This window comes from Arthrobacter sp. 7Tela_A1 (assembly GCF_049311065.1).
In the GTDB taxonomy this organism is placed as follows: Bacteria; Actinomycetota; Actinomycetes; order Actinomycetales; family Micrococcaceae; genus Arthrobacter_B.
The window spans coordinates 1-40857 of the sequence record NZ_JAXIOO010000029.1; the positions used below are offsets into that span (position 1 = coordinate 1).

Below are 40857 nucleotides of genomic sequence, written 5' to 3' on the forward strand. Positions count from 1 at the left end.
CGCGGAAGGAGCGGGGGTAGATCTGGTAGATGACCGAGGAGCGCCACCATTGGCGGTCGCGTTCGGCGGAGGCCTCATGCACGGGAACAAGCTGAAGCTTTTCGGCACCGGGGGAAGGATCGCGGAGAGCATTGTCCATAGACAGGATCATCCTTTACACACATTGCAGTCTGCTTACCTAAATGTTAAGCGCGTGTGTTTCCCGGGATGCGCCGAAAGGACTGGTGATTGCTCACACAGGGGTGTGACGGCGGCACGCGCAGCACGGTTCGGAACGGCGGTCCTGTCCGGAATGGCGGTCCTGTCCGCGGACGCGCGATCCGGAACGGCGGTCCTGTCCGCGGACGCGCGATCCGGAACGGCGGCAACGAAATTCCTCGCTCGCAGAGCTCGCATGGAATATTAAAGCCGCCTAACCCGGACCGCGGGTCCGCTCGGTGGTCCGTGCGCCTAACCCGGACCGCGGGTCCGCTCGGTGGTCCGTGCGCCTAACCCGGACCGCGGGTCCGCTCGGTGGTCCGTGCGCCTGATCTGGACCCGGGTTCGATAGTTGGTTCGAGGGTCGCTGGGTGGCTGGAGCGGACACCGGACCGCGGGTCCGCAATGGCTTGGACCAGGGGGCCGGCGGGCCGCTGACTTGGGGTTGAGTTCAAAGTTACAGGGGCGTGACTGCCGTGCAGGATAGACTGGGCGGCGATCGCGGACATCGCCGCAGGGGCGGACCGCATGCCACTATCCCTTTACAAAGTTCCCGGGAGAACCATGTCAGAGAACCGAAACAACGCCGGCGCCGACCAGCCCGAAGCACAGCCCGCGAAGCCGGAAGAAGGCACACAGCAGGTTCCGGACAGCGGCGCCCCGACCCAGCCGCTGTACGGACAGTACAGCCCGCAGTCGGGCCAGTCGGGCCAGTCCGGCCAGTCCGCACCGGGCGGGCAGCCGTTTGCCAGCCCCGGAAACCTGCCGTACGGGCAGCAGCAGGAAGCGCCGGCTGCATCTTACGGCCAGCAGACGCCCTACTCCGAGCCGAATTCCTACGGCCAGCAGACGTCCTACGCCGAGCCGAATTCCTACGGACAGCAGCAGGGGTATTCCGGTACCCAGCAGGGATACCCGGGTTACGGCCAGCAGCCCTCGCCCTACGGCTACCCGAACTATCAGGCCCCGGCCACGAAACCCGGCAAGACCATGGGCATTGTCGGCCTGGTCCTTTCCTGCCTGTTCTTTATCCCGTTCGCCTCAGTGGTCGGCCTGATCCTGAGCATCGTCGGATTCGTCCAGTCCCGCAAAGCCAAGCTAAGCAACGGTCCGGCACTGGCCGGCATCATCGTCGGTGCCGTGGTGTTTGCCCTCACCCTGCTCATGACCATTGCGGTGTTCGTCTTCGCTGCCGATGCGGCCATGACGATCGTTGAGGCCTGCGAGGCCAACGGACCCGGAGAGGTCTACATCGACGGCGAATACATCGAGTGCGAGGCTGACTTCGAGCAGTCTCTCTAGGCCCTGACCATCCGGAGCAGGCGAGCTGTACCGGAGGGGGGGGCGGGGCGGGCCCCCCCCGGCGGGGGCCGGGCCTCTGGTATGTGCGGGCTCAGCCCTGCCCCGGTGCCGCTCCGTCTTCGAGCATGCGCATGGTCTTGGTATCCGGATTGAGCAGGATCGCCGCTTCGTCCCTGCGGTGGCGCAGCACCGTGTCCATGTAGGACTGCACCGCTTCGGCCATCGGCACGTTGCGGTTCTGTTTTTCAGACATGTACCAGCGGTGCTCCAGGACCTCATGCACCACTTCAGCCTGCTCCAGCTTGCTGCCCAGCTCACGCGGCACGGACTTCACGATCGGTTCGAAGACCTGGGAGACCCAGAGGTGCGCGCTCAGTTCTTCGTCCATCTCGGGGTGGTTGTCTGCCCGGTAGGAGTCGAGGTCGTTGAGCAGCCGGCGGGCCTGGTTTTCCTGGGCATCCAGCCCGGTCAGGCTCAGCAGCCGCCGCTGGTGGTGGCCGGCGTCGACCACCTTGGGCTGAAGCTGCACGCGGGAGCCGTCGGGGGTGGTACGGATGGTGAGCTCGTCGACGTCGAACCCCAGGTCATTGAGCCGCCGTATGCGTGCGTTCACGCGCCAGCGCTCACCCAGGTCGAAGGACTCCTGCTCGGTCAGCTCCGCCCAGAGATTCCGGTAGCTGTCCATAATCCGCTCGCTGGTGGCAAGCGGGTCGATTTTCTCTTCGACCAGGCCGCCCTCGGCCAAATCCATCAGCTCGCCGGCAATGTTCACCCGGGCGATCTCAAGGTCGTACTCGCGCTGTCCGTTCGAAAGCTCCGGGTACAGCTCACCTGTTTCGGCATCGACCAGGTACGCGGCAAACGAACCTGCATCCCGCCGGAACAAGGTGTTGGACAGCGACACGTCACCCCAGTAGAAGCCGGCCAGATGCAGCCGCACCAGCAGCAGTGCCTGGGCATCGATCAGGCGGGTTAGCGTGACTTCACGCAGCGTCTGTGAGAAAACGGCGCGGTAGGGCAGAGAGAAGCGCAGGTGCCGGGTGACCAGCACCGGTGCCAGTTCCTCCCCGTCCTTGTCCATCCTGCCGGTGATGACGGCGACAGGGGCTACGCTCGGCACGTTCAGCCGCCTGAGCTTGCGCAGCATGTGATATTCCTGCCGAGCTACGTGCTCACTGGTTTCCTTGATGGCAACCAGTGAGTCGCCCAGCCGGGCAAAGCGCACGACGTGCCGTGAAATGCCGCGGGGCAGGGCCGCCAGGTTTTCCTTCGGCCAATCCTCCAGCGGAATCGACCACGGCAGGTCCAGCAGCGCGGGGTCCATGGAAGCAGCTGTGATGTTGAGTGAACCCAGCGGTGACTGGGTTGCTTCCGCATGGCTGCGGGGAAGTTTTCCGGGCTGTCCCCAGTCCGTGGGTTCATCGCGCCAGTTCGCGCGGGGAGTATCAGTCATGGGCAAAATGCCTTCTGTGGACTCAGTTGCGGGGCTTAAACCAATGCGGTGGCCTTCCCCCAGAAGTCTAGTTCAGGGGAAAGGCCACCGCACGTGCCGGGAGTGGCTAAAGGCTACGCTTCGTCAGCAAGTCGCTCTCCGGTGCTGGTGTCAAAAAGGTGCACGTGTCCCGGCTTGGGCTGGACAAACAGGGTATCGCCCTTGGCCGGAGGCCTGCGCGCATCCACGCGTGCGGTGATGGCGTGCTCCTGGCCATCCAGGAAGGTGTGCCCGTACACAAAAGCATCGGCACCGAGTTCCTCCACGACGTCGACTTCAACCTTCAGGCCTTCACCGTCGGCGGCGACATCCATGTCTTCGGGACGGACGCCGAAGGTCACCGTGTTGCCTGCAGCCGCGTCCAGGATGGTGCGCGGCACGGGGTAGACGGTCCCGCCGAAAGTGACGCCGCCTTCCGTGACCGGCAGTTCGAGCAGGTTCATGGCGGGGGAGCCCATGAAGCCTGCCACGAAGACGTTCATCGGCTTGTCGTAGAGGTTTCGGGGGGTGTCTACCTGCTGCAGCACGCCGTCCTTGAGGACTGCAACCCTGTCGCCCATGGTCATGGCTTCGACCTGGTCGTGGGTGACGTAGACGGTGGTGACTCCCAGCCGGCGGGTCAGCGAAGCGATCTGGGTGCGGGTCTGGACGCGGAGCTTGGCGTCCAGGTTGGACAGCGGCTCATCCATGAGGAATACCTGCGGGTTTCGCACGATCGCGCGTCCCATTGCGACGCGCTGGCGCTGGCCACCGGAGAGCGCCTTGGGCTTGCGGTCAAGGTAATCCTCGAGATCCAGCAGCTTCGCCGCTTCCCGGACCCGTTCTGCGCGTTCCTCCTTGGAAACGCCCGCAATCTTCAGGGCGAAGCCCATGTTGTCCGCCACGGACATGTGCGGGTAAAGCGCGTAGTTCTGGAAAACCATGGCGATATCGCGGTCTTTGGGCGGAACGTCGGTGACGTCGCGGTCACCGATCAGGATGCGTCCCGAGTTGACGTCTTCCAGCCCGGCGAGCATGCGCAGGGAGGTTGACTTGCCGCAGCCGGAGGGGCCTACGAGCACCAGGAACTCGCCGTCGGCGATCTCCAGGCTGAGGTTGTCGACTGCGGGGCGCTCTGTGCCCGGGTACAGCCGTGTTGCTTGGTCAAACGTTACCGTTGCCATGATGTTTCCCTTCACGGGCAGGTACGTGCCCGACGATCCGTTGTGAATGGGTGGATATGAACTTGTGAAATATCGTGATGGGTGCCACAGAAGCACTCACTGCCGCCAAGTATGCCATGCCTGTCCAGCCCCGGCATGCACAGCGGGAGGCCGGAGGCGTTAATTGCCGACGGCGGCCCGGCGCAGGTCCAGCAGGTGTTCCAGCACTTCCGCGAACTCCCCGGGACTCTGCACCCGGAATGCGGCAGCCGTCTCGCCGGCGCCAACCTTGATGCCGACATCGCCGCGCTCCAGGACAGCGAACCCTTGCTCGTCGGTGACATCGTCGCCGGCGAAGAAAACTGCCGTCGCACCCGTGAGTTCACGGAGCGCGCGGATACCCTCTCCCTTGTTGGCGTGCACGACCGACGCCTCCAGCACCTGCTTCCCGTCGGTCACCTGGACGCCGTCGAGTTCCCCCAGCCGGGCGCGGGCGGCATCAACGGCTGCGGAGGCGACGTCGTGCGGCGCACTGCGCGTATGCAGGACGACCCCGGCGGGTTTGTCTTCGATCCGGCACCCCGGGGAAGCCTGAACCACCTGTTCGACGGCGTTGCGGGCGCGGGCCAGCAAGGCAGCCTGTTCCGGGGTCAGCTGCAGCGGTTCAGCGTTGGGCCCGGTCCAGGTTTCGGCACCATGGCTGCCGACGAGCAGGGTTTCCGGTTCCGGAGAGGCAGCCCGGCGCAGGCTGTCCAGGGCCCTGCCGGAGATCATCGCCGTCGCCGTGTGCGGTACTGAGGCGAGGGCGCGCAGTGCTGCCGCTGCTTCCGGGAGTGGACGGGCGTCCTCGGCGTGTTCCACCAGCGGCGCCAGGGTCCCGTCAAAATCGACGGCCACCAGCAGCTCGTCGGCCGCAGCGAGTGTTGCCAGCGCTGTGCGCAGGTCCAGGGAAATCATTCGTGCTCTCCTTCTCCCTCCAGCCGCAGGGCGTTGAGGAAGTTCTGCGACCAGCGTTCGACGTCGTTTTGCAGGACCTGGCGGCGCATCAGGCGCATGCGGCGCTGGGCTTCGCGCGGCTGCATGTTGATGGCAGAGATAATCGCGTCCTTGAGACGGTCGATGTCGTGCGGGTTCACGAGCACTGCCTGGCGCAGCTGGTCCGCAGCACCTGCGAATTCACTGAGGACCAGGGCGCCGGAGTTCTCCGTCCGGGCCGCAACGTATTCCTTGGCCACCAGGTTCATCCCGTCGCGCAGGGCGGTGACCAGCATGACGTCGGAGGCCAGGTACAGGGCAACCATCTCCTCCACCGGGTAGGAGTGGTGCAGGTAGCGGATGGCCGTGTTGCCCATGGTGTCGTAGGTGCCGTTGATCCGGCCGACGGTTCCTTCAACCTCTTCGCGCAGCAGCCGGTACTGCTCCACGCGCTCGCGGCTGGGGCTGGCCACCTGGATCAGCGAGGCGTCCTCCACGGTGATGCGGCCGTCTTCGAGGAGTTCGCCGTAGGCCTTGAGCCGGTGGCTGATGCCCTTGGTGTAGTCCAGCCGGTCCACGCCGAGCAGGATCACCTTGGGATTGCCGAGTTCCCGGCGGATCTGCTTGGAGCGTTCGATGATGTCCTCGCGGTGGGCGAGCTCCGTGATCTGGTCTACGTCGATGGAAATCGGGAAGGCCTCGGCCCGCGAGACGTAGGAATTGCCGTCCTCGTCCGTGACGTGTACCTGTTGCTGGCGGACTGAGTGGCCCGCAAAGCGGCGGACGCAGCGCAGGAAGTTTGCCGTGTCGCTGGGGCGCTGGAAGCCAATCAGGTCCGCTCCCAGCAGTCCGGCGATGATATCCCTTCGCCACGGCAGCTGGGCGAAGATTTCCAGCGGCGGGAAGGGAATGTGGTTGAAGAACCCGATCTTCAGGTCCGGGCGGGCCTTCCGGAGCAGCTGCGGCACCAGCTGGAGCTGGTAGTCCTGGACCCACACCGTGGCGCCCTCGGCGGCGACTTCAGCCGCAGCTTCGGCGAACCGGCGGTTCACCGTGCGGTAGGAGTCCCACCAGGTTCGGTGGAACTCCGGCGGTGCGATGACGTCGTGATAGAGCGGCCAGAGGGTCGCGTTGGAGAAGCCTTCGTAGTAGAGCTCAACCTCCGAGGCGCTCAGCGGCACCGGCCGCAGATGCATGTTGTCGTGGTCGAAAGGTTCCAAAGCTTCGTCCGGGGCGCCATGCCAGCCAACCCACGCGCCGTCGGCCTTTGCCATCACGGGCGCCAGCGCCGTCACCAGCCCGCCGGGGGAGCGGCGCCACGTATCGCCGTCGTCAGATCCGTTGTCCGCCACCCGGTCTACGGGCAGTCGGTTTGAGACAACGATGAAGTCGTAATCGCCGTACCCGTCCGTTGAAATCTCAGTCTTCGATTCCGCGGCAACAGCGTTCACCTTCGCACTCCTAAGTTGACTTGTTTGTTTGCCACTCTATCCAACAGGGGAAACTTTGTACCCTCCGGGGACGTTGTCCATAGGGTGCCGGGATATCGTTGTCCCGGAGACTGTGTACGTTGATGCCGCTACCAGCGCGGCCGTTAGAGAGACAGAAGGAAACATGAGCGACCGGAACCCCAAGGCCACCAAGGCTGATCGCCAGGCTGCGGCGCGTGAAAAAGCGCGGGCACTGCGTGAAGCGCAGCTTAAGAAGGAACGCCGCAACAAGCTGCTGACGCGCTGGGGAATCGTGGCGGGAATCGTCGCCGTCATCGCCATCGTCGCTGTGATCGTGGTCAACAGTCTCCGCGGAGACATTCCCGACGCCGGACCGGCCCCGGCCAACGGCAACGCGGACGGCGGCTTCACCCTCACCTCCACCACCGAGCTGGAGCCTACCGAGCCGCTGGAAGTTGACGTCAACGCGCTGCCCGAGGCAACCACCACAAATGAAGCCGGCGACACCGTGCCCGCAGGCGTCGAAGCAGCCGGTCCCGGGGAACCGGTACAGATCGTCGAGTATGTCGACATCAACTGCGTGCACTGCGCGGACTTCACCGGAACGTACGGTGACCAGATCGGCTCCTGGCTCGACGCCGGTGAGGTCACCTATGAGTACCGCACGGTGGCGTTCCTGGACCGCAACTCACCCACGAACTACTCCTCCCGCGGCGCCAACGCTGCTGCCTGTGTGGCGGACACCAACCCGGAATCCTACTGGGACTTCATGAAGGCCATCTTCGCGCAGCATGCGTCCGGTGAGATCAACAACGCCGCGCTGGCCGATATGGCCGACTCCGTCGGCGCCTCCGACGCCAAGGACTGCATCACGAGCGACGGCTTCCGCACCTACGTGAAGTACGCCGACTCGCTGGCGCGCGAAGCCGAAGTCAGCGGCACCCCGACGGTTTACGTCAACGGAGCCGAAGCCGACCTGAACGCTTTCGTCGAGACCGTCCAGGCTGCCATCGACGCCAACAAGGCCGAGGCTTCTTCCTAGCTGCTTCTCCAGCCGGCGCCCCGCCGGAGCGGACCAGTCCTGGTTTCGTTCCGGCGGGTGTGCTGGGCTAATCTTGTCTAGCGCTGTTTTGTTGTCCGCGGACGACGACGGCGCGGGGCCGGTTTCCCGGTCCACGCCTCCTTAGCTCAGTTGGCCAGAGCACCTGTCTTGTAAACAGGGGGTCGCCGGTTCGAATCCGGCAGGGGGCTCCACGAAACCCCTTCTGATCAGGTAAAACGCCCGATCAGGAAGGGTTTTCTCATGCCGCGAAAAGGGGCAGCTACACGTTTACTACACGCTTTCAAAGCGGATGCCTTCCACCTCAATGTGCTTGAAGAGCCTGCCGCTGTCACCGGCAGGTTCCTGCTAAGCGATGGACACGGACGAAGTCACCCGCAGCCGTTGCGAAGCGATCACCGCCGGGGCGGCGGCAGGAATCGCGGGCGTCGGGGATCCCGCCCTGGGCCGAAAGTGGGCGGCCGGGGGAGCGCTCACCCCGGCGCAGCCGGGGCAGCAGCGACTCCACTTTGCCTGCGGTCTCATGAACGAGATCGATACCAGCCAGGACCAGGACACTGCCCGGACATGGATACTGTGCAGCAACCCGCGCCTGGGGTACGACTCCTCGGTCAAGGAGATACGTGAAGACCGCTTCCGGGAAGCTGCTCGAAGAAGGCTATGACGGCTGAACTCTGAAATTGGCCGCCAGTATCTGCCGCCGGGCACCACCGCACAAAAAAGCCGACAGCCCCGCGCAAAACGGGGGCTGCCGGCCGGGGGCCTGCGCGCAGGTGTCACATATCGCCTGAGCGAAGAGGGGAATCTGTCCGCTGCGGATCTTCGGAGCGGCCCTTCCACCACAGAAAGAACCCGTAGAGGCCCAGGCAGACCATCACGACTGCTGCAACGATGCGCCACCACACCAGGGGCTGCCACACGGCAAACAGAATTGCCCACGCGAAGAATGATGCGCTGATCCAGCGGTTGGGAATTTTGTCTTTCATGCTTTCGCCTCTCCGTTGGCGACAATTATTTTAGGATTGGTTATAAGCCGGCACACCCGGGAATAGTCACTCCAATTCCACTCAGAGTATAAGGGCCCAGCCCACCTGGCCTGCACCCGGGACAAACAGCGTGGCCATGCCAAGGCCGACGCCGATAACGCAGGTCACCGGAGCGTCGGTGGCACCCATGTTCAGGTGAGCGGTGTGCTGCCCATTGATGTAAACATCAAGCCACCCGGGGCAGGACTCCGGAGGATTACCGTCCTAGCTGTGGGACACACCCAGACTGACGCAGAAGGTGTAGTACTTCCCGGCGACATCCTGTGGCTCAACTGCACCCGCACTTCCCGGGGTGGCCAGCTGCTGCAGGGAGGGGGCCTGCTGTACCGCGGCGACTGCGGCTGTCTGTTTCCCTCCCGATGCGCCGGCCGGCGCAACCCCTGTAAGTGCGAGCCCAAAAGCGGCTGCGATGACGACTGCGAATTTGCTTATTCTCTTCAACATGCAAGCCAGGCGGCCCGCCGCATGACGAATACCGTCCCGAGGCAGAATCCCTTTCACCCCTTATGGCTGAAGGTCCCGTTGCTTCTCCTAATGTCGACGGGTCTGGAGCCACTGGTTCGGCGAGACAATGACCGACGTTATCGGGGTGGAGCCCGTGGAGAAGCTCGTTAAGGACCCTAATGAGCTTGCTGCTCAACCCGGAGATGACCCTAGGAATCCACCGGCCAGAATCGTCGGCCACCGGCGTGCCTGAGGGCTGAGAGCATCAGGTCCTGGTCCCGATAGTCCTGGTCCCGATAGTCCTGGGACGAGAAGCTGGCATCGAGGCTTACCTCGACGCCGGCGGCCTTTGAGGCTGCCACATCAGGAACCTGCGCCTACCGCTGGAAAGCCTGCCAACGTATTCGGGCACATTGATCCAGTAGACGTCAGCTGACTCGCCGTTGTCCTGATCCAAGGCTGGGTGCTCCGGGAAGCGTCCGTCGAAGCCACGGATGAGCAACTCAACGCCTGCGACACAGGACAACACGGCGCGGGGACCTCAGCCGCTCGTGGATATCAGTAGTGTTGCCGGTGTTGCCAATGGTGTCCCCTTCGATGGAATGGAGCAGCACCTCAGGGGTGTCGTGGTGCGTCGACGGCGGGATCCGTGCAGAGTCCTATGTATCTGCACCCGCCGTGCCCCGGATCTGCGACAAGGTGAATGTCGCGCAAATGACGGAACTCTAGGGACGATAGCGGCAGCCCTAACGCTGTGTCCTGGCGCGGTTAGGGGAACCTGCCTCATCTACGTGCACCACCCTTATGACACGCTTGCGACACGCTTTCAACGGGAATGAGCGGGAAACTGCGGGTAGGATCCAAGCACTATCAACCGCGTTAGACCTGATGAGGGTGCCCTTCACGGAGCCGTCGGGAACTGCCAGGATGCGGTGACACGGCAACAGGGGGTCGCCGGTTCGAATCCGGCAGGGGGCTCCACGAAACCCCTTCTGATCAGGCACAGAGCCTGGTCTGGAGGGGTTTTTCATGGGTTGGACGGCAGCACTGCATGGGTAGTCCTGCCGATGGAGTGCTGCCGACAAGGCTGTCGCCGATGCCTACCGGGCGAGACTCATGGAGGAACCTGGCGCGCGTGGACTGCTCGAGCGGGACCGTGATTAGCCTCGGTTGGTTGCTCCGTTCGGACACCACCACGGCTGGGAGGTCCTGGAAGCTGCAGGTAACAGCCGCCTTCCCACCTTCTAACCGCTCCGTTGGACGCTCTTCGGAATGCCGAGGCTGAGGCGGGGTCCTCTGCACCTGCGGGCCATGGCGCGGCATAAACGTCGACTCTTTCCGTGGTCTGCCGCCGTGACTTGGCCTCTTCTCTATTGGCCGCACAACCCCGGTGCTAGCTTGACCGGACGGCTCGCCACCGCCAGCCGGACGCCAGCACGAAGGAGTGCACCGTGAGAAAACCAGCCACCCGGTCCGGTTTCTTCCTGACAGGCCTAGTAGCCGCTGCACTAAGCGTTCCAGCGGCAGGAACGGCCATGACATCGCAGATGAACAACGGAGCAGTACCCGTAGCAGAAGCAGGCGCTGACTCAAAAGCAACTCAATCCGCGGCGGGAGGCTCGTCCCCCTCAACGCCCTGGGTTGGCAGCTGGGCAGCTCCAATGACCCCGGCCGGTCCAGCAGGCAGTGTTTCCGGAGAGGGGTTCACTGATGCAACGCTTCGCCAGACAGCTCACCTGTCCGTCGGCGGAGACAGCCTGCAAATCAGGATCAGCAACGATTTCGGTACCACTCCGCTGGTGATCGGCGCTGCCACGGTGTCTCCCGGCTCCGCGGCGGAGGACCCGGATCCGGATAAACTGCGCGACGTAACGTTCGACGGCGCCGCATCAGTAACCATCCCCGCGGGTGCTGAGTGGGTATCCGATCCGGTACAGCTTTCCGTGGAAGGAAACTCGGACCTGACGGTCAGCATGTACCTGCCAGGCCCAACCGGGCCTGCTTCGGTGCATTCCCTTGGAAGGGCTACCTCGTACCTCGCGGCAGGCGACGCCACCTCCAGCACGGCGGAGTCCTATGGGGCCCTGGACACCTCACGGTATTTCCTGGAGGGAATAGATACGGCGACGAAGGCTCTTGGATCAGTGGTGTTCTTCGGCGACTCGATCACGGACGGGTTCGCCTCCACCGTCGACGCCAACCTCCGTTACCCGGATCAGGTCGCTGACCGGCTGATGCGCCGGCCCGAGGCCCGGCAGTGCGGAGTGCTCAACGCAGGGATCAGCGGTAACCGGGTGCTGGAAGACGCCGGCACGGCGGGCGTCTCGGCCCTGTCGCGTTTCGAGGACGATGTGATTGACCAGACGGGGGTACGGACGGTTGTACTGCTCGAGGGCATCAACGACATCGGCCGGACCGCCGGGGCGCTGGAACCGGAGTCACTGATCGCGGTATACCGGCAATTCATTGAACGGGCCCATGACCACGGCATCCGAGTAGTGGGCGCCACGCTGACGCCGTACGGCGGTGCCGGGTACTACACCGATGAGGGCGAGCAGGACCGCCAGGCAGTGAACTTCTGGATTCGGACGTCCGGGGAATTCGATGCGGTGGTCGACTTCGACGCCGTGGTCCGCGACCCCCGCGACCGCAGCCGGCTCCAGACCCGGTTCGATCCGGGGGATCATCTCCATCCGAACGATGCCGGCTACGCGGCAATGGCATCGGCGATTAACCTTCAGGAGATCTGCCGGCGGTAGCGTTAGCTGCCGCGGGGACGGTCTGCGTCCGCCGTGTCGTCGGGGCGGGGCTGTGACTGGGCTCCGGTCGAGCGCTTGCCGACCAGCCAGACGAGCAGGACAGCACCGGCCAGGGTGAGGGTAGCCCCGCCGTAAACATTCGACGCCGCATAGACGCCGGGCTGCGACGCGGAGAACAGCCGGCTCACGAGCCCCGGTATCTGTGGCCCGGCGAGCAGGAACACGGTAAGGAGCGGGCCCGACCCGGTGAACCGGCCCATGGGGCCGGGGTGTTTGGCCTTTCCATTCTGCTGCTCGCTCATGATTCCAGTGTTCCAGAAAATCCTGGGCGCCGTTGAAGGCTGTCCCGCGCCGGAAGCTGAACCAAGCAGCCCTAGAACCGGAAAATGGAGTCGATCTCTTGCTTGGCGCCGTCGACGTAGGTGTCGACCCGCTCGTCGAAGAACGAGATCCGGTCTTTCAATTGCCCCGAATCCGGCAGGACTGACTCGTAGGACCACGCGAGGTCAGCGCCGGCCGGATCGTCAGTGACAGACCAGTAGGACGCCGTTCCCTTATAGGGGCAAACCGTCTGCGTGTCCGAGCGGCTAAGGAGGTCCCAGTCGACGTCGCTCCTGGGAAAATAGGTACGCGGCGGCAGCATGGTCTCGTAGACAAAGAGGGGCTGCCGGGTCTCGGCCAGGAGCTGGCCGTTGAGGTGCATGCGAACCGCGCGGGAGGAATCCCGGGCATCGACACGGTGGAACGGGTCGCGCGGATGCCCCTTGATCTCGTTGTCTTCCTCAAACCACTGGTCGAAGGCAAAGAAATCCAGCACGACATGGTTCGCCAGGTCAGGATCGGTCGGCCTGAACCCGGCACCGGCCAGCACCTGGGAGTCCGCCACGATATCCAGGGCTTGTCCCTCGGCGGTGTGGGCGCTGAACGGGTACCGCGGATCCATCAGGGCGCCCGGCGGGACCATGGCCAGCGGGTCATCGTCCGTTTCCGCAGGAACCAGGCTGGCAGAGATGTCCTCCGGCGGTACGGCAAATACGGGCGTCACGCGCCGCGGTTCGTACACCAGGAAGGCGTTGGAAGAGTCGACGACGGCGTCCGGCCCCACCAGGGCGCGGATCCGCCGCGGAGTGGGCTCGAAGCGCAGCAGCGGGAGCATCTTCGCGAACTCCGGGGTGATGTGCAGTGCCATACCTTCAGTGTCTTGCCGGCGGACCGGCCACACAAGGCGCTGCGGAATTCGCCGCGGACCGCAAACGCTTGACCAACCTATCGTTTATCGATATTAATGGAAGATCATTCGATATCGAGCCAAGAGGCCGCCATGGGAAACCTCACCATCCTCATCCTGCGCGTGCTGATGTCCGCAGTCCTGGCAGGGACGCTGCTCATCCAAGCGGTGCTGCTACCCCTGCTTGGTGCCGACCTGGACCAGGGCAGTCCGGCGATCGCTGCCCTGCGGATTCCGTTCCTGGCCATCGGGTTTCTGGGGGTGCTCGCGTTCCAGGTGACCCTGGTCTGCGTCTGGCGCCTGCTCACCATGGTCCGCAGGGGGACGGTCTTTTCCGCCGCGGCGTTCCGCTGGGTGGACATCATCATCGGCGCCGTGGGATCCGCTGCCCTGCTGCTGGTCGTCCTGGGATTCCTGCTCGCGCCCGGAGAAGCGGTTGCTCCGGGAATCGTGCTCCTGGTCGGAGGGGCGGCAGTGACCGCCGCGGGAGTGGCGCTCGTCGTCGTCGTGATGCGGGCGCTGCTCGCCCAGGCAGTCGCCAGGGAAGCGGAAGCGCTGGACCTCCGAACACAGCTCAGCGAGGTGATCTGATGCCCATCGTCGTGGACATTGACGTGATGCTGGCCCGGCGCAAGATGCCCGTTGGCGTCCTGGCCGAGCGGATCGGCATCACTCCGGCGAACTTGGCGGTGCTGAAGAACGGGCGCGCCAAGGCGGTCCGGTTCACTACCCTCGAGGCGCTCTGCGAGGTCTTGGAGTGCCAGCCCGGAGACCTGCTGCGGTGGGTGCCGGAGGGTGCGGACAGTGCGGACCGCGTACACCAGGCCCACGCCTGACGGCAGCGACACAGGCACCGGCGGCGTGTACCACCCCCGGATCCAATTTCCGCACGCGTTAAACCTGCCGAGGTTGATATGAAGTTGTGTCCTAGACCCGCCGCTGGCCGGGAAGAAACTTAGGTAGTCTCAGTACTGGATCACTGCAGGGCAGGGATCCACAGGTTTGAAGGTCCCGAACAGGGCTCAGACGCCGGGCCGAAGCCGGTGATTTCCATGGGGGTGGAATCACCGGCTCCGGACCGGCGTCTGTGGTTTAAAGGCCGCGTTTCCCCGAGCGCATAACGGCGGTACCGTGTCCCGATGGGGAAAAAACAACAGGGGGGACAACCTCACAGTCCGACGGAACTTCTCAGCACGGTCCGCGCGATGGAAGCCCAGGGCATTCCGCTGCCCAAGCCGTACATCATGACCGTCCTTTCCGCGGCCAAGGCGTACGCCGGCTGCGGCGAAACCGAAGAGGGAAGGGAGCTGTGCGAAAGGGCGTGGGAATTCGCTGAATCAGTCCCGGCGCTGAGCCACGACCGAGAGGTGGCAATCCACCTCTATGACGCAGGATGGGACCACCGCCGGCCGCGGGACCCGATGTACCTTACCGGCGCGTTCTTCCTCGCAGTCGAAGAATACGGGCCCGGCAGCGCGTGGGTGCCTTACCTGATGCGGGAACTGTACTGGCACGTCCAGGACCGCCCGGACTGGGATGTTTTCGGCTCCCTCCGGGAGGGGGAGGAAGGCAGGGAACTGGCGGAAACCCTGCACCAAGTGGCCATCGCGGCGCTCGCCGGGTTTCCTGCCGGAACGAACCGCGCCGAACGCTGCCGGCGCAGCGACGTCGTCGGGTTCGCAGCGCAGTTCCTGTTCATGGCAGGTGACGACTTGTGCCGCAGGGCGCTGGAAGAATGGCTCTCCGGGCCGGTCAGCGGGTACGAATCCGGCACCGCCTTGGTCAGCTTCCTGCTCAGGATGCCCGCCTATGGGCCGGCGCGGGCAGCGGCAGAGCGCACCTTGCAGGCGGTGGAAGCCAATCCCGGCTCGACCGGAGCGGAGAAGGCAAGTGTCCTGTTGGATGTCGTGTTCGGCATCGCGATGGCCCCGGATCCGCCCGGGCTGGCGCGGCTGCCTGAGCTCGAGCAGCGGATCGGCGAACTGGCGCACGGACCCTTCAGCGAGGCAGAAGCGCACGTGCTGCAGGAAAAGCTGTACCGCTACGTCATCCAGCGGCTGGATGAGAGCAAGGAAGCGCAGCCGGCCCAGCGGGAAATGTTCGGACGGCTGCTCTTCGACCCGTTCAGCTCCGGCAATACCTGGACCTCAGAGAGCGAAGCCCGCCGCTAGGCGTCGGCAGTCCGCGCTCCGGCGGCGTTCCGTGCGGCCAGGATGTGGGTCCGCATCACGGCTTCGGCCCACTCGCCGTCGCGGGCACGCGCCGCAGCCACCAGTTCCGCATGATGGAGCATGCTGCGGCGCAGGGCTTCGGGACTGTAGGTTCCGAAGGTGTGCGCGACTACGGCCGGCCGCATCAGGGTCTGCAGGGCCACGGCAAAGTGCCGGTTGCCGCAGCGTTCGACGAAAAGCCCGTGGAATTCGTTGTTCAGTGCCCCCAAGGTCCGCAGGTCCCCGTCTGCTGCCGCGGCTTCCATAGCGGTGTTCAGTTCCGCGAGCCGCTCGACGTCGCTGTCCGTTAGCCGGGGAACGGCCAGCAGCGCCGCGTGCGGCTCGAAGCCGGCCCGTACGTCGTACAGCCCTGCCACGTCCTCGGGCGAGAAGGACACAACCTGGGCACCCTTGTTCCGGCTGATCTCCACGATTCCCTCGGCGGCCAGGCGGTTCAGTGCCTCGCGGACCGGCGTCCGCGAAACACCCAGCCGTTCGGCCAGGGCGGCCTCCCGCAGCCAGGCGCCTGGAGCGACGTCGCCGGAGGCGATGAGGGCGCGCAGGCGGGCGTAGGGGCTCTCCTCGAGGGGATCCGCGGGGGAATGGTCCATGTGAACTACGTTATCCCTTGCCGGAGGCGGGTTCGTCCGCTGGCCAGCTGGCTTGGGCAAGCTGGGTGCGGGTGCCGCCTCGGGCAACGAACGACGCCGATGCCCGCCCGGTCAGCTCCACGATACGGTTGGCTGCCAGCAGGTAACGCTCCAGGTCCACTCCGGTGTGAATGCCGAGGCCGTCACACAGGTGCACCAGGTCCTCCAACGGCGCATTGCCCAGCACGGAGGGATCTCCGGGAAACCAGAGATCCCCGCCCAGTCCGGCGAAGGAGCCCTCAATCCAGTCCGTGCCGGCCTGCAGTGCGGCCAGGGCATTTGCCGGGGCAAAGCCGTTGCGGTTATGCAGGTGGACACCTACCTCCAGCCCGGGATACAGCTCGCGGACCCCGCGGATTCCGTCATAGATTTCGCCGGGCTCTTCCTGACCGGAGGTTCCGGCCAGATAGACGCCGGCCGAACCGGCGGCCATGGCCGCCTCCACCACCCGCAGCCGCTCTTCGCGGGCTACCGGACCCCGGGCGGGGGCGAAGAAGGAGCAGGCGACGGCGGTGACCAGCCGCAGGCCCGCCGTGCGGGCCAGTTCCCCGATCCGCTCCAGCCCGGCCAGTGCTTCCTTGACGGAGAGCCGCTGGTTGCGCCGGCTGACCTCTTCGTCCGCCGAAACCACCACCACCAGTTCATCCAGGCCGCAGTCCACTGCCCGTTCCGCGCCCCGGTAATTCGGCGCCAGGCCGCGGTAACGCACGCCGGGGACCCGGGGAACAGCGGCCATCACCTCGGCGGCATCAGCCAACTGCGGCAGGACCTTGGGATGGGCAAAGGACACCGCCTCGATTTCGCGGACTCCCGCATTGATCAGCAGCTGGACCAGTTCCACCTTCCGGGCAGTGCTCAGCGGTTCCGGAACGGACTGCAGTCCGTCCCGCAGGCCCACCTCCACCAGGCGGACCGAGGAAGGAAGGCCCGGCAGGCTCATGCCACGCCCCGGGTGCGCAGCTCCTGGAGCGCTGCCTCGTCGACACCGATCCCGGCAAGGACCTCCGCGGTATGGGCTCCAAGCTCGGGACCGGGCCAGCGGATGCCCCCTCCGGTCCGGCTGAGCCGGGGGAACACGTTCTGCATGGACACCGGCCCCAGGGCGGGGTGGTCAACTTCGGTGATGGATTTCCGTGCGGCGAACTGCGGGTCCGCGAACATATCCGCCGGGCGGAAAATCTTGCCCGAGGGAACCCCGTGTTCCTGGAGGAGCTTCTCGAGCTCGTCAGCGTCCAGCCCGGAGGTGAAGCCGGCAATCAAGTCATCGAGCTCCTGCTGCCGCTCCCCGCGCGCTCCATGAGTGGCGTAGCGCGGGTCGTCCGCCAGCCCGGGGAAGTCCATGGCCTTGGCCAAGCGGGCGAAGACCGTGTCCTGGTTGGCGGCGATCAGCAGCCACTGGCCGTCCTGGGTTGGATAGACGTTGCTGGGCGCAACGTTGGGCAGCACGGCTCCGGTGCGCTCGCGCTGGTAACCGGTGACCTGCCATTCCGGCACGAGGGATTCCATGACTCCCAGGACCGCCTCATAGATGGCGGAATCAACAACCTGCCCCTGTCCGCTGGACTGCCGCTCCTGCAGGGCGGCGAGTGCTCCGATGGCCGCAAACATTGCCGCGAGGGTGTCGCCTATGGAGATCCCCACCCGGGAGGGCGGCGTGGACGGATCTCCGACGACGTAACGCAGGCCTCCCATCGCTTCGCCGATCGCTCCGTACCCGGCACGCTGCGCATACGGGCCGTCCTGGCCAAAGCCCGAAACCCGAACCATCACCAGCCCGGGATTGTCCCGGCGAAGCTCCTCGAATCCCAGGCCCCAGCGTTCCATGGTCCCGGGGCGGAAGTTTTCGATGACGACGTCCGCCTGTGCAATCAGCCGTTTGGCCAGCTCCTGGCCTTCGGGGTCCCGCAGATTCAGGGTCACGGACCGCTTGTTCCGTCCGACCACCGACCACCAGAGGGAGACGCCTTCGGGCAGTTGCCGGCCCCACTGGCGCAGCGGATCCCCGCGTGCCGGGTCTTCGATTTTGACGACGTCGGCGCCCAGGTCTCCGAGGAGTTGTCCGCAGAACGGGCCGGCGAGCAGCTGGCCCATTTCCACCACCCGCACGCCAGCCAGCGGACCCTGTGGTGCAGGTGGCATGGTTGCTCCTTCTGTGGGCCGGGTACGGGCAGCGTGCATACAACCTGACAGCTGGATATGGCGGTGTCAAGGACGCAGCTGGAAGGCGCAGGGAGGGTTGTATGCAATCCCTTGACAGCGCCACACCGCACCCCTAGCCTGATGCCACCAATGTGACGCAGGCAACGGGGCCGGCGGCATGAAGCGGCATAAATGCATTTCCGGCACGGATCCTTCCGCTGCCCTGGCCACGCGTGGACCGGCAGCACCACCCCCCCAAGGAGAACTGATGGCGTTTCGGTTAGGCGTGGATGTCGGAGGCACATTCACGGACATTCTGCTTGTTAACGAGGACACCGGTGAAACGCACCGGTACAAGACCTCCTCCACGCCCGAGGACCAGTCAGTCGGCGTGCTGCACGGCATCAGCCAGGTATGTGCTGCCGCAGGGATTGAGACCTCCGCGGTCAAGGATGTGCTGCACGGCACCACCGTTGCGACCAACGCCATCCTGGAGCAGAAGGGAGCCCGCGTTGGCCTGGTGACCACCCGGGGATTCCGCCAGGTGCTGCAGATTGCGCGCTCCTTCGTTCCCGGAGGGCTCGCCGGCTGGATTATCTGGCCCAAACCGGAGCCGCTCGCGGATCTGGAGGACACCGTCGAAGTAACGGAGCGCGTCTCAACGACCGGCGCTGTGCTGACGCCCCTGGACGAAGATGACGTCCGCCGGCAGCTGGCCAAACTGGGGCGCAACGGCGTCGAGGCGCTGAGCATCTGCCTGATCAACGCGTACGCGAACGGCAGCCACGAGGCACGGATCGCCGAGATCGCCGGCGAAGAACTCCCCGGCATACCGGTGTCCCGCTCCTCAGTGGTGCTTCCTGAGCTGCGTGAGTACGAACGCGCCATCACGACCGTTGCCAATGCGTACGTGCAGGGCCAGGTCTCCGGGTACGTCGGGAACCTTGATGCGCAGCTGGCCAACGCAGGGATGGATACCCAGCTCTCGATCCTGCGCAGTGACGGAGGGCTTGTCTCCGGCGCGGTTGCTGCGGACAACCCCGTCTCGCTCCTGCTTTCGGGCCCGGCCGGCGGCGTGACCGGTGCGGCCTGGGCGGCTGAGCAGGCCGGCTACACCGACTTCCTGACCTTCGACATGGGCGGTACATCAACCGACGTCGCCCTGGTCCAGAACCTGCAGCCGCGCATCGGCCGCGAGACCACGGTGGGGGACCTCACTGTCCGGGCCACCTCGGTGGACGTGCGGACGGTGGGAGCCGGCGGCGGATCGATCGCCCACGTTCCGCCGCTGACCCAGGCGCTGCGCGTCGGTCCGCAGTCCGCAGGAGCGGCTCCGGGACCGGCGTCGTACGGACGCGGCGGAACCGCACCGACTGTCACGGACGCGAACGTTGTGCTTGGCTATCTTCCGGCCGAACTGGCCGGCGGGGAAATCGGCCTCGACGCCGAAGCAGCAGCGGCAGCCGTGAAGACCATTGCCGACGCGACCGGCCTGAACGACGTTGAACGGGCGGCCGAGGGGATCGTCAACATCGTCAACGAGAACATGTTCGGCGCGCTGAAACTGGTGTCCACACAGCAGGGATTCGACCCGCGGGACTTCGCCCTGGTGGCGTTCGGCGGAGCGGGGCCGCTGCATGCCAACGCGCTGGGCAAGCTCACCGGTGCGTGGCCGGTGATCATCCCGCCGTCGCCCGGTGTGCTGTCGGCCTACGGCGATGCCACCACGAGCCTGCGGAACGAAGCAGCCCGGACACTGGTCCGCCCCTTCGGCGATTTCACCGACGCTGAACTGTCCGGCCTGCTGGACGAGCTCAGCGCCACCGCCCGGGAAACCCTGCTGGCTGCGGGACTGGGGGACTCCGACCTCACCGTTAGCTACTCCGCCGACGTCCGCTACCACGGGCAGGGTTTCGAGATCCCGGTTCCGCTGGATTACGCGGCGTTTGCAGCAGGCGACGGCGGCGGGTTTGCGGGGCTGCGGCAGGCCTTCGACAAAGAGCACGAGCGGCTCTTTTCTTTCCTGCTGGACAACGAGCACGAACTCGTGACCGTCCGGTCCACCGTGAACGGTCCGCGCCCGGAGGTTGCCTCCATCACCCTGGACGCCGGCGGAACGGATCCGTCGGCCGCGGAACGGACCTCCACCACGATCTTCGTGGAAGGCAGCACCATCGAGGCCAAGGTGTATGACCGGGACCGCCTGTTGGCGGGAAACGTGGTTTCCGGCCCGGCGGTCATCGCCGAGATGGATTCCACCACCCTGGTCCTCCCCGGACATACCGCTGCAGTGCACCCGCACGGCAGCCTGCTCATCCGCCCCGTCCAAGACCCGAAGGAGTAGGCCCATGGCCCAGTTAGTGGAGACCGCCACCGAGCCGCTGCAGGCCGTGGACGTGGACGTCGTAACCCTTGACCTCATTGAAAACGCGCTCCGCAGCGCGCGGTACGAGATGGACGAAACACTCTTCCGCACCGCCCTCAGCCCCGGTATTCGGGAGCAGCACGACGAGTTTCCCCTCATCGCCGACCCGAGCGGCAAGATGATCGTGGGGCAGTTCGGTCTCTCGATTCCCGACTTCCTGGAGAACTTCCACGGAACCATCGAGGAGGGCGACGTGCTGATGACGTCCGACCCGTATTCCTGCGGGGCTGCGATCAGCCATGCCAATGACTGGCTGGTGGTGATGCCCATCTTCTTCGAGGGACGGATCGTCGGATGGGCGTCGCAGTTCGGGCACATGACCGACGTCGGCGGGAAGACCCCGGCGTCCATGCCCACCGATGCCCGGACCATCTTCGAGGAAGGCGTGGTCATTCCGCCCTTCAAGCTGTACCGGAAGGGCGAGCGCGACGACACGGCACTGGGCATCATCCTGAACCAGGTCCGCAAGCCGGACTGGAACCGGGCGGACCTGAACGGCCTGGTGGCAGCCTGCAGCACCGCGTCCCGGCGGGTGCAGGAGATGTGCGCCCGGTTCGGCGTGGACACCTACACCTCGGCCCTGAACGCTCTGCTGGACCGCAACTACCGGGCCATGAAGACCCTCCTGTCCATGGTGTTCGAGGAAGGCAAGCCGCTCTCCTTCACCGACTACATTGACGACGACGGCCGCGGCTTCGGGCCGTACGAGCTGAAGATGACCATCACTCGCACCGGGGACAAGGTGCTGATTGACCTCACCGGCAGCAGCCCGCAGGCGCAGGGGCCGATCAACTACTACATCAACGAGAACCTGATCCGGATGTTCTTCGGCATCTACATGATCACCGTGGCCGATCCGCAGATCCTGTGGAACGACGGGTTCTATCCGCTGGTGGACGTTGAAATCCCTGACGACACGTTCTGGAAACCGCGCTACCCGGCCGCCCTGAACGGCCGCAACCACGGCATCGGCCGGTTGTTCGACCTCTTCGGCGGGCTGCTCGGCCAGGCCAACCCGGACCTGCTCAACGGTGCCGGTTTCTCATCCTCCCCGCACTTTATGTACTCGGGGAACTACAGCTCCGGGGACCGGCGGGGTGAATGGTTCCAGCTCTATTCCATCGGCTTCGGCGGGATCCCCGGACGGCCGGTGGGCGACGGCCCGGACGGGCACTCGCTCTGGCCGTCCTTCACGAACATTCCGTGTGAGTACCTGGAGTCCTACTACCCGCTGGTCATTGACCGGTGGGAGACCATCGCGGACACCGGAGGTGCCGGCCTGCACCGGGGAGGCAACGGCGTCGACGTCGCGTACCGCTTCCTGGAACCCGGGACCATCGCCATTCACGACGACCGCTGGCTCACCTATCCGTGGGGTGTCCGCGGCGGCGAACCGGGTGCCCGCGGACGGAAATGGATCGAGAAGGCCGACGGCACCACGCTCATCCTTCCGTCCAAGGTCCATGACGTGGAGGTTGCTCCGGGCGACGTCCTGCATTTCGTCACCTGGGGCGGCGGCGGCTGGGGGGATCCGCTGGAGCGCGACCCGGAGCTGGTCTGCAAAGAGGTCCGGCGCGGACTGGTGACGGCGCAGGGTGCGCTCGCCTACGGAGTGGTGTGTTCGGAGGAGGGCACGCTAGGCGCCGAGGCAACGGAGACGCTGCGCGAACGGCTGCGAGGGGACCGGGAGGAGCCCCTGCCCCTCTTCAACCGCGGCGGTGAGATGGCAGACCTGCTGGCCAACAGCCTGGCTGAAACGGGCCTGGCCGCACCGAAACCGCCGGTGGCGCTCGCGTGACCGGTTTCGCCCACGGATTCGACGGTACCTTGGCACCGGGCACAGCGCCTGCCGTCGTGGCCGTAGACCTGATGCGTGCCTACTTCGACCCGCAGAGCCCGCTCTGCCTGCCGGACAAGGAATTCCTCGACAGCGCGGCGCAGGTGCTCGCCGCTGCCCGCGCCAGTGGCGTTCCGGTGCTGCACACACGGGTCAGCTTCGGGCCGGACGGTGCGGACGGCGGAGTGTTTATCCGCAAGGTCCCGGCGCTCCGCCTGCTGATCGGGGAGACGGAGCTGGGCCAGCTCATGCCGGAGGTCGCCCCCGAGGCAGGGGAGACCGTGCTGGTGAAACAGTACGCCAGCGCCTTCTTCGGCACGGACCTGGCCCAGCTCCTCCACACCCGTGAAATCGACACCCTGGTCATCGTGGGCACCAGCACCAGCGGTTGCATCCGCGCAACGGCAGTCGACGCGATGCAGCACGGGTTCGTGCCGATCGTCGTCGGAAACGCTGTCGGGGACCGCGACGCCGCGGTGCACGACGGATCGCTGTACGACCTCCAGGCAAAGTACGCGGAGATCTGGAACAGCTCCGCCGTGGAGGAGTACTTCCGGGAGGGCTAGCTCAGGAACCTATCCCCACCAGGGCTCCTTCGCTGCGTCGTACGTGCCGTCGTTCTCCGCGAGGTTCAGCCACTGGTTGACGTACTCCTGGAACACAGTGTCGCCGAGCGGAAGCAGGTACGCCTTCTGCGAGAAGTTAAACGGGTTGTCCGGGTCCACGGCGCACAGCTCCGGGTACTCGTTGTCGACCCACTTCACCTCAGCGGCGTCGGTGGTCATCACGTCTGCGCGGCCGGCGACGATCTCATCGAAGATCGTGTTGTTGTCCTCGAAGCGGATGATCTCGCCGTTGGGGTAGTTTTCGTCGGCGAAGATTTCATTTGTACCGCCGATCGGGGTGATGGAACGGACGCCGGGTGTGTTGATTTCCTCCACGGTGTCGTAGAGGTCCTCCTCACCGCACCGGGTAATCGGGGTTTTACCGTCGTCCAGGACGGTGCTGCTGTAGAACGCCTGCTCGGCCCGGGCCAGGGAGACCGAGACGCCGCCGGCGCCGATGTCGCAGCCCTCGAGGAAGTCCGGCATCAGGTCCTTCCACGTGGTCTGCACATACTCGATGTCTACGTCCAGGCGTGAGGCAAGGTCCTGGACCATGGCAATGTCGATACCGCTGAATTCACCGGTCTCCGGGTCCTTGTAGGTGAACGGCCGGTAATCCCCGGTGGTGCAGACAATGAGCGACCCGCGGGACTTGATGAGGTCCAGCCGCGACTCGGCCCCAGCGTCCTGGCCCTCGGGCGCGGTGGAGGCCCCGGGTTCGGCGGCGCCCGGGGTGGTGCACCCGGCAACAAGCAGGGCTGAGAGCGCAAGAACGGGCAGCAGACGGAAGGACGGCACTGGTACTCCTTGGGGTTGGGGGAAGCGGAAGGTTCTCCGTTCTTTCAAGACCTAGCAGGGAGCCGCAGCGGGTGTCTGCCCACGTCACAGCCAGAATCAGCGCCTATGCGGAAACGTTATCCGGTGCTGTGGGGCCGCTCCGCGGCTTCAAGTTCCGGCAGGATCCTGCCGAAGTGGGCAGCCAGGGCGAGCGCCATGCACAGTCCGGATCCCGCCATGATCCACCGGTCCGCCGCCGAGGAGCCGGCCCGCCGAAGCAGGAACACGCCTCCGGCGGCATTGGCCGCACTCCACACGATGTTGGCGGAAGGCGCGGACAGGGCGCGCCCGGGCGGACTGGAAAACGGTGAGGGAAAACGGCGGCCCTGGAGTCCGCTGACGCCGTGGGGAACAGCGTTGACCAGCAGGACGGCGGCTGCGGCACCGGCCAGGAAACGAGCTGCCGGCATGGTTCCGCCTTTCATTCGGTGACCTGTCCCGGTCCGGGCACCGGCGGTGTGCCGTGGGTGTGGAAAGTGGAGATCGTCTTCATGCCCCAGGCCTGGCCCTTGGCCCGCTCGGCCTCGGTCCATTCGACGGTTTTCCAGTCCGGCGCGAGGATCAGGCGTGCCCCGGCGTTGCAGAACTCGATCCGGTTTCCGCCGGGTTCGTACACGTAGAGGAAGAAGGTCTGCTGGATCGCGTGCTTGTGCGGTCCGGTTTCAATGTGGATGCCGTTCTCCAGGAAGATATCTGCTGCCTTGAGGATGTCTTCCCGGGTGTCGGTGGCAAAGGCCAAGTGGTGCAGGCGCCCGCTGCTGCCGGTCCAGTCCCCGCTGTAGACCAGGTCATAGGACTTGTTGGAGAACGTAAACCACTGTGCGGACAGGGATCCATTGTCCAGCCGGATCTGCTCGGTCGGCTTGCCGCCCAGGACGTCCTCAACGAACCGCCCGTTGGCTTCGACGTCGGCGCCCAGGAAGTTGACGTGGTCCAGCCGGCGGGCGTTGACTCCGCGGCCGGGGAAACGGTCGGCCTGGTTCTTGAGTGCCGGCCGGGACTCTTCCGTGGGAACATGCCAGGAACTCTCGTAATAGAGGTCCATGGGGTGGCCGTCAGGGTCCGTGAAGGCGTAGGTCTTTCCCATGCCGGGTCCGCCGTCGTGCCAGCCCGTGCCGCGGCCGGCAGCCTCGATCGCCGCGACCCTCCGCTCCAGCGCCTCCTGGCTGGAGGCGCGGAGGCCCAGCCGGCCGACGCCGGAGGTGGCGTGCCGGGTCAGCTTGATGGTGTGGTGTTCGTAGTCGTCCCAGGCGTGCAGGTAGGCGGAATCGCCCTCGCGTGCGACCTCCCGCATGGCAAGCAGCTCCGTGAAGAACCAGAGGCTCCCCTCAAAGTCGGGGGTATAGAGCTCCACAAAACCGACGTGGGCAATGTCCCGGAATCCAGGCGCCATGGGATTTTCCTTCCGCATTCTCATGCTCACTCGCAGGCCAACGCACGGAGTCCATCACTCGTCCCGACAATTGTCAACAATATTGACGGCAAAGTGGGTGGCGGGTACGTTGCTCACTAGCGTCCTACGGAAGGGGAGCATGGAACAGGTCCAGGGGGCAGCTGGGCCGGCACCGGGGCAGCCGGCCGGCAGCCAGGTCGGCATTCCCTGCATGTTCATGCGCGGGGGCACATCGCGCGGTCCGTTTTTCGCAGCCGGCGACCTCCCAGAGGACACCGCCCGGCGAGACGCCGTCCTCCGTGCCGTGATGGGATCGCCGCACCCGCTGCAGATAGACGGACTGGGCGGAGGGAATCCGCTGACCAGCAAAGCCGGCATCGTCTCCGTCAGCCGGCGCCCGGGCATTGACCTTGAGTTCCTGTTCGCGCAGCTGCGCCCTGACGCCGAAACCGTGGACACCACCCCCAACTGCGGAAACATGCTGGCAGCCGTGCTGCCGTTCGCCGTGGAACGCGGTCTCCTGGAACCGCACTCCGACACGACGACCGCGGCAGTGCTCACGCTGAATACCGGAATGGTGGCGGAGATCAGCATCCGCACTCCGCTGGGGGACGGGGCCAGGTATGTGGATTACGACGGCGATACCCGGATCGACGGGGTCCCGGGAACATCGTCTCCGGTCACCATCAATTTCCTCGACACAGCCGGTTCGGTCTGCGACCAGCTCCTGCCCACCGGACGAGTGAGTGACACCGTGCACCTGGACGGAGCGGGCGAAGTAGCGGTCACGTGCATCGACAACGGACAGCCCCTGGTCATCGTGGAGGCCGCCGCCCTGGGGTGTTCGGGCTACGAAGATCCGGCCGCGCTCAACGCCGAGGGCGATCTCAAGGGGCGGCTCGAGCAGCTGCGCCTCGCCTGCGGGCACCTGATGGGCCTGGGGGACGTGAGCGCCAAGAACTACCCCAAGATGACCCTGGTCTCTGCGCCGCGCAGCGGCGGGACCATCAATACCCGCAGCTTCATCCCACACGTGTGCCACGAGTCCATTGGGGTGCTGGCGGCGGTCACCGCAGCGACCGCCTGCGTGATTGAGGGAACGGTTGCCCAGGCCGTTGCCGGCGGGGCGCCGCCGCCCGGGCAGCCGGTTTCCGTGGAGCACCCGGCAGGAGAGTTCACCGTGGAACTCGGACTCGACCCGCAGGATCCGCAGCGGGTGACCCGCTCTGCCCTGCTGCGCACGGCCCGGCTCATCATGGCAGGCACCGCCTATGTCCCGCGCGCGGTTTGGCAGGGACCCTCCGGAGAGGAACACCGATGATCATCGATATCCACGGCCACTACACCACGGCGCCGCCGGCCCTGGCCGCATGGCGCCAGGAGCAGACGGCGTCGCTGGAGGACCCCTCCGTGCCGGCGCCGCACCCAGCCGCCCTGCGCATCAGCGACGATGACCTGCGTGAGAGCATCACGGCTAACCAGCTGCGTCAGATGGACGAGCGTGGCATCGACCTCACTGTCTTCTCGCCCCGGGCCTCTTTCATGGCCCACCACATTGGCAGCTTTGAGACCTCCGCCCAGTGGGCCGCCATCTGTAACGAGCTCTGCTACCGGGTCAGCACCCTGTTCCCGGACCGGTTCGCCACAGCCGCAATGCTCCCGCAGTCCCCGGGTACTGATCCGGCGACCAGCGTTCCGGAGCTGGTGCGCTGCGTGGAGGAATACGGTGCCGTGGCGGTCAACCTGAATCCGGATCCTTCCGGCGGTCTCTGGAACGCCCCGCCCCTGACGGACCGGTCCTGGTACCCCATCTATGAAAAGCTCACCGAGTATGACGTTCCGGCCATGATCCATGTGAGCACCAGCGTGAATCCGGCCTTCCACACCACCGGTTCGCATTACCTGAATGCAGACACCACGGCGGTGATGCAGCTGATCCAGGGCGACCTGTTCGCGGACTTCCCGACCCTGCGCTTTGTCATTCCGCACGGCGGGGGAGCTGCTCCCTACCATTGGGGCCGCCTCCGCGGGCTGGCCATGGCAATGGGCAAGCCTCCGCTGGAGGAGCACCTGCTCGGCAACGTCTTCTTCGACACGTGCGTCTACCACCAGCCAGGCATTGACCTGCTGCTGGAGGTGATGCCGACGAAGAACATCCTGTTTGCCTCCGAAATGATCGGCGCGGTCCGGGACATTGACCCGTGCACGGGTTTCCACTTTGACGACACGCTGCGCTACCTCGCAGCCGCGGGCCTGACCATCGAAGAACTCAACGACATCCAAGAACACAACGCCCGGGCCGTGTATCCCCGGCTGGATGCCCGCCTGGGCAGCCGCGGCGGGAAACGGAGCAGTACCCATGCATGAACTCGGGATAGTCCACCGCAGCATTACCCGGCCGGCGGCTTCCGACGCTGCGGCGCTGCAGCCGTTCGGGACAAGCACAGTGCACGAAGCGATGGGCAGGCTCGGGCTGATGCGGCCCTATATCCGGCCCGTTTACCCCGGGGCGAAACTCTGCGGTCCCGCCGTGACGGTGCTGCTGCAGCCGGGGGACAACTGGATGCTCCACGTCGCCGTCGAACAGCTGCAGCCGGGGGACGTGCTCGTGGCGGCCTGCACCACGGAGTGCGAGGACGGGTTTTTTGGTGAACTGCTGGCGACATCGGTCCGTGCCCGCGGAGGGGTTGGCCTGGTGATCGACGGAGGCTGCCGTGACGCTGCTGCGCTGGAAGAGATGGACTTTCCCGTCTTCAGCCGCGCGGTCCATGCCAAGGGAACGGTGAAGGCGACGCTGGGATCGGTCAACGTGCCCGTGGTCTGCGCCAACGCGCTGGTCCATCCGGGGGACATGGTGGTCGCGGACTCCGACGGCGTCGTGGTCGTCCCGGCGGCCCGCACCCGCGAGGTGGCGGAGGCATCCCGTGAGCGCGAAGAGAACGAAGCGGCCAAACGCAAACGCCTGGCCGCAGGGGAACTGGGCCTGGACATGTACCAGATGCGCGGAAAGCTTGAAGCGGCCGGCCTGCGTTACCTCGACTGAAGTTCCGGTACGGCGCATGGCAAGCTGGAGGGGTGCAACCGAGTGATACTGTCCAGCCGATCCTGCTCCGAGTAGACAAGGAAGAACCGGCAGCGCACCGCGATGCTGTCGCTGCTGCCGCCGTTGCCGGGGTTCTCGCCTACGCTGCCCGGACCGGTGATGATGCCTGGGAGGACTGGGTCTCGGGACGCTTCACCAAGACCGTGCGGCGTGCCGGACCAAAAGCGTTCGCGAAACTCTGTGCCGAGGCACCGTCGGGGGTTGTCCGGATAGGCGAAGCCGAGGCAGCCGCTTTCGAGCCCCAGCGTTACGAGGACATGCCGCGGGCGGTACGTTCCCTCCAGGTCTCCGGCACGCAGCTTCCCGACGACCAGCCGGCGCCCGGTGCCGGTGACGTTCCCGTGATCCTCCTGAACCGGGACCTGGGAATGTCCACCGGGAAGGCAGCCGCCCAGGCTGCCCATGCGCTGCTTGCCTGGTACCTGGAACTGGATACCGCGCATCAGCAAGCGTGGGCAGCGCGGCCGGGAGCAGCAGTCGTCGAAGTCCCGGAGGGGAGGTTCGGACACGCCTTGTCCCGCCCGGGTGCCGGGCCGTTGATTGTTGACGCCGGTCTGACGGAAATCGACCCGGGAACCCCGACAGCCTTTGTCGCGGCGCCGGAAGCCTAGCCCGCCGCCGAGGATGCGGACTGGAGATCGCCGGCTGCGGCGGTCAAGATCCGTTCCTCGTCCCCCAGGACGTCAACGGGACGTTTGCCCCCGAGTTGCTTGTTTGCGCGGCAGAACCACAGGACCAGCTCCTCATCGCTCCAGCCCGCGGCCCGGCCCTGCCGGATGATGTCCTTCACCACAGGCACCATGCGTGCATCTGCCTCATCGAACTGGAAACCGGGGTAGAGGACAGTGCCATTGTCTGCGATCGCCAGCACCCGTGCCTTGCCCGTTAGTTGCCGTGCCCGCAGGTTCTCAGAAGAACCGAAGCGCAGCCGTTCGGCCAGCTCCCCAATCGGGTAGAGGCCGAACTCGCCGCCGATCGATGCCCAGCGGTCCGGGCGGTCCTGCCCTCCTGCGCTGGAGTGCAGCTGCGCCTGGCCCCGGTCCTTGTCATGTGTCATGGGGGGAACCGTACAGTCTGTGCAACCGATCCGGCAGGGGATGCGCTCCAGCCGCGCCGCCGGACCGGAATTCAGGAGGCTTGAGGGAAGCGGACCCTAGGAGCTCACCGAAGCTGACCCTAGGAGCCGGGCCTCGCGTGCGCGGGATTCCAAGTCGGCAGCAGCTGGTGCGGGCAGGTCGATAATGCCCCGCAGGGAACCGCGCAGCGTGCGGTAGGCGCCGTCGACTTCGGACGGGGCAGCCGCGCCGTCGAGGATCAGGTTCAGCGCCGCGCGGGCTGTGGCCAACTTGCTGCGCTCCTGCTCCGTCAGCCGTGACTGTCCGCAGCGGCGTGCATAATTCTCTGCGGTCCGCAGAGCTACGTCGAAGCGGTCGACTGCGAGATGCAGCCGGTCCGGATCCGTTCCGCGCTCCGCTTCCCGGATGCCCTGCATGGCCACGATGACTTCGCGGATCACCGGATCGGAGTAGTCGGTCATGACCGGGTACTCGATCAGCAGCGATACGTCAGTTTCATAGCGGGACCAGCTCACAAGCGAGGCGTCCCGGCGCTGGCACGCTGCTTCCCAGGAGGCGCTGCGGGCCTGCGACTGCACTCGGAGCCCGCGGCGGGCCTGGAGCCCCTTAGAGGTCCTCCGCACCGTGAAGACCAGCCCTGTCAGGGCGGCGATGGCCAACGGCGGGACAGCGAACGCGAGCACGAACGTGTAGGCAGGCGGAACCGCGCCCCAGACGGCCCAGGCCGCGAAGCTGATCAGCGCGTAGACCCCCAGGACAACCATCCCGGAGGCGAAGGCAAACAGGGCCAGTGCCGCTGCGGCAATTTTGCGGGCGACTCGTTTCAGCATGCCGACAGGATAGTCCTCCAAGCTGGAGTCCGGCAGGGAATACAGCCGGGGATTCGGCAACGGAGCCACCCAATAACGGAACTTTCCCTAGGGCCGGCCGGATCCGGCGCCTACGGTGTGCCCATCACTGATCTCGATGAGGAGACACCCTTATGCACACCCGGAAGCTACCTTTGGTGTTCGCTTTGACGGCAGCGCTCGCGGCCGGCGGAACTGCCGCGCCCGCCGCAGCCCACCCCCGGCACGACCCGAAACCGGATCTGGGCAGCCTGCAGTCGCTGCGCGGTCCCGTCACGGACGAGAACTTCTACTTCGTTATGGCCGACAGGTTCGCCAACGGCAGCACGGACAACGACGACGGCGGCCTGGGGCCGGACCCGATGGTCTCCGGCTTCGATCCCACCTCCAAAGGCTTCTACAACGGGGGAGACCTGCAGGGACTGATTGGCCGGCTGGACTACATCCAGGGGCTGGGAACAACCTCGATCTGGCTCACGCCCAGTTTCAAGAACAAGGCAGTCCAGCCGGAAGACAACTCGGCCGGGTACCACGGCTACTGGATCACCGACTTCACGCAGATCGACCCGCACCTGGGCAGCAACGAGGACCTGCGGACACTGATCGACCTGGCCCATGGGCGGGGAATGAAGGTCTACTTCGACATCATCACCAACCACACAGCGGACGTCATCGGCTATGAGGAGGGCAACCGCACCCCCTATGTCTCGAAGGACCAGGTGCCCTACCGCGACGCCGCGGGGCAGGTTTTCGACGATAGGGACTTCGCAGGCACCGGGGCCTTCCCCGAACTGGACCCGGCGTCGTCGTTTCCCTATCTGCCCGTCCTGGAAGCCGGCGAAGAAGACCTCAAGGTACCCGCCTGGCTCAACGACGTAACGCTCTACCACAACCGCGGTGACACCACCTTCACCGGCGAGGATTCCCTGTATGGGGACTTCTTTGGCCTCGACGACCTTTTCACCGAGGATCCGCGGGTCGTGGACGGGATGAAGGAAATCTACAAGGCGTGGATCGCGGACTTCGGAGTCGACGGTTTCCGGATCGACACCATGCGCCACGTCAACGATGAGTTCTGGCAGGAATTCGGCCCTGAAGTGCTGGAGTTCGCGCGTGCCCGGGGCAAGGACGAATTCCTCATGTTCGGCGAAGTCTTCGACACCTCCAGGGCCCGGACCTCCCACTTCACCACCGGCGCCCGGATGCAGTCGGTCCTGGACTTCCCGTTCCAGGACGCCGCCCGGAACTTCGCCTCCAGGTCCACCCCGGCGGCGGACCTGGAGGCCTTCTTCGCCGCTGATGACTGGTACACAGATGCGGACTCGAATGTCTACCAGCTTCCGACCTTCCTGGGGAACCACGACATGGGCCGGATCGGCAGCTTCGTTGCCGCAGATAATCCCGGCGCCGCTGGGGATGAGTTGCTGGCCAGGGACCGGCTGGCACATGAACTGATGTATTTCTCCCGCGGAAATCCGGTGATCTACTACGGTGACGAACAGGGCTTCACCGGACCGGGCGGTGACCAGGACGCGCGGCAGAGCATGTTTGCCTCCCAGGTGGAGGAGTACCTTGATGACGATCTCCTGGGAACGGACGCCACGCATGCGCAGGACAATTTCGACACAGGGCATCCCCTGTACGCGAAGATCGCGGAACTGGCCCGGCTCACCGCCAAGCACCCTGCCCTGCGCGACGGGGCGCACCAAAACCGGTACGCCAGTGACGGCCCCGGAATCTACGCCTATTCCCGGATCGACGCCGGGGAACAGCGCGAGTACGTGGTAGCCGTGAACAACAGCACCGAAGCCCAGTCCGCCCGGATTCCCACCGCCTCCCCCAGGCAGAAGTTCACTGCCCTGTACGGGAGCTCCACCCGCGGGATGCGCAGTGACCGGAGCGGAAACCTGGCGCTGGAAGTGCCGCCGCTGTCCGCCGTCGTACTGAAAGCCACCGCAAAAATCCCGGGCTCCCGAAATGCTCCAGCCATCCGCCTGCAGCAGCCGGCCGTCAGTGCCGAAGATGCGGGGAGGATTGAAGTATCGGCGCAGGTACGCGGAGATTCCTTCTATCAGGTGACGTTCCAGGCGCGGACTGCCGGGGGCCGCTGGCAGCCCATCGGCACCGATGACACGGCACCGTACCGGGTCTTCGACGACGTGAGTGACCTGGATGCCGGAACCCGGCTGGAATACCGCGCGGTGGTCATGGATAACCGGCGGCACACGGCTTTCTCGCGTACTGTCGCCGCCGTCGTACCTGCCGCCGGTTTGAGTATCATTTCACCTGCGGAAGGAGCACTGGTCAGCGGTGACGTGACGGTCACAGCGCAGGCAGTTCCGGAGAAGCCGTCGCACGTGGTGGGCATGGAACGGCGGATCGGGGACGGTCCCTGGGAGCAGCTGGCGGCGGATGATTCCTCTCCTGCCTACACCGTGGTTGATGACCTGGGTCAGCTCGGCCTGGCTGAAGGCGCCCGGATACAGTACCGGGCGGTGCTGCTGAGCGGGGAGCTGCGGTCTGTCAGTGAGGTACGCACGGTCGTCTATGGCACCCCCGAGGTGGTCCAGCCGGCGGCCGTTGCCGTTGCGGGCAGCCTCAACAGCGAACTGGGCTGCCCGGGCGATTGGGAACCGGCCTGCCCGCAGGCCCAGATGGTGTTCGACGGCGCCACGGGACTGTGGACACTGAGGGTCACCGGCCTTCCTGCCGGACGTTATGAATTCAAGGCAGCATTGAATGGCAGCTGGGAGGAAAACTACGGAGCCGGCGGCGTCCGCAACGGCACCAACGTGGTGCTGGAGCATCCAGGCGGGGGTGTGGAATGGACGTACGACCACGCCACCCGCATCATCTCGGCCTCGTGAGGCGGGGATGGTCCGGCGGGCCCGGAATACTACGGGGCAGACGGTGCACTAAGCGGGTAAACACGCCCAATCTTGAGCGAATATTGCGTCTTTCTATGGCGAACCCATGGGAAGAGGTTCCTAATGTCGGGGTATGGGGACTTATAACGCAGTTTCAAGGAAGAGCTCCGCTATCGATTTCTTTTCCCCGCCCGCCGGGGTGGTCCTGTCCGGGAACCGCTGGCTGCACGCCAGCCGGGTGCAGACGGCGCAGGCACTGCCGGTGCTCAGTCCGGGCGAGGTCTACGTCACGCGCCGGGGGACGGCGTACCACACCGGGTGGTGCCAGGTGGTGCAGCGGACCTGGGAGTTCAACCGGCCCGCGCTGATGGTCAGCGGTGAGAAGGGCAAGCGGCGCCTTTGCCGGTCCTGTGCTGAAGACTCCCGGGGGATGTGACCTGCCGGGCGGGAGCGGCCCGGCAGTGCCTTAGGCATCCCCGGGCCGGCTCGCCTCCCTTCCGGAACAGGCGATGCGACAGAGGCTAGCGTTCGCCCCGAAGCCGTTCCATCTCCCGGCGGTCTTTCTTGGTGGGTCGGCCGGTTCCGCGGTCGCGCTGCGGAATGCCCAGGGCCGGTGCGGGCGGACGTTCGGGGGTGTGGTCCGTGAAGAAGTGCGAGGCAGCTTCCGCGCCGACGCGCTTGCTGATCAGGCCGCGGACTTCCAGGATCCGTTCAAAACCCGGCTGCCGGACCCGGATTGTGTCTCCGGGCTGGACGGGCTGCGCGGCCTTCGCAGCGTTGCCGTTGAGTTTCACGTGCCCGGCACGGCAAGCGGCAGTGGCGGCGGACCGGGTCTTGTAGGCGCGGATCGCCCACAGCCACGCGTCAATGCGCACGGTCTTTGGGCTGCTGGTGGGGATGCTCATGGTTTTTCAGAGTCTAGTCGGCGCCGGGCTTCCGGTTGCCCAGCAGCTGCTCGGCATCTGCCTGTGCCTGCAGTTCATCCGGGGTTAACGGCGTTCCAGCCAGGACCTGGTGGACCGGCAGAACGGCCCGGACCGCCAGCAGCCGGCGAAGCTCGGCCGGGGTGTAAGGATCGGGGGTACCGGTGTGGGCCATGGCATGGCAGTTGGGGCAGAGAGGAACAAGATCGGTGACCGGATCCAGCTCGTAGCCGTCCTGCACCAGGCGCGGGGGCACGATGTGGTGGACCTGCATCATGCCCGAGCCGTCCTCACCGAAGGCAGCCCTGAATTCGAAGCCGCAGGCTGAACACGCCGTGCCATGGTGGACCAGGCAGATCCGGATGGCATCGGGGTCGTTTTCGTAACGGCTGGCCAAGGACCACCGCAGTGCCTCCTGCGGCAAGGTCCCCGGGACGACAGCCGTCGCGGGGCTGGGAAGTGCGGCCAGCTGGAGCGCCCAGGCCGCCCGCAGGTCATCTTCCTCCTCGCGGTCCAGCAGCAGGATTCCACTCTCAGGAAGGGAGCAGGACGGCAGCAGGCCGCTGAGCGGAATCTGGTCTCCCAGCGGCAGGAGAAGGTCGATGTCCACGTCCACCACGGTGACTGCGCCGTCTGGATCCGCCTCTGCGCCCGAAATCGCGTAAGGATAGGAGACGACGACGCCGTGTCCGGCTACGCCTGCCTGCGCACCGGGGAGGACAAACCAGGTGTCTGATCCGGGCTCAAGGCCGCGGACTCCCGTGATGTCCCAGACAGCCCGGAACATTCCGGCGTCGGCCGCACCTGCTGCGGCCGAGGCATAGTCAGGCTGCCAGGCTTCCGGCCACACGGGGTCCCAGCCGAGAAGGACAGCGCTCACCTGTGGTTCCTCCCGGGACTGCTCAACGCGGCTGGTACGTCAGGCAATCGGCGAGTTCCGCCCCGGGACCAACCCGCACGTCGCGGGCGTCGCACATCAAATGGTCATTAAAGCGGCATTCTTCGCGCTGGCATGCGCCAACGGTGGCCAGGACCTTCGGCAGCCCGCCGGTGGAGGAGGTGTCTATGAAAGTAGCGCAGCTGGCGTGGTCGGGAGCGCCGCCAACCGTGATGGCGTAGGCGGTGCAGCCATCGTGGTTGAAATCGCAGTTGTGGACCGAACAGTCGGAAACGGGTGCTACGTGGTCAGTCATTGGTTCCTCCCGTGCAGGTTGCCGGAGTTACTTGCCCGAAACCCGAACGTACCACCCTTGAACGCGAATAATTAGCACGAATTTTTAGGCGCTAATTGGTGCCGGTGCGCCGGAACGGGTGCCTACAACCTCAGGATTGCCACCGCGGTCAGCACCGCCGTCACAGTGAGCGCCAGCCGGAGAAGGAATGACGCTTCCGGGTAGGAGCGGCGGAGGGCCTTCGGGAGCCCGTGCCGTGCCGGCCAGGACCGGGCATCACACCGGATGACCATCGCGGTGTAGACGATCGCCCCGCCGAGCCCGCAGACAGTGGTCAGCACGCCAACAATCGGGTTCTCCGTCATCATGCCGCCGGAGAGCAGCACGCCGAGGGCCAGGCCAAACGCGCTGCCCCGCCCCACGAAATCGAGGTACTTCGCCATCGCCGGAAGGAACACTGCCGCAAAACGGCGTGCGGCACTGGCGCGAAGCAACGCTCCGGCCGCCTGTGAAAAGGTCCGTCGGGTGGCTGCGAGTTCTGCCAGGCTTCCCGCTGACCTGACCGCCGATTCCACGGGAGCGAAGGCCTCAGTGACGAGTTCTTCCTGCTCACGGAGGAGCCCGGGGCGCTTCAGCAGCCGCGCCAGGGACCGCGCCGCGAGGAGCCGCTGGCTGCTGTCGGGCCGGGAACGCCGCTGCCGTTCCATCCTTGTGAGCCATCCGGTTTCGGAAGAACCCAATCCGGGAAACGGGTCCGCCGTGGCCAGGCCAAGGCGCCGCGCATACACGATGGTTCTGTTCCGGCCTGTTGGTGCCGGGGACCGGTCCCGGAGGGCGTCCGCCCGCGCGGCAACCAGTTCGGTGTACCGGTCCTGCAAGGCCGGAAGCCCGGTGTTGTCCCAGCATGCCCGAGCCGCGATCACCACACCGAACACTGCCGAAACAAGTGCCGTGGCCTGTATGACCGTCCAGGTATCCAGGACCAGCATTAGTTCGCGCACAGTTCCCCCACATCGTTCTGCCTGACGGAAACAGCATTTCACGTTCCGTTTGCGGTGCTGGAGTACAGCGTCCGGGACGCGTAACAGTGGGGTCGGCCGGTAGGTGATCCTCTGGGGAAGCCCCTTTTTTGGCGCCCGGGTGCGGGGCTGGGTATAACCGGGTTATGACCTCCGTGCAGCTGCCCGGCCTTGCCGGCCCCCTGGCCCGCAAAGCAGAAGCAGAGGGGTGGGAACTCGACGCCGCCCAGGCAGCTGTTCTTCCGCTCCTGGCGGCGGCGGAAGAATCGGTGCGCCGAGGAGTTTCCGACGGCTCGGTCTATCTGTGGGGCCCGCCGGGCGGGGGGAAGACCTGGCTGCTCGACGCGTTCTTCGATGCAGTTTCGGTGGAGCAGAAACGCCGCCTGCACTTTCACGATTTCTTCCGCGAACTCCATGCCCGCACTTTTGAGGGCTACGGAAGGAAGGGATTCCGGGAACAATCCGCCTTCGCTGAGGGGCTCGATGCGCTTCTGGGCGACGCCCGCCTGCTGTGCTTCGATGAATTCCACGTCAGCGGGCCGGCCGACGCAGCGTTTGTCACCCGCCTGCTGCGGCAGGTGCTCGAGCGCGGCATTGTCCTTGTCGCAACGTCCAACTATGCCCCGGACGACTTGCTCCCGGACCCCATGTTCCACCACCTGTTTGAGCCGGGCATCGAATTGATCCACCGGCACCTCGCCGTCGCATGCCTCGACGCCGGCGTCGACTACCGCAGTATCCATGCAGGCACGCGCCCCAGCACCGGATTTGCGTCCGGGCACCACCTCCGCCATCCCCATCCATCGCTGCTGCGGGAGGCTGGGCTGAGCGAACCGGAACCGGAAGAGACCCGGCCAGTCCAGCCCGGACCGGTTCCGCTGAACGCAGCACGAGCGGCGGGAGACCAGATCTGGTTCCACTTCGCGGAACTCTGCGAGGCGCGCTCCGCTGCCTCCGACTACCTTGCGCTCGCGGGGCAGTTCAGCCACTGGGTAGTCTCCGGAGTTCCGTCCCTCACCGAAGCGGATCCGTATGCCTGGCAGCGCTTCGGGAACGTGGTAGATGTACTGTACGACGCCGGATGCAGGCTGGACGTGATCGGCTTCGCTGATTACGAAGGACGCTTTCCGGGAACCGGCAACGCCGTGGACCTGGGCCGGATCAGCAGCCGATTCGGCATGCTGCGTGAACTCTCCTGACCACCGGTTGCCGGCTTAGCGCAATGACTTGAGCTTGGCCTCGGCTTTGTCCAGCGCCCGGCGCGCCGCCCTTGCCTCACGGCGGGCAGTATCGCGGGAGCGCTCCAGCGTTCCGCGGTGCCGGTCCACAGCGCTGACGTCGCGTTCGAGTTCGCGGATCCGTTCCCGAAGGTCATCGATCTCGTCCGTCAACGCGTCCCGGGCAGCCGTTTTGCCGTCCAGTTCGGCTTGGACAGCGGCAAGCCGCTCCTCAGCTTCACCTGCAGTTTCCTTCGCGGATGCCAGTGCCTCTTCTGCGCTGCGGAGCGCCTTCGCCTGCGCTGCCCGCTGTTGCCGGGAGGACGTGCCTTCACCATCGCCCCGGGCGGGAGCCGGCCGGGACGGCCGCGCTGTGCCGTCGTTCCCGGCGCCGGCCGACACCAGCGGCTGGGCGCTCCCCGGGTCAGCCACGGCGCCGTCCAGGTCCACGGGCTCCCAGCCGTTGGCCTCCAGTCCACGGACCAGGCGTCCGGTAGCGAGGGCAGCCGCGGCGTCCGCATCTGTCATGGCAGCCCACAGCGTCTGTTCCACTTCCGCGGCTACCGCAGCACTGACGGGATGACCCGCTTCCCCGGCCAGTTCACGGGCCTGACGGGCCAGGGCACGCAGCATGCGGTGGCGTTCGGAGTTCAGCCGGCGCAGTTCGTCGCGGTCCAGGTCCGCCTGGGCCTCCCGCAGTGAGGCCCCGAGTGAGAGGACATCGGCGATCGCCGGTCCTTCCTTCCGCACCAGGGTATTGGCCAGCCAGGCGGCGGCAGAGGGCTTTGGCAAGGCCTTGAGCCGCTTGCCGAGTTCCTTGTCGCCGGTCCGGGAAGCCTCAGCAGCCTGCTGGTTGCGGGCGGCAGTGAAGTCGGCAGGGAGCAGCCCGTAGAGTTCCGTGACGACCTCGCCCGGCTCCCCTCCGTTGCCCTGCCTGGCAGCCGTCATCCCGGGTACGGTCCGAACCGGCCGATGGCGATGAAAACGTTCACCGCCAGGAGGATGCAGGGGAGCGCCACCCGCTGCCTTTCACGGCGGCGGAGATGGACGACGACGGCGCCGGCCATCATCACGGCGAGGGCGCAGGCGGCGACGGGGGTAAGGACGGGCGCAACATCAGCCGCGGCGGGAATGATCAGCCCAAGAGCGCCGAGGATCTCCGCGAGGCCAATCAGTTTGACGGCCCACGCCGGATAATCGGCAGGCCAGCGCAGCACCCGGACCAGCTTGTCGTACGGCTGGACCAGCCGCATGACACCGAGCCCGAGGTACAGCAGGGCCAAGACGATTTCAGCCACCCATAGAAACACCAGCATTGCTGATCCTTTGTCCCCCTCCAGTGCCGGAGCGCTCCGGTCACAATATCCTAGCCAGCTGCCCCCGTCCCGGGGTACCGCTGAGAGTCCTCATGGTCAGGTCCGCAGCGTGCCGGGCACGGCCGTGCTGGAACGCACCACGAATTCCGTGGGGTGGAATCCGTGCAGCAGCTCCTCGCTGACAGGGCGGTCCTGGAGGAGGTCGAGGACCGCGCCGACCGCTGATGCTCCCTGTCCCGCCGGGTCCTGGCTGATCGTGGTGAGCCCAAAGACCTCCGCCAGCTCGTGTCCGTCAATCCCGATCACTGAAAGGTCTTCCGGGACCCGCAGGCCCATTTCGCGCGCGGCGAGCATCGTGCCAACGGCGATCTCGTCGGCGGCGCAGAAGATGCCCGTCACCTGCGCGGCAGGGTCCGCCAGGAGCCGTTTCGCCGCGGCGAATCCGCCGGCGACGCTGAATTCCGCATTGCTGAGCCACTGGGGGGCGACGCTGAGGCCGGCGTCGGCCATGGCTTGGAAGTAGCCGTCCTGCCTGGTGCTGCCCATGCGGAAGTCACGCTCCAGTTCCTCCCCGCCGCCGATGTGGGCAATCCGGGTGTGGCCCAGGGCAATCAAGTGCCGGGTGGCGAGGGAAGAGATGCTGAACTCGTCCACCCGGACGGTTGGGGTGTCGGGCAGCGGACCGCCGATTGCCACGATGGGCTTGCCGACTTCCCTGAGATGGCCCAGCTCTTCATCGGTGAGCCGCAGCGCCACCGTGATGACGGCGTCGAGCCGCTTGCGCTGCAGCATCTCCTTCAGCACGCTCTCTCGGTGCCCGGGACCGTCGCTGGTGTTGTACAGCGTGAGGTCATAGCCCGCCTCGATCAGCGCGGACGCCGCTCCCTCCAGGACCTGCGAAAAGTACCAGCGTCCCACTGTTGGCAGGACAATCCCGATATTCCTGCTGCGCCCGGACGCCAGGGAAGACGCGTTATAGGAAATGACGAACCCGAGTTCGTCCGCAGCTTCCTGGACCTTGCGGCGGGTCGTCTCGGAGACCCGTCCGTTGCCGCTCAGCGCCCGCGAGACCGTCGCCGCCGAGACCCCTGCCCGGGCAGCGACTTCCTTGATCCCGGCCCCGCGGGCACCATGCTCCATTTGCGCTACGCCAGCCGGAGCCAGACGGCGGTATCCGGAGCCAGGAAGCCGTCCTGGCCGGCTTCCGGCACGCTCTGCGCAAGCAGTTCGCCGTCGGGCAGCTGCACGGTATTGCTGCCCATGTTCATCACGGCCAGCACATTGCCGTTGACCAGCGCGACGACGCCGTCGTTTTCGAACTCCGGCCACCAGGCGAGGGACCCGTGTCCCAGGGAGAGTTCGCGCCGCAGCTTCAGGGCGGTGCGGTAGAGGCCCAGGGTGGATGCCGAGTCGGCCCCCTGCAGGTCCCGGGACAGCTCGCGCCATTCCTCCGGCTGGGGCAGCCACGCGGTTCCGGCGCTGCTGAAACCGTAGGACGGCTCGTCGGCACGCCAGGGCAGGGGGACCCGGCAGCCGTCGCGGCCGAGCCGTTCTCCGCCGGTCCGGTGGAAGGTGGGGTCCTGCCGGTGCCCATGCTCGAGCATGGTGTGGTCCGGCATCCCGAGCTCTTCGCCCTGGTAGAGGTAGACGCCGCCGGGCAGGGCGAGCATCAGCAGCGTGGCCGCACGGGCGCGCCGCAGCCCGAGGTCGTGGTCGGGCTGGAGATCCTCCGGTCCCAGGCCGTCTCCCGGCCGGTTGTGCCCTGCGGTGAGGCCGAAGCGGGAGACGTGGCGGACGACGTCGTGGTTGGAGAGGACCCAGGTGGTGGGGGCTCCGACCTGGTCGAAGGCGTTGAGGCTGGTTTGGATGATGCGGCGCAGTTCGGCCGCGTTCCAGGGGTGGTGGAGGTAGGCGAAGTTGAAGGTTTGGTGCATTTCATCGGGCCGGACCCAGTCGGTGAGGCGGTCCAGGGGGTCGATGGTCGCTTCGGCGCAGAGCACGCGGTCGCCGTCGTATTCGTCGAGGATTTTGCGCCAGGAGCGGTAGATGTCGTGGATGCCGGCCTGGCCGAACATGGGTGCCTGGTGCCCGGGGAAGCCTTCGGAGGAGGCGCCGTCGGCGCG

At 65.9% G+C, this 40857-nt stretch carries 41 protein-coding genes and 1 tRNA gene; 18 read left to right on the forward strand and 24 right to left on the reverse strand.

What is annotated here, in order from left to right:
• Positions 1-762: 762 nt before the first annotated feature.
• Entirely contained in the window at positions 763-1500 is a 738-nt protein-coding gene (locus TVB01_RS12190) for a hypothetical protein (protein WP_422456178.1), read from the forward strand.
• Positions 1501-1591: 91 nt separating this feature from the next.
• Here the strand turns inward: TVB01_RS12190 and TVB01_RS12195 are convergent, their stop codons facing one another.
• The 4 genes from TVB01_RS12195 to TVB01_RS12210 form a co-directional block, all read right to left on the reverse strand.
• Positions 1592-2953, reverse strand: coding sequence for a DUF4032 domain-containing protein (locus TVB01_RS12195; protein WP_422456179.1), 1362 nt, complete (start codon positions 2951-2953; stop codon positions 1592-1594).
• A 113-nt stretch (positions 2954-3066) separates the two neighbouring features.
• Complete coding sequence (locus tag TVB01_RS12200; protein WP_422456180.1) at positions 3067-4155, reverse strand: ABC transporter ATP-binding protein; 1089 nt, start codon at positions 4153-4155, stop codon at positions 3067-3069.
• A 159-nt stretch (positions 4156-4314) separates the two neighbouring features.
• Positions 4315-5091 (reverse strand): trehalose-phosphatase, encoded by a 777-nt coding sequence (otsB, locus tag TVB01_RS12205; RefSeq protein ID WP_422456181.1) that lies wholly within the window; start codon positions 5089-5091, stop codon positions 4315-4317.
• Positions 5088-6560, reverse strand: a complete 1473-nt coding sequence (locus TVB01_RS12210; RefSeq protein ID WP_422456182.1) for an alpha,alpha-trehalose-phosphate synthase (UDP-forming) — start codon at positions 6558-6560, stop codon at positions 5088-5090. Before TVB01_RS12210 ends, otsB begins: the two co-directional genes overlap by 4 nt.
• Positions 6561-6723: 163 nt before the next feature.
• Between TVB01_RS12210 and TVB01_RS12215 the strand changes: the two genes are divergently transcribed.
• From TVB01_RS12215 to TVB01_RS12225, 3 genes are all read left to right on the forward strand, one after another.
• The gene (locus tag TVB01_RS12215; RefSeq protein ID WP_422456183.1) at positions 6724-7602 is read left to right on the forward strand and encodes a DsbA family protein; all 879 of its coding nucleotides are present in this window, start codon (positions 6724-6726) and stop codon (positions 7600-7602) included.
• Positions 7603-7737: 135 nt separating this feature from the next.
• Positions 7738-7814, forward strand: a tRNA-Thr gene (locus tag TVB01_RS12220).
• A 161-nt stretch (positions 7815-7975) separates the two neighbouring features.
• Positions 7976-8284, forward strand: coding sequence for a hypothetical protein (locus TVB01_RS12225; RefSeq protein ID WP_422456184.1), 309 nt, complete (start codon positions 7976-7978; stop codon positions 8282-8284).
• 112 nt (positions 8285-8396) lie between these two features.
• Here the strand turns inward: TVB01_RS12225 and TVB01_RS12230 are convergent, their stop codons facing one another.
• Both TVB01_RS12230 and TVB01_RS12235 read right to left on the reverse strand, forming a co-directional pair.
• The gene (locus TVB01_RS12230) at positions 8397-8606 is read right to left on the reverse strand and encodes a hypothetical protein (RefSeq protein WP_422456185.1); all 210 of its coding nucleotides are present in this window, start codon (positions 8604-8606) and stop codon (positions 8397-8399) included.
• Positions 8607-9319: 713 nt separating this feature from the next.
• Entirely contained in the window at positions 9320-9472 is a 153-nt protein-coding gene (locus tag TVB01_RS12235) for a hypothetical protein (RefSeq protein ID WP_422456186.1), read from the reverse strand.
• A 1299-nt stretch (positions 9473-10771) separates the two neighbouring features.
• Between TVB01_RS12235 and TVB01_RS12240 the strand changes: the two genes are divergently transcribed.
• Positions 10772-11869: an SGNH/GDSL hydrolase family protein gene (locus TVB01_RS12240; protein ID WP_422456187.1), complete on the forward strand. Its 1098-nt coding sequence runs from the start codon at positions 10772-10774 to the stop codon at positions 11867-11869.
• Between the two features lie 2 nt (positions 11870-11871).
• On the opposite strand, the gene TVB01_RS12245 is transcribed toward TVB01_RS12240, so the two are convergent.
• Together TVB01_RS12245 and TVB01_RS12250 are read right to left on the reverse strand one after the other, a co-directional pair.
• Positions 11872-12171 (reverse strand): hypothetical protein, encoded by a 300-nt coding sequence (locus TVB01_RS12245; RefSeq protein ID WP_422456188.1) that lies wholly within the window; start codon positions 12169-12171, stop codon positions 11872-11874.
• Between the two features lie 71 nt (positions 12172-12242).
• On the reverse strand, positions 12243-13058 hold the full coding sequence (locus TVB01_RS12250; RefSeq protein WP_422456189.1) for a DUF427 domain-containing protein: 816 nt from the start codon (positions 13056-13058) through the stop codon (positions 12243-12245).
• Positions 13059-13190: 132 nt separating this feature from the next.
• On the opposite strand from TVB01_RS12250, the gene TVB01_RS12255 reads away from it, so the two are divergent.
• The 3 genes from TVB01_RS12255 to TVB01_RS12265 all read left to right on the forward strand — a co-directional run bounded on the left by TVB01_RS12255 (position 13191) and on the right by TVB01_RS12265 (position 15268).
• The gene (locus TVB01_RS12255) at positions 13191-13688 is read left to right on the forward strand and encodes a DUF2975 domain-containing protein (RefSeq protein ID WP_422456190.1); all 498 of its coding nucleotides are present in this window, start codon (positions 13191-13193) and stop codon (positions 13686-13688) included.
• Positions 13688-13933 carry a helix-turn-helix domain-containing protein gene (locus tag TVB01_RS12260; protein WP_422456191.1) on the forward strand — a complete coding sequence of 82 codons (246 nt, stop codon included), beginning with the start codon at positions 13688-13690 and terminating at the stop codon, positions 13931-13933. The genes TVB01_RS12255 and TVB01_RS12260 overlap by 1 nt, the downstream gene beginning before the upstream one ends.
• A gap of 369 nt (positions 13934-14302) precedes the next feature.
• On the forward strand, positions 14303-15268 hold the full coding sequence (locus TVB01_RS12265) for a hypothetical protein (protein WP_422456192.1): 966 nt from the start codon (positions 14303-14305) through the stop codon (positions 15266-15268).
• On the opposite strand, the gene TVB01_RS12270 is transcribed toward TVB01_RS12265, so the two are convergent.
• Genes TVB01_RS12270 through TVB01_RS12280 form a run of 3 tightly spaced genes read right to left on the reverse strand, consistent with a single transcriptional unit; the run spans position 15265 to position 18096 of the window.
• Entirely contained in the window at positions 15265-15918 is a 654-nt protein-coding gene (locus TVB01_RS12270) for a GntR family transcriptional regulator (protein ID WP_422456194.1), read from the reverse strand. The two genes, TVB01_RS12265 and TVB01_RS12270, sit on opposite strands and share 4 nt — an antisense overlap.
• A gap of 10 nt (positions 15919-15928) precedes the next feature.
• Positions 15929-16897 carry a hydroxymethylglutaryl-CoA lyase gene (locus TVB01_RS12275; protein ID WP_422456195.1) on the reverse strand — a complete coding sequence of 323 codons (969 nt, stop codon included), beginning with the start codon at positions 16895-16897 and terminating at the stop codon, positions 15929-15931.
• On the reverse strand, positions 16894-18096 hold the full coding sequence (locus TVB01_RS12280; RefSeq protein ID WP_422456196.1) for a CaiB/BaiF CoA transferase family protein: 1203 nt from the start codon (positions 18094-18096) through the stop codon (positions 16894-16896). The genes TVB01_RS12275 and TVB01_RS12280 overlap by 4 nt, the downstream gene beginning before the upstream one ends.
• A 268-nt stretch (positions 18097-18364) precedes the next feature.
• On the opposite strand from TVB01_RS12280, the gene TVB01_RS12285 reads away from it, so the two are divergent.
• From TVB01_RS12285 to TVB01_RS12295, 3 genes are read left to right on the forward strand one after another with little or no spacing between them, the layout of a single operon-like run.
• A complete protein-coding gene (locus tag TVB01_RS12285) occupies positions 18365-20440 on the forward strand; it encodes a hydantoinase/oxoprolinase family protein (protein WP_422456197.1) in 2076 nt (691 codons plus the stop codon).
• 4 nt (positions 20441-20444) lie between these two features.
• Positions 20445-22319: a hydantoinase B/oxoprolinase family protein gene (locus TVB01_RS12290; RefSeq protein ID WP_422456198.1), complete on the forward strand. Its 1875-nt coding sequence runs from the start codon at positions 20445-20447 to the stop codon at positions 22317-22319.
• The gene (locus TVB01_RS12295) at positions 22316-22924 is read left to right on the forward strand and encodes an isochorismatase family protein (protein WP_422456199.1); all 609 of its coding nucleotides are present in this window, start codon (positions 22316-22318) and stop codon (positions 22922-22924) included. Before TVB01_RS12290 ends, TVB01_RS12295 begins: the two co-directional genes overlap by 4 nt.
• Positions 22925-22933: 9 nt before the next feature.
• On the opposite strand, the gene TVB01_RS12300 is transcribed toward TVB01_RS12295, so the two are convergent.
• The 3 genes from TVB01_RS12300 to TVB01_RS12310 all read right to left on the reverse strand — a co-directional run bounded on the left by TVB01_RS12300 (position 22934) and on the right by TVB01_RS12310 (position 25193).
• Entirely contained in the window at positions 22934-23761 is an 828-nt protein-coding gene (locus TVB01_RS12300; RefSeq protein ID WP_422456200.1) for a transporter substrate-binding domain-containing protein, read from the reverse strand.
• Between the two features lie 116 nt (positions 23762-23877).
• Positions 23878-24210, reverse strand: a complete 333-nt coding sequence (locus tag TVB01_RS12305; RefSeq protein WP_422456201.1) for a hypothetical protein — start codon at positions 24208-24210, stop codon at positions 23878-23880.
• 11 nt (positions 24211-24221) lie between these two features.
• Complete coding sequence (locus TVB01_RS12310) at positions 24222-25193, reverse strand: VOC family protein (protein WP_422456202.1); 972 nt, start codon at positions 25191-25193, stop codon at positions 24222-24224.
• 139 nt (positions 25194-25332) lie between these two features.
• On the opposite strand from TVB01_RS12310, the gene TVB01_RS12315 reads away from it, so the two are divergent.
• Genes TVB01_RS12315 through TVB01_RS12330 form a run of 4 tightly spaced genes read left to right on the forward strand, consistent with a single transcriptional unit; the run spans position 25333 to position 28907 of the window.
• On the forward strand, positions 25333-26514 hold the full coding sequence (locus TVB01_RS12315; RefSeq protein ID WP_422456203.1) for a 4-oxalomesaconate tautomerase: 1182 nt from the start codon (positions 25333-25335) through the stop codon (positions 26512-26514).
• Positions 26511-27560 (forward strand): amidohydrolase family protein, encoded by a 1050-nt coding sequence (locus TVB01_RS12320; protein WP_422456204.1) that lies wholly within the window; start codon positions 26511-26513, stop codon positions 27558-27560. The genes TVB01_RS12315 and TVB01_RS12320 overlap by 4 nt, the downstream gene beginning before the upstream one ends.
• The gene (ligK, locus tag TVB01_RS12325) at positions 27553-28236 is read left to right on the forward strand and encodes a 4-carboxy-4-hydroxy-2-oxoadipate aldolase/oxaloacetate decarboxylase (protein WP_422456205.1); all 684 of its coding nucleotides are present in this window, start codon (positions 27553-27555) and stop codon (positions 28234-28236) included. The genes TVB01_RS12320 and ligK overlap by 8 nt, the downstream gene beginning before the upstream one ends.
• Positions 28237-28268: 32 nt before the next feature.
• Complete coding sequence (locus TVB01_RS12330) at positions 28269-28907, forward strand: peptidyl-tRNA hydrolase (protein WP_422456206.1); 639 nt, start codon at positions 28269-28271, stop codon at positions 28905-28907.
• Here the strand turns inward: TVB01_RS12330 and TVB01_RS12335 are convergent.
• Both TVB01_RS12335 and TVB01_RS12340 read right to left on the reverse strand, forming a co-directional pair.
• Positions 28904-29353: a hypothetical protein gene (locus TVB01_RS12335; RefSeq protein WP_422456207.1), complete on the reverse strand. Its 450-nt coding sequence runs from the start codon at positions 29351-29353 to the stop codon at positions 28904-28906. The genes TVB01_RS12330 and TVB01_RS12335 overlap by 4 nt on opposite strands.
• A 96-nt stretch (positions 29354-29449) precedes the next feature.
• Complete coding sequence (locus TVB01_RS12340; protein WP_422456208.1) at positions 29450-30202, reverse strand: hypothetical protein; 753 nt, start codon at positions 30200-30202, stop codon at positions 29450-29452.
• Positions 30203-30354: 152 nt separating this feature from the next.
• Here TVB01_RS12340 and TVB01_RS12345 point away from each other — a divergent pair, with 152 nt between their 5' ends.
• Entirely contained in the window at positions 30355-33087 is a 2733-nt protein-coding gene (locus TVB01_RS12345) for an alpha-amylase family glycosyl hydrolase (protein WP_422456209.1), read from the forward strand.
• Positions 33088-33220: 133 nt separating this feature from the next.
• Positions 33221-33523 (forward strand): hypothetical protein, encoded by a 303-nt coding sequence (locus tag TVB01_RS12350; RefSeq protein WP_422456210.1) that lies wholly within the window; start codon positions 33221-33223, stop codon positions 33521-33523.
• 85 nt (positions 33524-33608) lie between these two features.
• Here the strand turns inward: TVB01_RS12350 and TVB01_RS12355 are convergent, their stop codons facing one another.
• The 4 genes from TVB01_RS12355 to TVB01_RS12370 all read right to left on the reverse strand — a co-directional run bounded on the left by TVB01_RS12355 (position 33609) and on the right by TVB01_RS12370 (position 36183).
• A complete protein-coding gene (locus TVB01_RS12355) occupies positions 33609-33992 on the reverse strand; it encodes an RNA-binding S4 domain-containing protein (RefSeq protein ID WP_422456211.1) in 384 nt (127 codons plus the stop codon).
• Between the two features lie 13 nt (positions 33993-34005).
• Positions 34006-34890 carry an HNH endonuclease gene (locus TVB01_RS12360; protein ID WP_422456212.1) on the reverse strand — a complete coding sequence of 295 codons (885 nt, stop codon included), beginning with the start codon at positions 34888-34890 and terminating at the stop codon, positions 34006-34008.
• Positions 34891-34912: 22 nt separating this feature from the next.
• Positions 34913-35203 carry a DUF1540 domain-containing protein gene (locus tag TVB01_RS12365; protein ID WP_422456213.1) on the reverse strand — a complete coding sequence of 97 codons (291 nt, stop codon included), beginning with the start codon at positions 35201-35203 and terminating at the stop codon, positions 34913-34915.
• Between the two features lie 122 nt (positions 35204-35325).
• On the reverse strand, positions 35326-36183 hold the full coding sequence (locus tag TVB01_RS12370; protein WP_422456214.1) for a hypothetical protein: 858 nt from the start codon (positions 36181-36183) through the stop codon (positions 35326-35328).
• Between the two features lie 164 nt (positions 36184-36347).
• On the opposite strand from TVB01_RS12370, the gene zapE reads away from it, so the two are divergent.
• Positions 36348-37400, forward strand: coding sequence for a cell division protein ZapE (gene zapE / locus TVB01_RS12375; RefSeq protein ID WP_422456215.1), 1053 nt, complete (start codon positions 36348-36350; stop codon positions 37398-37400).
• Positions 37401-37415: 15 nt separating this feature from the next.
• Here zapE and TVB01_RS12380 read toward each other — a convergent pair whose 3' ends face one another.
• From TVB01_RS12380 to TVB01_RS12395, 4 genes are all read right to left on the reverse strand, one after another.
• A complete protein-coding gene (locus TVB01_RS12380; protein WP_422456216.1) occupies positions 37416-38366 on the reverse strand; it encodes a transposase in 951 nt (316 codons plus the stop codon).
• Positions 38363-38734 carry a DoxX family protein gene (locus TVB01_RS12385; protein ID WP_422456217.1) on the reverse strand — a complete coding sequence of 124 codons (372 nt, stop codon included), beginning with the start codon at positions 38732-38734 and terminating at the stop codon, positions 38363-38365. Before TVB01_RS12385 ends, TVB01_RS12380 begins: the two co-directional genes overlap by 4 nt.
• Positions 38735-38830: 96 nt before the next feature.
• Positions 38831-39874: a LacI family DNA-binding transcriptional regulator gene (locus TVB01_RS12390; protein WP_422456218.1), complete on the reverse strand. Its 1044-nt coding sequence runs from the start codon at positions 39872-39874 to the stop codon at positions 38831-38833.
• Between the two features lie 5 nt (positions 39875-39879).
• Positions 39880-40857, reverse strand: a 978-nt coding sequence (locus TVB01_RS12395) for an alpha-amylase family glycosyl hydrolase (protein ID WP_422456219.1), incomplete at its 5' end; no start/stop codon positions are given.

Coding starts and splice junctions, on each gene's coding strand:
- TVB01_RS12250 (WP_422456189.1), bottom strand. CDS start 13,058: ATGGCACTGCACATCACCCCGGAGTTCGCGAAGATGCTCCCGCTGCTG.
- TVB01_RS12190 (WP_422456178.1), top strand. CDS start 763: ATGTCAGAGAACCGAAACAACGCCGGCGCCGACCAGCCCGAAGCACAG.
- TVB01_RS12340 (WP_422456208.1), bottom strand. CDS start 30,202: ATGCTGAAACGAGTCGCCCGCAAAATTGCCGCAGCGGCACTGGCCCTG.
- TVB01_RS12390 (WP_422456218.1), bottom strand. CDS start 39,874: ATGGAGCATGGTGCCCGCGGGGCCGGGATCAAGGAAGTCGCTGCCCGG.
- TVB01_RS12275 (WP_422456195.1), bottom strand. CDS start 16,897: ATGAGCCTGCCGGGCCTTCCTTCCTCGGTCCGCCTGGTGGAGGTGGGC.
- TVB01_RS12240 (WP_422456187.1), top strand. CDS start 10,772: ATGACCCCGGCCGGTCCAGCAGGCAGTGTTTCCGGAGAGGGGTTCACT.
- TVB01_RS12255 (WP_422456190.1), top strand. CDS start 13,191: ATGGGAAACCTCACCATCCTCATCCTGCGCGTGCTGATGTCCGCAGTC.
- TVB01_RS12355 (WP_422456211.1), bottom strand. CDS start 33,992: ATGAGCATCCCCACCAGCAGCCCAAAGACCGTGCGCATTGACGCGTGG.
- TVB01_RS12200 (WP_422456180.1), bottom strand. CDS start 4,155: ATGGCAACGGTAACGTTTGACCAAGCAACACGGCTGTACCCGGGCACA.
- TVB01_RS12305 (WP_422456201.1), bottom strand. CDS start 24,210: ATGCCGGCAGCTCGTTTCCTGGCCGGTGCCGCAGCCGCCGTCCTGCTG.
- TVB01_RS12260 (WP_422456191.1), top strand. CDS start 13,688: ATGCCCATCGTCGTGGACATTGACGTGATGCTGGCCCGGCGCAAGATG.
- TVB01_RS12285 (WP_422456197.1), top strand. CDS start 18,365: ATGGCGTTTCGGTTAGGCGTGGATGTCGGAGGCACATTCACGGACATT.
- TVB01_RS12230 (WP_422456185.1), bottom strand. CDS start 8,606: ATGAAAGACAAAATTCCCAACCGCTGGATCAGCGCATCATTCTTCGCG.
- TVB01_RS12335 (WP_422456207.1), bottom strand. CDS start 29,353: ATGACACATGACAAGGACCGGGGCCAGGCGCAGCTGCACTCCAGCGCA.
- TVB01_RS12265 (WP_422456192.1), top strand. CDS start 14,303: ATGGAAGCCCAGGGCATTCCGCTGCCCAAGCCGTACATCATGACCGTC.
- TVB01_RS12195 (WP_422456179.1), bottom strand. CDS start 2,953: ATGACTGATACTCCCCGCGCGAACTGGCGCGATGAACCCACGGACTGG.
- TVB01_RS12345 (WP_422456209.1), top strand. CDS start 30,355: ATGCACACCCGGAAGCTACCTTTGGTGTTCGCTTTGACGGCAGCGCTC.
- TVB01_RS12320 (WP_422456204.1), top strand. CDS start 26,511: ATGATCATCGATATCCACGGCCACTACACCACGGCGCCGCCGGCCCTG.
- zapE (WP_422456215.1), top strand. CDS start 36,348: ATGACCTCCGTGCAGCTGCCCGGCCTTGCCGGCCCCCTGGCCCGCAAA.
- TVB01_RS12225 (WP_422456184.1), top strand. CDS start 7,976: ATGGACACGGACGAAGTCACCCGCAGCCGTTGCGAAGCGATCACCGCC.
- otsB (WP_422456181.1), bottom strand. CDS start 5,091: ATGATTTCCCTGGACCTGCGCACAGCGCTGGCAACACTCGCTGCGGCC.
- TVB01_RS12385 (WP_422456217.1), bottom strand. CDS start 38,734: ATGCTGGTGTTTCTATGGGTGGCTGAAATCGTCTTGGCCCTGCTGTAC.
- TVB01_RS12270 (WP_422456194.1), bottom strand. CDS start 15,918: ATGGACCATTCCCCCGCGGATCCCCTCGAGGAGAGCCCCTACGCCCGC.
- TVB01_RS12310 (WP_422456202.1), bottom strand. CDS start 25,193: ATGGCGCCTGGATTCCGGGACATTGCCCACGTCGGTTTTGTGGAGCTC.
- TVB01_RS12215 (WP_422456183.1), top strand. CDS start 6,724: ATGAGCGACCGGAACCCCAAGGCCACCAAGGCTGATCGCCAGGCTGCG.
- TVB01_RS12280 (WP_422456196.1), bottom strand. CDS start 18,096: ATGCCACCTGCACCACAGGGTCCGCTGGCTGGCGTGCGGGTGGTGGAA.
- TVB01_RS12245 (WP_422456188.1), bottom strand. CDS start 12,171: ATGAGCGAGCAGCAGAATGGAAAGGCCAAACACCCCGGCCCCATGGGC.
- TVB01_RS12380 (WP_422456216.1), bottom strand. CDS start 38,366: ATGACGGCTGCCAGGCAGGGCAACGGAGGGGAGCCGGGCGAGGTCGTC.
- TVB01_RS12290 (WP_422456198.1), top strand. CDS start 20,445: ATGGCCCAGTTAGTGGAGACCGCCACCGAGCCGCTGCAGGCCGTGGAC.
- TVB01_RS12350 (WP_422456210.1), top strand. CDS start 33,221: ATGGGGACTTATAACGCAGTTTCAAGGAAGAGCTCCGCTATCGATTTC.
- ligK (WP_422456205.1), top strand. CDS start 27,553: ATGCATGAACTCGGGATAGTCCACCGCAGCATTACCCGGCCGGCGGCT.
- TVB01_RS12365 (WP_422456213.1), bottom strand. CDS start 35,203: ATGACTGACCACGTAGCACCCGTTTCCGACTGTTCGGTCCACAACTGC.
- TVB01_RS12315 (WP_422456203.1), top strand. CDS start 25,333: ATGGAACAGGTCCAGGGGGCAGCTGGGCCGGCACCGGGGCAGCCGGCC.